At 71.1% G+C, this 55,368-nt stretch carries 54 protein-coding genes and 2 pseudogenes (1 of these 56 only partly in view); 32 read left to right on the forward strand and 24 right to left on the reverse strand.

Annotated elements, in window-relative coordinates:
- Window positions 1–555: pseudogene (locus tag DN771_RS25400) on the forward strand (hypothetical protein); the annotation flags it as partial.
- Between the two features lie 22 nt (window positions 556–577).
- Here DN771_RS25400 and DN771_RS25405 read toward each other — a convergent pair.
- The 3 genes from DN771_RS25405 to DN771_RS25415 form a co-directional block, all read right to left on the reverse strand.
- Window positions 578–1,294, reverse strand: a complete 717-nt coding sequence (locus DN771_RS25405; protein ID WP_205528769.1) for an EamA family transporter — start codon at window positions 1,292–1,294, stop codon at window positions 578–580.
- 173 nt (window positions 1,295–1,467) lie between these two features.
- The gene (locus tag DN771_RS25410; RefSeq protein ID WP_117000377.1) at window positions 1,468–2,313 is read right to left on the reverse strand and encodes a class II aldolase/adducin family protein; all 846 of its coding nucleotides are present in this window, start codon (window positions 2,311–2,313) and stop codon (window positions 1,468–1,470) included.
- A 50-nt stretch (window positions 2,314–2,363) separates the two neighbouring features.
- Complete coding sequence (locus tag DN771_RS25415; RefSeq protein ID WP_117000378.1) at window positions 2,364–3,209, reverse strand: hypothetical protein; 846 nt, start codon at window positions 3,207–3,209, stop codon at window positions 2,364–2,366.
- Between the two features lie 83 nt (window positions 3,210–3,292).
- Between DN771_RS25415 and DN771_RS25420 the strand changes: the two genes are divergently transcribed.
- Together DN771_RS25420 and DN771_RS25425 are read left to right on the forward strand one after the other, a co-directional pair.
- The gene (locus DN771_RS25420) at window positions 3,293–3,685 is read left to right on the forward strand and encodes a RidA family protein (RefSeq protein ID WP_227462477.1); all 393 of its coding nucleotides are present in this window, start codon (window positions 3,293–3,295) and stop codon (window positions 3,683–3,685) included.
- A complete protein-coding gene (locus DN771_RS25425; RefSeq protein WP_117000380.1) occupies window positions 3,666–4,622 on the forward strand; it encodes a DMT family transporter in 957 nt (318 codons plus the stop codon). The genes DN771_RS25420 and DN771_RS25425 overlap by 20 nt, the downstream gene beginning before the upstream one ends.
- Here DN771_RS25425 and DN771_RS30200 read toward each other — a convergent pair whose 3' ends face one another.
- Window positions 4,623–5,342 (reverse strand): hypothetical protein, encoded by a 720-nt coding sequence (locus DN771_RS30200; protein WP_193615414.1) that lies wholly within the window; start codon window positions 5,340–5,342, stop codon window positions 4,623–4,625.
- 110 nt (window positions 5,343–5,452) lie between these two features.
- Here DN771_RS30200 and DN771_RS25435 point away from each other — a divergent pair, with 110 nt between their 5' ends.
- Window positions 5,453–8,596, forward strand: a complete 3,144-nt coding sequence (locus DN771_RS25435; RefSeq protein WP_162942406.1) for a VWD domain-containing protein — start codon at window positions 5,453–5,455, stop codon at window positions 8,594–8,596.
- A gap of 14 nt (window positions 8,597–8,610) precedes the next feature.
- Here the strand turns inward: DN771_RS25435 and ligD are convergent, their stop codons facing one another.
- Both ligD and DN771_RS25445 read right to left on the reverse strand, forming a co-directional pair.
- Window positions 8,611–9,654 carry a non-homologous end-joining DNA ligase gene (gene ligD / locus DN771_RS25440; protein ID WP_117000382.1) on the reverse strand — a complete coding sequence of 348 codons (1,044 nt, stop codon included), beginning with the start codon at window positions 9,652–9,654 and terminating at the stop codon, window positions 8,611–8,613.
- 43 nt (window positions 9,655–9,697) lie between these two features.
- A complete protein-coding gene (locus DN771_RS25445) occupies window positions 9,698–10,285 on the reverse strand; it encodes a helix-turn-helix domain-containing protein (protein WP_117000383.1) in 588 nt (195 codons plus the stop codon).
- A 56-nt stretch (window positions 10,286–10,341) separates the two neighbouring features.
- Between DN771_RS25445 and DN771_RS25450 the strand changes: the two genes are divergently transcribed.
- The gene (locus DN771_RS25450) at window positions 10,342–11,187 is read left to right on the forward strand and encodes an NAD(P)/FAD-dependent oxidoreductase (RefSeq protein ID WP_162942407.1); all 846 of its coding nucleotides are present in this window, start codon (window positions 10,342–10,344) and stop codon (window positions 11,185–11,187) included.
- A gap of 16 nt (window positions 11,188–11,203) precedes the next feature.
- Here DN771_RS25450 and DN771_RS25455 read toward each other — a convergent pair whose 3' ends face one another.
- Complete coding sequence (locus DN771_RS25455) at window positions 11,204–11,527, reverse strand: DMT family transporter (protein ID WP_117000385.1); 324 nt, start codon at window positions 11,525–11,527, stop codon at window positions 11,204–11,206.
- 143 nt (window positions 11,528–11,670) lie between these two features.
- On the opposite strand from DN771_RS25455, the gene DN771_RS25460 reads away from it, so the two are divergent.
- Window positions 11,671–12,309 (forward strand): GNAT family N-acetyltransferase, encoded by a 639-nt coding sequence (locus tag DN771_RS25460; RefSeq protein WP_117000386.1) that lies wholly within the window; start codon window positions 11,671–11,673, stop codon window positions 12,307–12,309.
- Window positions 12,310–12,324: 15 nt separating this feature from the next.
- Here the strand turns inward: DN771_RS25460 and DN771_RS25465 are convergent, their stop codons facing one another.
- The 4 genes from DN771_RS25465 to DN771_RS25480 form a co-directional block, all read right to left on the reverse strand.
- A complete protein-coding gene (locus DN771_RS25465) occupies window positions 12,325–12,984 on the reverse strand; it encodes a VOC family protein (protein ID WP_117000387.1) in 660 nt (219 codons plus the stop codon).
- A 49-nt stretch (window positions 12,985–13,033) separates the two neighbouring features.
- The gene (locus DN771_RS25470) at window positions 13,034–13,978 is read right to left on the reverse strand and encodes a DapH/DapD/GlmU-related protein (RefSeq protein ID WP_117000388.1); all 945 of its coding nucleotides are present in this window, start codon (window positions 13,976–13,978) and stop codon (window positions 13,034–13,036) included.
- A complete protein-coding gene (lysS, locus tag DN771_RS25475) occupies window positions 13,975–15,465 on the reverse strand; it encodes a lysine--tRNA ligase (protein WP_420810941.1) in 1,491 nt (496 codons plus the stop codon). Before lysS ends, DN771_RS25470 begins: the two co-directional genes overlap by 4 nt.
- 164 nt (window positions 15,466–15,629) lie before the next feature.
- Window positions 15,630–16,412, reverse strand: coding sequence for a methylenetetrahydrofolate reductase (locus DN771_RS25480; RefSeq protein ID WP_117000390.1), 783 nt, complete (start codon window positions 16,410–16,412; stop codon window positions 15,630–15,632).
- 203 nt (window positions 16,413–16,615) lie between these two features.
- On the opposite strand from DN771_RS25480, the gene DN771_RS25485 reads away from it, so the two are divergent.
- Complete coding sequence (locus tag DN771_RS25485) at window positions 16,616–17,527, forward strand: Gfo/Idh/MocA family protein (RefSeq protein ID WP_117000391.1); 912 nt, start codon at window positions 16,616–16,618, stop codon at window positions 17,525–17,527.
- Here the strand turns inward: DN771_RS25485 and DN771_RS25490 are convergent.
- The 3 genes from DN771_RS25490 to DN771_RS25500 all read right to left on the reverse strand — a co-directional run bounded on the left by DN771_RS25490 (window position 17,519) and on the right by DN771_RS25500 (window position 19,685).
- Window positions 17,519–18,478, reverse strand: a complete 960-nt coding sequence (locus DN771_RS25490; RefSeq protein WP_117000392.1) for a serine protein kinase RIO — start codon at window positions 18,476–18,478, stop codon at window positions 17,519–17,521. The genes DN771_RS25485 and DN771_RS25490 overlap by 9 nt on opposite strands.
- Window positions 18,479–18,711: 233 nt before the next feature.
- Window positions 18,712–19,047, reverse strand: a complete 336-nt coding sequence (locus tag DN771_RS25495; RefSeq protein WP_117000393.1) for a DUF3817 domain-containing protein — start codon at window positions 19,045–19,047, stop codon at window positions 18,712–18,714.
- Window positions 19,047–19,685, reverse strand: coding sequence for a DUF6962 family protein (locus DN771_RS25500; protein ID WP_117000394.1), 639 nt, complete (start codon window positions 19,683–19,685; stop codon window positions 19,047–19,049). The genes DN771_RS25495 and DN771_RS25500 overlap by 1 nt, the downstream gene beginning before the upstream one ends.
- 157 nt (window positions 19,686–19,842) lie before the next feature.
- Here DN771_RS25500 and DN771_RS25505 point away from each other — a divergent pair, with 157 nt between their 5' ends.
- The 4 genes from DN771_RS25505 to DN771_RS30205 all read left to right on the forward strand — a co-directional run bounded on the left by DN771_RS25505 (window position 19,843) and on the right by DN771_RS30205 (window position 25,096).
- The gene (locus tag DN771_RS25505) at window positions 19,843–21,240 is read left to right on the forward strand and encodes an MFS transporter (protein ID WP_117000395.1); all 1,398 of its coding nucleotides are present in this window, start codon (window positions 19,843–19,845) and stop codon (window positions 21,238–21,240) included.
- A gap of 65 nt (window positions 21,241–21,305) precedes the next feature.
- Window positions 21,306–23,165, forward strand: coding sequence for a clostripain-related cysteine peptidase (locus tag DN771_RS25510; RefSeq protein ID WP_117000396.1), 1,860 nt, complete (start codon window positions 21,306–21,308; stop codon window positions 23,163–23,165).
- Window positions 23,162–24,430, forward strand: coding sequence for a hypothetical protein (locus DN771_RS25515; protein WP_117000397.1), 1,269 nt, complete (start codon window positions 23,162–23,164; stop codon window positions 24,428–24,430). Before DN771_RS25510 ends, DN771_RS25515 begins: the two co-directional genes overlap by 4 nt.
- Window positions 24,431–24,490: 60 nt before the next feature.
- A complete protein-coding gene (locus DN771_RS30205; protein ID WP_205528770.1) occupies window positions 24,491–25,096 on the forward strand; it encodes a peptidoglycan-binding domain-containing protein in 606 nt (201 codons plus the stop codon).
- Between the two features lie 2 nt (window positions 25,097–25,098).
- On the opposite strand, the gene DN771_RS25525 is transcribed toward DN771_RS30205, so the two are convergent.
- Window positions 25,099–25,863 carry a nitrilase-related carbon-nitrogen hydrolase gene (locus DN771_RS25525; protein WP_117000398.1) on the reverse strand — a complete coding sequence of 255 codons (765 nt, stop codon included), beginning with the start codon at window positions 25,861–25,863 and terminating at the stop codon, window positions 25,099–25,101.
- A 54-nt stretch (window positions 25,864–25,917) separates the two neighbouring features.
- Between DN771_RS25525 and DN771_RS25530 the strand changes: the two genes are divergently transcribed.
- Entirely contained in the window at window positions 25,918–27,348 is a 1,431-nt protein-coding gene (locus tag DN771_RS25530; protein ID WP_117000399.1) for a serine hydrolase domain-containing protein, read from the forward strand.
- Here the strand turns inward: DN771_RS25530 and DN771_RS25535 are convergent.
- On the reverse strand, window positions 27,345–28,892 hold the full coding sequence (locus DN771_RS25535) for a nicotinate phosphoribosyltransferase (RefSeq protein WP_117000400.1): 1,548 nt from the start codon (window positions 28,890–28,892) through the stop codon (window positions 27,345–27,347). The two genes, DN771_RS25530 and DN771_RS25535, sit on opposite strands and share 4 nt — an antisense overlap.
- 64 nt (window positions 28,893–28,956) lie before the next feature.
- On the opposite strand from DN771_RS25535, the gene DN771_RS25540 reads away from it, so the two are divergent.
- From DN771_RS25540 to DN771_RS25555, 4 genes are read left to right on the forward strand one after another with little or no spacing between them, the layout of a single operon-like run.
- A complete protein-coding gene (locus tag DN771_RS25540) occupies window positions 28,957–29,544 on the forward strand; it encodes an isochorismatase family protein (protein WP_117000401.1) in 588 nt (195 codons plus the stop codon).
- A 40-nt stretch (window positions 29,545–29,584) separates the two neighbouring features.
- A complete protein-coding gene (locus DN771_RS25545) occupies window positions 29,585–30,133 on the forward strand; it encodes an RNA polymerase sigma factor (protein WP_205528771.1) in 549 nt (182 codons plus the stop codon).
- Complete coding sequence (locus DN771_RS25550; RefSeq protein ID WP_162942408.1) at window positions 30,114–30,713, forward strand: methylated-DNA--[protein]-cysteine S-methyltransferase; 600 nt, start codon at window positions 30,114–30,116, stop codon at window positions 30,711–30,713. Before DN771_RS25545 ends, DN771_RS25550 begins: the two co-directional genes overlap by 20 nt.
- Window positions 30,713–31,420 (forward strand): 2OG-Fe(II) oxygenase, encoded by a 708-nt coding sequence (locus tag DN771_RS25555; RefSeq protein WP_193615415.1) that lies wholly within the window; start codon window positions 30,713–30,715, stop codon window positions 31,418–31,420. The genes DN771_RS25550 and DN771_RS25555 overlap by 1 nt, the downstream gene beginning before the upstream one ends.
- Window positions 31,421–31,429: 9 nt before the next feature.
- Here the strand turns inward: DN771_RS25555 and DN771_RS25560 are convergent, their stop codons facing one another.
- Window positions 31,430–32,626, reverse strand: a complete 1,197-nt coding sequence (locus tag DN771_RS25560; RefSeq protein WP_162942409.1) for an MFS transporter — start codon at window positions 32,624–32,626, stop codon at window positions 31,430–31,432.
- 87 nt (window positions 32,627–32,713) lie between these two features.
- Between DN771_RS25560 and DN771_RS25565 the strand changes: the two genes are divergently transcribed.
- The 3 genes from DN771_RS25565 (at window position 32,714) to DN771_RS25575 (ending at window position 34,867) form a co-directional block, all read left to right on the forward strand.
- Window positions 32,714–33,094 carry an arsenate reductase family protein gene (locus tag DN771_RS25565; RefSeq protein ID WP_117000404.1) on the forward strand — a complete coding sequence of 127 codons (381 nt, stop codon included), beginning with the start codon at window positions 32,714–32,716 and terminating at the stop codon, window positions 33,092–33,094.
- 202 nt (window positions 33,095–33,296) lie between these two features.
- Window positions 33,297–34,526, forward strand: a complete 1,230-nt coding sequence (locus tag DN771_RS25570; RefSeq protein WP_117000405.1) for a serpin family protein — start codon at window positions 33,297–33,299, stop codon at window positions 34,524–34,526.
- A gap of 74 nt (window positions 34,527–34,600) precedes the next feature.
- The gene (locus tag DN771_RS25575) at window positions 34,601–34,867 is read left to right on the forward strand and encodes a DUF4242 domain-containing protein (protein ID WP_117000406.1); all 267 of its coding nucleotides are present in this window, start codon (window positions 34,601–34,603) and stop codon (window positions 34,865–34,867) included.
- On the opposite strand, the gene DN771_RS25580 is transcribed toward DN771_RS25575, so the two are convergent.
- Window positions 34,864–37,833 carry a helix-turn-helix transcriptional regulator gene (locus DN771_RS25580; RefSeq protein ID WP_162942410.1) on the reverse strand — a complete coding sequence of 990 codons (2,970 nt, stop codon included), beginning with the start codon at window positions 37,831–37,833 and terminating at the stop codon, window positions 34,864–34,866. The two genes, DN771_RS25575 and DN771_RS25580, sit on opposite strands and share 4 nt — an antisense overlap.
- Before the next feature lie 170 nt (window positions 37,834–38,003).
- On the opposite strand from DN771_RS25580, the gene DN771_RS25585 reads away from it, so the two are divergent.
- Both DN771_RS25585 and DN771_RS25590 read left to right on the forward strand, forming a co-directional pair.
- Window positions 38,004–39,188, forward strand: coding sequence for an acyl-CoA dehydrogenase family protein (locus DN771_RS25585; RefSeq protein WP_117000427.1), 1,185 nt, complete (start codon window positions 38,004–38,006; stop codon window positions 39,186–39,188).
- Complete coding sequence (locus tag DN771_RS25590; RefSeq protein WP_117000408.1) at window positions 39,179–40,456, forward strand: acyl-CoA dehydrogenase family protein; 1,278 nt, start codon at window positions 39,179–39,181, stop codon at window positions 40,454–40,456. The genes DN771_RS25585 and DN771_RS25590 overlap by 10 nt, the downstream gene beginning before the upstream one ends.
- A gap of 13 nt (window positions 40,457–40,469) precedes the next feature.
- On the opposite strand, the gene arfB is transcribed toward DN771_RS25590, so the two are convergent.
- The 4 genes from arfB to metH form a co-directional block, all read right to left on the reverse strand.
- Window positions 40,470–40,922, reverse strand: coding sequence for an alternative ribosome rescue aminoacyl-tRNA hydrolase ArfB (gene arfB / locus DN771_RS25595; RefSeq protein WP_117000409.1), 453 nt, complete (start codon window positions 40,920–40,922; stop codon window positions 40,470–40,472).
- A 13-nt stretch (window positions 40,923–40,935) separates the two neighbouring features.
- Window positions 40,936–41,664: a YceI family protein gene (locus DN771_RS25600; protein WP_117000410.1), complete on the reverse strand. Its 729-nt coding sequence runs from the start codon at window positions 41,662–41,664 to the stop codon at window positions 40,936–40,938.
- A 37-nt stretch (window positions 41,665–41,701) separates the two neighbouring features.
- On the reverse strand, window positions 41,702–41,989 hold the full coding sequence (locus DN771_RS25605) for a hypothetical protein (RefSeq protein WP_117000411.1): 288 nt from the start codon (window positions 41,987–41,989) through the stop codon (window positions 41,702–41,704).
- Between the two features lie 93 nt (window positions 41,990–42,082).
- A complete protein-coding gene (metH, locus tag DN771_RS25610) occupies window positions 42,083–45,598 on the reverse strand; it encodes a methionine synthase (protein ID WP_117000412.1) in 3,516 nt (1,171 codons plus the stop codon).
- Window positions 45,599–45,723: 125 nt separating this feature from the next.
- Between metH and mbhE the strand changes: the two genes are divergently transcribed.
- The 8 genes from mbhE to DN771_RS25650 all read left to right on the forward strand — a co-directional run bounded on the left by mbhE (window position 45,724) and on the right by DN771_RS25650 (window position 52,573).
- Window positions 45,724–48,135, forward strand: a complete 2,412-nt coding sequence (gene mbhE / locus DN771_RS25615) for a hydrogen gas-evolving membrane-bound hydrogenase subunit E (RefSeq protein WP_117000413.1) — start codon at window positions 45,724–45,726, stop codon at window positions 48,133–48,135.
- Window positions 48,132–48,620: an MnhB domain-containing protein gene (locus DN771_RS25620; protein ID WP_117000414.1), complete on the forward strand. Its 489-nt coding sequence runs from the start codon at window positions 48,132–48,134 to the stop codon at window positions 48,618–48,620. The genes mbhE and DN771_RS25620 overlap by 4 nt, the downstream gene beginning before the upstream one ends.
- Window positions 48,617–49,054 (forward strand): sodium:proton antiporter, encoded by a 438-nt coding sequence (locus DN771_RS25625; RefSeq protein WP_117000415.1) that lies wholly within the window; start codon window positions 48,617–48,619, stop codon window positions 49,052–49,054. Before DN771_RS25620 ends, DN771_RS25625 begins: the two co-directional genes overlap by 4 nt.
- Window positions 49,051–50,544: a Na+/H+ antiporter subunit D gene (locus DN771_RS25630; RefSeq protein ID WP_227462479.1), complete on the forward strand. Its 1,494-nt coding sequence runs from the start codon at window positions 49,051–49,053 to the stop codon at window positions 50,542–50,544. The genes DN771_RS25625 and DN771_RS25630 overlap by 4 nt, the downstream gene beginning before the upstream one ends.
- Window positions 50,541–51,068: a Na+/H+ antiporter subunit E gene (locus DN771_RS25635; RefSeq protein WP_117000416.1), complete on the forward strand. Its 528-nt coding sequence runs from the start codon at window positions 50,541–50,543 to the stop codon at window positions 51,066–51,068. The genes DN771_RS25630 and DN771_RS25635 overlap by 4 nt, the downstream gene beginning before the upstream one ends.
- Window positions 51,065–51,316 (forward strand): MrpF/PhaF family protein, encoded by a 252-nt coding sequence (locus tag DN771_RS25640; protein WP_117000417.1) that lies wholly within the window; start codon window positions 51,065–51,067, stop codon window positions 51,314–51,316. Before DN771_RS25635 ends, DN771_RS25640 begins: the two co-directional genes overlap by 4 nt.
- Complete coding sequence (gene mnhG / locus DN771_RS25645; protein ID WP_117000418.1) at window positions 51,316–51,651, forward strand: monovalent cation/H(+) antiporter subunit G; 336 nt, start codon at window positions 51,316–51,318, stop codon at window positions 51,649–51,651. Before DN771_RS25640 ends, mnhG begins: the two co-directional genes overlap by 1 nt.
- Before the next feature lie 115 nt (window positions 51,652–51,766).
- Entirely contained in the window at window positions 51,767–52,573 is an 807-nt protein-coding gene (locus DN771_RS25650; protein WP_117000419.1) for an enoyl-CoA hydratase/isomerase family protein, read from the forward strand.
- A gap of 37 nt (window positions 52,574–52,610) precedes the next feature.
- Here DN771_RS25650 and DN771_RS30210 read toward each other — a convergent pair whose 3' ends face one another.
- Together DN771_RS30210 and DN771_RS30935 are read right to left on the reverse strand one after the other, a co-directional pair.
- Window positions 52,611–52,760 (reverse strand): hypothetical protein, encoded by a 150-nt coding sequence (locus DN771_RS30210; protein WP_205528772.1) that lies wholly within the window; start codon window positions 52,758–52,760, stop codon window positions 52,611–52,613.
- 86 nt (window positions 52,761–52,846) lie between these two features.
- Window positions 52,847–52,984 (reverse strand): annotated as a pseudogene (locus tag DN771_RS30935) (nuclear transport factor 2 family protein); the annotation flags it as partial.
- A gap of 18 nt (window positions 52,985–53,002) precedes the next feature.
- On the opposite strand from DN771_RS30935, the gene DN771_RS25660 reads away from it, so the two are divergent.
- The 3 genes in view from DN771_RS25660 to DN771_RS25670 are tightly spaced (at most 47 nt apart) and all read left to right on the forward strand, a layout consistent with a single transcriptional unit that may run on beyond the window.
- Window positions 53,003–53,527, forward strand: coding sequence for a DinB family protein (locus DN771_RS25660; RefSeq protein WP_117000429.1), 525 nt, complete (start codon window positions 53,003–53,005; stop codon window positions 53,525–53,527).
- A 31-nt stretch (window positions 53,528–53,558) separates the two neighbouring features.
- On the forward strand, window positions 53,559–54,845 hold the full coding sequence (locus tag DN771_RS25665) for an MFS transporter (protein WP_276114042.1): 1,287 nt from the start codon (window positions 53,559–53,561) through the stop codon (window positions 54,843–54,845).
- 47 nt (window positions 54,846–54,892) lie between these two features.
- Window positions 54,893–55,368: the 5' portion of an alpha/beta hydrolase gene (locus DN771_RS25670; RefSeq protein ID WP_117000421.1), read on the forward strand. Its footprint extends 334 nt past the window's final position; 476 of the gene's 810 nt are visible here — the first part of the coding sequence; its start codon is at window positions 54,893–54,895; its stop codon lies beyond the right edge, outside the window.

The following is a 55,368-nucleotide window of genomic DNA, read 5'->3' on the forward strand; positions in this document are numbered from 1 at the left end:
CCTGGCGGCGGGACCTGGGCCGACGCTGGCTGGCGGGCCCCGGCCCGCGACCTGCCGGCCGTGGCAGCACCCGCGGCCTGGACGCCGCAGCCGGCGGCCCGCGCCGGGGCCACCCGCACCCCGAACCCGGTCGCGCTCGGTCTCGCCGCGCTGGCGCTCGTCGGGATCGTGCTCAGCATGTTCGTCCTCGACTGGGTCAGCAGCGGGCCGTTCTCGGCCGGATTCGGCGACCTGGTGGCCGACGGAGCCTCCGCCGACGCGTTCGTCGACACGCTGACGATCTGGCACTTCCAGTGGCTCGGCTACGTGGTCGCAGCCGCCGCGACCGCGGCGTTCGCGGCGTTCGTGGGGGGCGGCGTCGGGTCCCGGCGCCTCGGCCACGTCATCACTGCGGCGGTGGCCGGCATCGGTGCGCTGCTCGCCACGCTGGCGATCGTGCGGGCGTTCCGATCCCCAGGTCTCGATCCCGAGCTCGGCGCGTGGCTGCTCCCGGCGTCGTTCGTGACGATCCTCGCGGCCGTGGTCGTCAACGCCCGCACGATCAGCGATCGCTGACCCGAGGGCGGATCGGCCCGAGTCAGCTGGGCTCGAGCTCGACCTCGGCGAGCTCGATGCGATCGCGCTCCTGGGCGACCACGCCGGCCAGCACGAGGGCGATGCCGCCGACGTCGAGGGCCGACGGCCGCTGATCGAGCACGAGCCAACCGAAGAAGGCGGCGGTCACCGGGAGCAGGGCGAGGAGCAGCGAGAAGCGACGCACCGGGATCCGCCGCAGGACGTGCTGGTCGATCCCGTAGCCGATGGCGTTCGACAGCACGCCGACGAGCAGGCAGAGGATCAGCAGGCGTGGGGTGGTGAGCGCCGGGCCGCTCCCAGGAGCACCGATGGGCGTGAGCGCCACCGCGCCGATCGCCAGGCCGAGGCCGAGTCCGGCGACACCGCGTCCCACCTGGGCCACCCGGGAGCCGACGACGATGTAGGCCGCCCACATCGCCGACGCGGCCAGGATCCACAGCAGCCCCGACGTGTTGCCGTCGATCTCGACGCCACCGAGCACGATCACGCCGCTGGCGGCGAGCAGCAGGGCGCCGGCGTTGCGCGCCGTGCGGGTCATGGTCGCCGCCACGGCGATCGGTCCGATGAACTCGATCGCCACGCTCTTGCCGAGGTCGGTGCGGGCGATGGCCATGAAGAAGAACGTGTTCATCAGCGCCGTGGCGACGCCGAACACGGCCGCGGCGGCGAGCTGGCTCCGGGTCCACCCGGCCCACCAGCCGCGCGAGAACGCCAGCACGGCGGTCGCCGCACCGACAACGCGCAGCCAGGCAACCGTCTGCGGAGCGACCTCGTCGAACAGCAGCGAGGCGATCGAGGCGCCGGAGTACTGGGCGATCGCCGAGAGGACGAACAGGGCCTCTGGCTGCGCCGTGTCGAGGTAGCGCCCGACGGCGCCCGCGGATCGACCGTTCAGTCGAAGAGCTCGGGGTCGGTGCGGCAGATCTCCTGCCAGAGCGGCTGGAACTGGAACCAGCCGGCGAGCGGGAATCCGGTCTGCTGGCGGGTGTAGGAGGCGTACTCGTGATTGATCTCGATGGGCGTGCCGGCCGCCATCGCGGCCAACTGCGCCTGGCACGAGCGCTCCATCGTGATGAACCACCACGCCGCCTCGTCGACCGTCTCGCCGACGGTGAACAGACCATGGTTCTGGTGGATCGCCGCCTTGCCGGTGGGGAACGCGGCGGCGAACTCCTTGCCGGCATCGACCTCGAAGACGACGGCGCCGCCCTGCTCGGCGATCAGCGTGTGGTCCTCGTAGAACGCGCACGCGTCCTGCGTCAGCGGCCCGAGCGGGATCCCGAGCGAGCTGAACGCCTTGCCGTACACCGAATGCGAGTGGGCCGCCGCCACCACCTCCGGGCGGGCCTCGTGGATGGCCGAGTGCAGCACGAAGGCGGCCCGGTTCACCGGCCGGGATCCATACACCACGTTGCCCTCGTGGTCGACGAGGATGAGATCGCTCGACCGCACGTGGCGGAAGTTCATGCCGAACGAGTTGACCCAGAAGAGCTCGGGGAACTCGGGGTCACGGACCGTGATGTGACCCGCGACGCCTTCGGAGAACCCGAACTTGCCGAAGATGCGCAGGGCGCCGGCGAGCTTGGCCTTGCGGTGGGCTCGCTCCTCCTCGACCGTGTCGAACGGCTGGGGCACTTCGAGGGAAACGTCTTGCGGCACCAGCGGCCGACCGTCGATGGTGCGATCTTCCGTTCCGGTCGCGACCGAGGCCGACCCTGTCCTCTCGAAAATCGTCATGACCAGACGCTACCCCTGTCGGGGCGTGCCGTCTGACCGGCGATGCCTGGCTACTGAACCGTCGTCGACGGCAGCTCGGCGGTCTCGGGGATCAGGCTGGCGGCGATGTCGAACGTCGCCACGAAGAACTCGGCCTGGGCGCAGTCGTAATCGGGTTCGCCGTGCTCGTTCTTCGCCACCGCCTCGACCGCCGACTCCGACACGACCAACTCGGCCGTCGTGTCCTGGCACCCGCTCACGATGGCGGTGATGCGGCGATCGCCATCGGCGACCGGAGGGAGTTCCACGTCGCTCACGGGCAGCACGGGCTCGTAGCCGACGAACTCGAACTGTTGCAGCGTCGCCCGGTCGGCGCCGCCGACGGGCACATCCTCGGCCGCCACCTCGACGACGGCGACGATCGTGTAGGCCACGGCGCACATCACGTTGGGGTCCGAGCCGCCGTCCACGAGGAGCACCTCGCCGTCGATGCGCACCACGGCCGGAGCCGGGTCGCAGCCGCTGACCAGGCCGACGAGCAGCACCGACTCGCTCGGGATCGAGTCGGGATAGGCGGCGGCGATTTCGTCCATCACGAGGTCGCCGGTCGGCACGGCACCCGGCTCGGTCGGATGGGTGAGGTCGGGCGGGGCGTTCTCGAAGATCCGTCCCAACCGCCACAGGTCGTCGGGGTCGGCGACGCGGATCGCCACGTCGCGGGCGAGCCCGGCCGTGCCGACGGTGTCGACGGTGGCGACGGTCGTGAAGGCCACGGGCTCGGCGGGCGTGAGCGTGGGGCGGGTGGCGGCCGGCGCGTGGTCGGGCGTCGAGGCCGCCGCCGAGCCGGCGCCGAACGCGGTGAGGGCGGTCAGGGCGAGCGTCGCGGCGGTCAGATGGCGTCGGGTGGCACTGGGCATGGTGACTCAGACGGCCGCCGACCGATGCCGGTTCCGCGCAACCGGGATACCGTCGGATGGGCCGAGATGGCACGATCAGGACCGTGAACCATGCACTTCCGGGCGAGGGACTCGCCGCGCCTGCCGCCAACTACGCCCTGGCCATCGTCAGCGACGCGCCGTCTCGGCTGCTGCACACCTCCGGCATCGTCCCGATCACGCCGGACGGCACGGTGCCCGCGTCGATGGCCGACCAGGCGGATGTCGTGTGGAGCAGCATCCTGTTGCTGCTGACCGAGGCCGACATGACCCCGGCCGACATCGTCTCGATCACGACGTACGTCGTTGCCGATCACGCCGACGAGCTCCCGGTCGTCATGGCGGCGCGCGACCGCTACCTCGGCGGGCACCGAGCGGCCTCGACGCTCGTCACCGTGCCGCGCCTCGTTCGTCCCGAATGGCTCATGGAAGTCGCCGTTGTCGCCGCGGCCGGGTGACGCGGCGAGCGCCGGCGCGGCGCCGACACTGGCCGTGATCGCCGCCTCGATCGCCTTCGGGACCACGGGGACGGCGCAGGCGAAGGGACCCGCCGACACGACCCCGCTCGGGGTCGGGGCGACGCGCATCCTCGTCGGTGCCGTCGGGCTGATCGTCGCCGTGGCGGTGATCCGGTGGCGCTCGCGCGCCTCGTCGGGCGCGGCGACGGCTGTGTGGACGCCGCGTCGCTCCCACGCCCTCGTCGTCGCGGCGGGCGGTGCCGGCGTCGCCCTCTACCAGCCGACGTTCTTCGCCGGCACCGAGCGCAGCGGCGTGGCGATCGGCACGATCGTCGCCCTCGGCAGTGGGCCGGCGTTCGTCGGGCTGTACGAGACGCTCGTACTGCGCCGCCGGCCCAGCCCGGTCTGGCTCGCCGCCACGTCGCTGGCGCTCGCCGGCGGCGCGCTGCTCGTGGCGTCGCAGGCCGGCGACGGGGGCCGGTTCGACGGCCTCGGCGTGCTGTGCTCGCTCGCCGCCGGCATGGGCTACGCGGTCTACGCCTCGGCGGCCAAGACGCTCCTCGAGCGCAACATCGACTCCAGCGTGGCGATGGCGTGGATCTTCGCCGCCGGCGCCGTGCTGCTCCTCCCGGCCCTCGTCACCGAGCCGCTCGGCTGGCTCGGGACGCGGTCGGGCGTGGCGATGGTCGCCCATCTCGGGCTCGTGACCGTGACGATCGCCTATCTGCTGTACGGGTTCGGTCTCCGCACCCTCGCCACCTCGACGGCGGTGACGCTGACCCTCGCCGAGCCGGTGACCGCCGCCCTCGCCGGCATCGTCGTCCTCGACGAGCGGCTCGCCGCGGCCGGATGGCTCGGTGCGGCGATGGTGGTGACGGGGCTCGCGCTCACCGGTGTGCGCCGCCGTCGCGTGATCGCCGAGCCGGCGCCGCTGTAGCTACCGGCGGCGCCGGGCGCAGCCGGTGATGGCACCGGCGAGGGCGATCAGCGAGCCGACGAGCATCACCGGGATGCCGGCGCTGAGGTCGCCGAGCTCGATCGCCTGCCCGAACGGTCCCTCGTCGTCGCCGTAGATCGCCAGCTCGCCCGCCGAGAAGAGGGCGAGGCCAGTGGCGGTGACGATGGCGATGATGATGACGGGGAGCACCCGCTTGGCCACCAGCGACGTGATACCGAAGGCGAGCAGCACCACCGCCCCGAAGACGAAGATGCCGCCGGGCGTCTGTTCGAGATACCCGTCGTCGGTCCAGCTGACATAGCGGTCGAAGCCGTTGATCGACTCCCCGCCGAACGTCTTCCAGGGGATGATCGTGCCGACGATGATCAGCACGGCGCCCACCACCATCAGCCAGCCGGCGACGGGAATCGCCGGTCGCGGGGGTTTCGACATGACGAACGGGGAGGCCGCATAGGGCATTCCGGGCACCGGGTAGGAGGGGCCGCCGTAGCCCGGCGCGGCGCCGAACGGGCTCGCCGGAGGGGCCGGGGGGAGCGCGCCCGTCGTGGGCGGCGGCGGGGGAGCCGTCGACGTGGTCGGCGGCGGAGGAGGTGGCGTGGCGGAGCCGCCGGGTGGCGGCGGCGGTGGTGCAGCAGGTGGCGCGGAGTCGTCCGGCCGGCGCCATTGGGCGTTGGGGTCGTCGTCGTCGTTCCACGTCACGGCGGTGACCCTACCGAGGCGGCACGACCGGGGCGCGACGTTTGTCGACCGGTCCCGACCGAACTTTAATACGTGGTCGCCGCCGGGTCGCCGGTCTACGTTGCCGCCCGATGGGTCATCGAGTGGGTCGGACGGGACTCGTCCTCGCCGCCATCGTCCTGGTCACCGCCTGCTCGGGCGGCGACTCCGCGGCCCCCACCTCGACCGCACCGGAGTCCACGACGCCCGAGACGACAACGCCCGCACTGGCGACCGAACCGTCGACGGTTCCGGCGACGTCGGCCGCCGCATCCGAGCCGACCGGATCAGATCCCGACACGCTCCCCGAGCTGGAGCCCGTCCAGCTTCCCGTCTGGACGCCGGAGACCCGCACCGAGGAGCTGTCGGTCGCGATCGGTGAGACCGACCAGCCGACCGTGCAGCAGGCGGTGGACGCCTATGCGCTGCTCGACCCGGACATGCCCGGCGCGACGCCCAGCGACCTTCCTCCCGGCGACGGTCTCGGAACGACCTTCACCCGCGGCCTGATCGAATCCGTCCGCGATCGTCTGGCGCCCGAACAGCGTGAGGTGATCGACCGCTCCTTTGCCGCCCCGTCCGACGACGAGGTCGCCGGCGTCGTGGAGGTCGACGACCTGACCGCGCCGGACGACCCGGCGGCTTCGGGGCCATCGGGGTTCGCCCGGGCGGGCCGGCCGGGGGCCGAGCAGCCCCGCACCCGGTACCTTCGGCTCCTGAGCGAGGCCCTCTCGCTGTGGCTGCAGCACCGGCCCGATCTGCCCCACCGGTCGGCGCAGCTGGCCCTGATGCGCACCGAGATCGACGGCGGTGGGATGGACGCCTGGCTGAACTCGGGGACGAGCGGCCCGTGCACGATCCGGGTCAGCCGGAGCTTCTGGCGGGCGTCGAGACCCGACGAGGAGATCCGGTTCTACTTCGCCCACGAGCTGTTCCACTGCGTGCAGTTCGGCTGGCACTTCTGGGGCGGCTTGCCCGACTGGCTGATCGAAGGGTCGGCGGACTTCGCCGCCGCCGACCTCCTGCGCTCCCGGTACACCCCGCCGACATCCGTGCTCGCCGACGGGTGGTTCCGCCGCACCAACGTCGGCCTGGCCGGTCGGTCGTACAACGCCTGGCCGCTCTTCGAGAACCTCCGCCAGAGTGGCGTCGATCCCTACCCGGCCTTGCAGGCGATGATCTCGTCGGGGGGCGGTGCGGTCGAGGACCTGCTCGCCCTCGGCCGGATGCACAACGTCGTGTTCCGGATGGCGTGGTCGTCGCACACGCTGCGGAGCGCCGGTCTCGATCCCTCCTGGCAGTTCTCGTGGCCCGGGTCTCCGGAGTCCGGGCCTCACGACAACTCGTCGAGCTTCGGCTCGCGGGGCGTGGGCACCTATCCGATCCGCGGTGTCGGCGGCTACTCGCAGGTGCAGGCCGTGGTGAACATCTCGCGGCCGGTCGGGCTGGTGACCGTGACGCCGCTCGGCGCTCCGCTCAGCACCCACACCGGCGAACGAACCGTCGTGGCCGCCGAAGGGGCTTCGCTGCGACTGTGCTTCGAGCCCGATGGTTGTCGGTGTCCGGAGGGATCCGACTCGGGTGCGATCCGCATGCTGCACCGCGACATGATCTTCTCCTTCGCTGCCGCGGCCGAGCCGCCGAAGGCCGACGTCGTCGCGCAGCGTTGGGATCCGGACAAGGAGTGCGAGCGCCCGCGCCCGCGGCGCGCCACCTCCAACGGCGACCCCCACCTCGTGACGTTCGACGGCCTCGCCTACGACGTGCACGCGCTCGGCGAGGTGGTGACGTCGCGCGACCCGGAGGGCGGATTCGAGGTGCAGACCCGCAACGTGCCGGCGTCGCTCGGATTCGCCGTCGCCGGGACGTCGGCGGTCGCCGTGAGTGACGGACAGAGCCGCGTGACGTTCACGATGGACGGCTTCGAGTCGGAGGCCGCGGTCGTCCGGGTGGACGGCGTTGTGGTCGAGGCCCCCGACTTCGACGCCGGAACGATGCACGTCGCCGTGCCGGACGGGGGCACGGCGGTCGTCACGTGGCCGGACGGATCGGAGGTCGAACTGGCCTGGACCGCAGGCTGGTTCGTCACGGTCTCCGCCGCCGACGGGCGCGCGTCGAGGCTGGTCGGCCTGCTCGGCTCGGCCGACGGCGACTTCCGCAACGACCTCCTCCTCCCCGACGGCGCGGCGGCGGACGTGCACGACGCCACGGCGATCGACTCGGAGTTCGTCGACGCGTGGTCGGTCGACGACGACACGACGCTGTTCGACTATGCGGACGGGGAGTCGCCCGACACGTTCCGCGCCGGCTACCCCGACGACGCCGTCCCCGTCTCGATCGATGCGGCGGCGAGTGACGAGTGCGCGCGGGCGCTGGGCGACGCGGCGACCTCGCACGAGCTGGAGTCCTGCGCGTTCGACGTCGCGGCCACCGGCGACACGGCGTTCGTCGAGGCCTACGAGGTGGTCGTCGAACAACGGATCGAGGCGACCGAGGGCTCCGGCGAGACGGCGGCCGTCGTGGAGGAGGATCCCGGCCTGGTCGCGGTCGGCGACGCCGCGCCGTCACTCGAGCTCGAGGGCACGTTGGTCGCGCCCTACGTCTGGCCGATCCCCGACGATGCCGTCGCCGTCCTCGCCGGCACGATCAGCGCCGGTGACGGTGCGGTGCTGCTCGCCCGGGTGGACGTCTGCCCGGTCGACGTGACGATCTGGGTGACGATCGCCAACCTCGCCACCGGGTCGGGGACGACGACGACCGCGTGCGACCCGATGGGGCTGGCCTCGGTGACGGCCGACGAGGACGACGAGATCGTGCCGGGTGAGGCGTACATCTGGATGTCCGAAGGGGGCGAGTACAACGTCGTGATCGAGTCCGACGGCGAGGAGGCGTCGTTCGTCCACGTCGACGTCTTCGCCGACCAGTCACCCGTCGTCGTCGACGGACCCGCCCTGGCCGATGGCGACCGCACCACCCTCAGTGGTGAGGCCGACACGGTCGTGTACGTCCTCGGGCTCGACGAATCGTCGTACGACGCCGCCGGCCTCACGGATGCATGCGTCGTCGAGGCCTGGGGCGCACCCCCGCCCGGCGACGGGGCGGCGTGGCCGCTCGGCTACTGCGGTCATCAGACGGGCGTGGCGATCGGGTACGCGTACAGCGAAGTCCCGGTCGTCGTGTTCACGCGTGGGCCCGACCCCGTCGACGTCGAGCTGACCCCGGTCGCCGACAACTGACGCCGGTCGGCCGATCAGTCCGGGCGGGCCCGGCTGGGGTTCACGCGGCGCGCCTCGTCGGGCATCTTCGGGTAGACCGGCGGCCACGGAGCGTCGGGGATGCCCTTGGCGAGATCGGCTTCATAGCGGGCGACCAGTGGGGCGATCGACACTGGCGTCGACGTCATCGTGGCCCAGGGATCACCGGTGCGGCTCACCCGATCGGGAACGGTGACCAGGGTCAGGTTGTCGGGGCGGATGCCGGGGAGCTCCTCCCATGAGAACGGCGTGGACACCTGGGCGCCCGTCCGTGACCGGACGCACCACGCGCCAAACACCGTCTTGTGTGGAGCGTTCTGGTTGAAGTCGATGAACACGTGGGCGCCACGCTCCTCCTTCCACCACTTGTCGGTCACGAGGTCGGGGCGCGACGCGGCGATCGCCCTGGCGACGGCGATCGCCGCCTGACGGGTGCCGAAGCTGTCCCAGCCCGGCTCGACGTGGGCGTACACGTGGAGACCCCGGTTTCCGGTCGTCTTGACGAACGAGGTGATGCCGTGGTCCTCGAGGAACGCCCGGACCTCGACGGCCGCCTCCTGCACCATGGCGAACGTGACGCCGGGCGACGGATCGAGATCGATGCGCAGCTCGTCGGTGTCGTCGGGCTGATCGGCCCGGTACGGCCAGGGGTGGAACCCGAGGCACCCCTGGTTGGCCGCCCACAGCACGTGGGCGATGTCGGCCATGACGATCGCCCTCGACGTCGTGCCGTTCGGGGTGCTGACGATGGTGGTCTGCAGCCAATCGGGGGCGTTGTCGGGGATGCGCTTCTGGAAGAAGTTCTGGCCGGTCACCCCGTTGGGGAAGCGCTGGAGCAGCGTTGGCCGTCCACGCACGGTGCGCATGATCGGCTCCTCCACGGCGAGGTAGTACTCGGCCAGGTCGAGCTTGGTGAGCCCATCGGGCGCGGCCGGATTGGGCGGGAACATCTGCTTGGCCGGACTGGAGATCGAGACGGTGCGACCGGCGGCGGTGAGCTCCACCGGCTCGCCGTGATGGGGACGCTCCTTGGACGCCATCCCGTCACCGTACGCCCCGCGCGGCCCGCGAGCGCGTCGGCGGTCAGGCGGTGTGCGCCTGGTGCCCGTCGTTGTCGAGGATCGAGATCATCTCGGCCGGCTTGAGATGCGCCGTGAAGGCGTGCGGGGTCATCGTCGTGAAGTCGGCGGCATGGCCGGCGTGGACCAGCACCTCGCGCTCGCCGAGGAACAGCTTCACGGTGCCCGACAGCACGAAGAACCAGTCCCGGCCGGGATGGACCTGGAGCTCGGGCGGGGTCTCGAGCGGGGTGAGGCGCATCTTCACGACGTTGACCCCGTTCGGCCCGCGGTTGCGGCTGAGCTGCCATCTCGTGACGCCGTGGAGCTCGCAGCGCTCGGGTCGGATGACGACGTCGCCGTCGTCGGCCGAGGTGTCGACGAGGTCGTCGATCGTCGTGTTCAGGGCCCGGGCGATCGGGGCCAGGACGTCGAGGGCGAGACGCCGGCTGCCGGTCTCGAGCCGGCTGATGGTCGAGGCGTTGAGGTGGGTCGCCGCAGCGAGGTCGTTCAGCGACATCCCCTGGGCGAGGCGCAGGGTGCGCAGCCGCTGGCGGACCACGCCGTCGAGGTCGGCGGCGCCGGACGTCGCTGGTGGGGTTCTCGTTCCCATTGCCATTACGGCAATCGTACATGCCGATCTGTGGATTCACCCGTACCGTCGTCGTCATGAACGAGCACGACATCGACATCGACTGGGACGTGATCATCGTCGGGCGCAGCTACGCCGGGCTGAGCACCGCACTCACCCTCGGGCGCGCCCGCTGGGCGACGCTCCTCGTGGGCGAGGGCGGCCCCCGCAACGAGGCGGTCCGCCATGTGCACGGCCTGCTCACCCGCGACGGAGCCGATCCCGCCGAGATCGTCCGCATCGCCGAGGACGAGCTGGCCCGCTATGAGACCGTGCAGATCGCCACGGACCACGTCGGGGGCATCGAGCGGATCGACGGAGGCTTCCGTGTGCATCTCGGTCCCAGCACCTCGACGGCTCGGGCCGTGGTGCTCGCCACGGGCGTGAACGACAACCCGCCGGCGGTCGCCGGTCTGTCCGAGCACTGGGGACGTGGAGTCTTCACGTGTCCCTTCTGTGACGGCTTCGAACGGGCCGATCGCCCGTGGGTGCTCATCACCGACGAGGCGGCGCCGCAGCACGTGACCATGCTCGGGAACTGGGCGAGCTCGGTCGCCGTGCACACGCCCGACGAGGTGCGCAGGGTCCACGGCGACGGCGAGGAGGTCACGCACGTCGAGCTCGTGGACGGCACGAAGCTGGAGGCGGCCGCCGTGTTCGTCGGCCAGACGTTCACGCCCAACAACCGCCTCGCCCTCGACCTCGGCTGTGCCGTCGACGAGCGCGGGCTCGTGGTCGTCGACGCGATGAACCAGACCACCGTCGACGGCGTCTACGCCATCGGCGACCTGACGCGGCTGGGTCACCACATGAGCCATGCCATCGCCGACGGCACCACCGCCGCGGCAGCGATCACCCACCGCCTGCTCACGACATCGGCGTGACGGCCCGTGAGGTGGCTCAGTGGGACGAGCCGGTGACCTTGAGGCCGACGATGGCGACGATCAGCAGGGCCAGGCAGGCGATGCGGATCGGCGTGGCGGGATCGCCCTTCCACACCATGCCGACGACCGCGGCGCCGACGGCGCCGATGCCGACCCACACGCCGTAGGCGGTGCCGATCGGAATCGTGTCGGTCGCCTTGGCGAGGGCGACCATGCTGGCGGCGAGCATCACCAGGAACGCCCCGGTGGGCACCACCTTGGTGAGGCCGTTGGTCGCCGGGAGCACCGACGCCCAGCCGACCTCGAGCAGGCCGGCGACGACGAGCAGGATCCACGACATGACCGTCTCCCTGAGACCCGTCGTTCCGCAACCGGTACGGGTCACCCTCGTCGGCTCGTTCGGGGTTCCGATCGACACCACCAGGCTACGCGGCGCCGAGAAACCGGGACCGGGCACGGCGGTTGCAGGGGTCACACTGGGTCATGCACCCGTATTGGCCGCTGTTCGACCTGGAGATCCGCACGCCGACGATCACGATGCGGTACATCGACGACGACCTCGCCGTGCGTGTGTGCGACCTGATGCAGTCGGGTATCCACGCCTCGAACTTCATGCCGTTCGGGATTCCGTGGTCGGTGGTGCCGTCGCCCGAGCGAGAGTACGACGCGCACCGCTACTACTGGAGGTCGCGTGCCGAGACCCGGCCGGAGTCGTGGCACCTCCCGGTGGCGGTGCTGCGCGACGGCGAGGTGCTCGGCGCCGGCAGCTTGGGCGCCAACGACTTCGCCCTGCTGCGCACGGCCGAGACCGGCTCGTGGCTCGGCCAGGCGTTTCAGGGCCAGGGCTACGGCAAGGAGCTCCGCTCCGCCCTGTTGCACCTCGCCTTCGCCGGGTTCGGGGCCGCCGAGTGCACCACCGCGGCGTGGAGCGACAACGAACGGTCGCTCGGTGTGACGCGGCACTGGGGCTATGAACCCAACGGCGTCGTCCGGGGCCGGCGTGGCGACGACACCGGCGATCTGCTCAAGTTCCGCCTGCTGCGCGAGCGGTGGGAGACGATCCGCCGCGACGACATCGAGCTCGTCAACCTCGACCCCGTGAGGACGTTTCTCGGTCTCTGAGCTCGCTCGCGGGAGTCAGACGAGGCGGACGTCGACGCCGCAGATCGTGCGGGACTCACCTGCCCGCGTGCGGTCGGCCGCCGCGACGTCGATGGCGCCGATGCCCTCGCCGCGCGGGCCGGCGGGCACGAACCGCACGGCGTGGGCGAGACCCAGCGCGGCCCAGCGCGCCCGCATCGCCGCGGGCTCGGCTGCGGCGACGTCGATGCCGGCGATCGCCGTGACGACCGACGTCTCGGCGTGGGCGCGCCAGGGACCCGCCCAGCGCCACGTGCCGTTGGGGACCGGCTGGTCGATCGACACGATCGCCCCGCCGACGTCGCGTGGATGGAGATGACGGGCGCGGATGTCGGGCAGGTCGATCGACCACACGACGCGCACGCCGGCGGCCGAGAGCGCGTCCTGGCGGGCATCGAGATCGTCGACCTCGAAGACCGCCATGTACCCGCCGTCGCCGCCCCGCTTGTCGAGCAGACGTCCGGCGGTGGTCCCGTCGCCGGTGGGGCTCACCACCTCGAGGAACTGGTCGCCGATCGTCATCAGCGCGTTGTGCAGGCCGAACTCGGCCACGCCCGGGTCCTCGAAGCACACCGTCACACCGAGCCAGTCGCACAGCTCGGCGACGACCGCGTCGCGATCGGTCGCCACCAACGCCACCTGCCGAAGTCGGATCATGGGCCGACGGTACCGATCCGGCGGCGCGGCGGGGCGAGCCGGGGGAGCGTCAGTTCTTGTGGAGGGCGGCGTTGAGGCCCTGCCAGGAACCGCCCTCGTTGCGGGTTCGGGCCTCCACGGCCCCGGTCTGGCTGTGCTGGAGGAACAGCATGTCGTTGATCCCCGACAGCTCCTTGGCCTTGACCACCGTGCCGTCGGGGAGCTTCACGAGCGTGCCGCCGACGACGTAGAGGCCGGCCTGCACGACGCAGTTGTCGCCGAGGCTGATGCCGATGCCGGCGTTGGCGCCGATCAGGCAGTTGGTCCCCACCGAGATGCGCTCGGTGCCGCCGCCCGACAGCGTGCCCTGGATCGACGCGCCGCCGCCGAGATCGGTGTGGTCGCCGAGCACGACGCCCTGGCTGATGCGGCCCTCCACCATCGCCACGCCCAGGGTGCCGGCGTTGTAGTTGCAGAAGCCCTCGTGCATCACCACCGTGCCGTCGGCGAGGTGGGCACCGAGCCGCACGCGGGAGGCGTCGGCGATGCGGACGCCGGCGGGCACGACGTAGTCGAGCATCTGGGGGAACTTGTCGAGCCCCTTGACGTTGACGTGCCGCCCGGCAGCGCGGGCGGCGAGGCGGACCTCGTCGAGGTCGGTCGGCGCGACCGGGCCGAGGTCGGTCCAGGCGACGGTGTTGAGCTGGCCGAAGACGCCGTCGAGGTTCAAGGTGTTGGGGGCGGCGAGGCGGTGTGACAGCAGGTGGAGGCGGAGGTAGACGTCGGCCGCCGAGCTCGGTGCGGCGTCGACGTCGACCGTGAGGCGGATCGGGCGGACCGTCACCTTGCGCAGATCGTCGCGGCGGTCGCCGCCGGCGAGGGCGGCATCGACCTCCTCGGGCGCGGCGTCGCCGAACTCGCCCCACCCGATCCAGCGGAACCAGGCGTCGAGCGTGGTGCCGTCGCGGGCGACGGTCTCGAACCCGGCACCCCAGGCAAGTCGTGCATCGGTCATTGCGGGTTGGCCTCCGGTCGCAAGGTGGGGAAGAGGATGACGTCCTTGATGGAATCGACGCCGGCGAGGAGCATCACCAAGCGGTCGATACCGACGCCGAGACCACCGGTCGGTGGCATGCCGTACTCGAGGGCGCGGACGTAGTCGAGGTCGATGGTGCCGCGCTCGTTGTCGCCGGCGTCGCGAGCCGCCTGCTCGGCCTCGAACCGCTGCAGCTGGTCGACGGGATCGTTGAGCTCGCTGTAGCCGTTGGCGAACTCCTTGCCGAGGATGAACAGCTCGAAGCGGTCGGTGAGGTGCGGATCGTCGGGGTCGAGCCGGGCGAGCGGGGAGATCTCCACCGGATGGCCGGTGACGAACGTGGGGCGCACGACGCTCTTCTCGCACAACTCGGCGAAGAGCTCCTCGATGATCTTCCCGGATCCCCACGCCTTGTCGCAGTGCACGCCGTGGCGGTCGGCGATGGCGCGCAGGTGATCGACGGGCTGCGACGGATGGACGGTCTCGCCGACGGCCTCGGAGGCGAGGTCGACCATGCGGACCCGGGGCCACGGGTCGGTGAGCTCGACCTGCTCGCCGGCGACGTCGATCAGCGTGGTGCCCAGCGAGTCGCGCGCGGCGTTGGTGATCAACGCCTCGGTCAGCTCCATCACCCCGTGCACGTCGGTGAAGGCCTCGTAGCTCTCCATCATCGTGAACTCGGGGTTGTGCGTGGTGTCCATCCCCTCGTTGCGGAACGTCCGCCCGATCTCGAACACGCGGTCCATGCCACCGACGATGAGGCGCTTGAGGTGGAGCTCGGTGGCGATGCGCAGGTACAGCGGCATGTCGAGCGTGTTGTGGTGGGTGATGAACGGTCGGGCCGTGGCCCCGCCCAACTCGGCGTGCAGCACCGGCGTCTCGACCTCGATGAAGCCGCGCGCGACCAGCGTGGACCGGATGCTGGCGATGATGGCGTGACGGATCTCGAACACGCGCCGGGCGTCGGCGTTGACGACGAGGTCGGCGTACCGCTGGCGGAAGCGCGTGTCGGGGTCGGTGAGGCCGTGCCACTTGTCGGGCAGCGGGCGGATCGACTTCGAGAGGAGCTCGAGACGCTCGACCTTGATGGAGATCTCGCCGACGCGGGTGGTCATCACGGTGCCGTGGACGCCGACCCAGTCGCCGCGGTCGAGCGCCTTGATGCCGGCGAAGGCGTCGTCGCCGACCACCGCCTTGGAGACGAACAGCTGGACATCGACGCCGCGGTCGGCGATCGTGAGGAAGACGAGCTTGCCCGAGTCGCGCTTGAGCATCACACGGCCGGCGACGGCGACGGCGACATCGGTCTCCGTGCCCGGTTCGAGGTCGGCGCCGGCGGCCCGGACCTCGGCGGCGGAGTGGGTGCGATCGAACCGGTACGGGTACGGCTCGACGCCGTCGGCCCGCAGCTGATCGACGCGAGCGATGCGCCGGGCCTTCTCGGCCACCAACCCGCTCCCCGAGATGGCGTCGCCGCCGGGTGTCGAGTTCGTGTATTCGGGCTCACTCACGCCGCCCGACCGTACCGGGTGGGGAGCGGAGTGCCGAAGCCCGTTCGCATCGCGCTGCGCTGGTGCCGGCCGTCGTCGGTAACAGATGGTGCCTGGCACCATCTGTTACCGACGACCGATCAGCCGAGCAGCGTCTCGAGGCGCGCGGCGACGTCGCGGAAGCGGGCGACCGAGATGAGATGCACACCGTCGAAGGCACCCGACTCGCGGATGTCGGCCACGAGCGCGCAGGCCGCGTCCACCCCGGCGTCGCGGTCCCGCTCGACGCGTTCGATCAGATCGGTGGGCACGGCGAGCTGGCCGATGTCGGCGGACAGCTTGCGGGCCATCTGGGCGCTGGCGACGACCATCACGCCGGCGTACACGGGACCGTCGAAGTCGATGGTGCCGCGCCACGCGAGCAGGTCGTCGAGCGAGAACGTGACCTGGCTGAACAGCATGTCCGCCTCGCGCTTCCACGCCGGCAAGGGACCGAAGCGAGTCGACACGCCGATCCGCGCGGTGCCGCCGTTGGTCGCGGCGAAGGCCCGGGCTTCGTCGATCATCGAGCGCACGGTCAGGTCGTCGGAGCGACGTCCCGACTCGGGGCGGTCGCCGTAGACGAAGAGGAACTCGTCGACGCCGTAGGCCGACGCCGTGAGCAGATCGCGACGGAACCCGAGCGTGTTCCGGTCGCGGGCGTTGAGGCAGGCGATCGCCCGGCCGCCCATCCGGGCCACCTCGTGGGCGACGGCGATGCTCGACACCGTGGCCCGTCCGATGTGGTTGTCGGGGATGAGGAAGGCGTCGGCGACGGTGCCCAGCACGCCGATCTGGCGACGGACGCGGACGAGGTCGGGGCGCGTCGCCGGCTCGATCTCGCAGATCACCTCAAACGACCTCTGCAAGGGCTTCGGCGTCATCCTCCGAGCCTACGACGGGGCCGGGGTCCTAGTGGTCTGTCGCCGGATTGGTAAGGGTGTCTCGCTTGCTGGATCTCGCCGCTGGCTGCGTTGCTCGTCCTCGAAAGACTGGGTGTATTCCTTCGTCCTCGCGCCTTGCCAGCGACGAGCCCAGCGGCGCGATCCACCTCACCAACTCGACGACAGACCACTAGCGTGCCGGGATGAACCCCACCGCCAGGACGACGCTCAAGTGTGGACTCGTCGGGGCCGGCCCGTGGGCGACGATGTTCCACGCCCCGGCGATCAGCGGCGGCGACGAGACCGAACTGGTGGGGGTCTGGGCCCGCCGACCCGAGGCTGCCGCCGAGCTGGCCCGAGCCCACGGGGCCGAGGCGGTCGGCTCGTTCGACGAGCTCCTCGAACGCTGCGACGCGGTGGCGTTCGCCGTGCCGCCGGCCGTGCAGGCCGAGCTGGCCATCCGGGCGGCGCGGCGCGGCCGCACGCTGCTCCTCGACAAGCCGATCGCCGCCGACCTCGACACGGCCGAGCGGCTCGCTGCCGAGGTCGCCGACTACGGGGTCGGTTCGGTCGTGCTCTTGACGATGCGGTTCAACGGCGCCATCCGCCGGTTCATCACCGAAGCTCGGGCTCGACCGTGGGCCTCCGCACGGCTCCGGAACGTGTCGGGTGCGTTCCTCGACGGACCGTTCTCCAACTCGCCGTGGCGCCACGAGCGCGGCGTGCTGCTCGACGTCGGACCGCACGCCTTCGATCTGCTCGACGCGGTGTGCGGCCCGATCGTCCACCTGAAGGCGTCCCGCGACAGCGACGAGGACCCCGGCGAGGTGACGCTGACATGCGAGCACGAGGCCGGCACGCGATCGGTCGCGGTCCTCAGTGGCACGGCCACCAGCGACGTGGGCGGTCGCATCGAGCTCTCGGGTGGGGACGGTGACGGCGACGATGTCTCCCTCGACGTCTGGTCCGTCGACAACCACGACGTGCACGCCAACGTCCGCCGCGCCCTCGTCGACGCCGCGGCCGGGATGAACGTCGAGTGCGATGTTCACCGAGGTGCGATGCTCCAGCGGCTCATCGACCAGGCCGAGCGTCAGCTCGAGGCGTCACGGTGACGCCGCGTCGATGACGTCGCGCGTCAGCTGTTCGGCATCGGCGTCGACGCCGCGTGACGCGAACCAGGTGCAGATGTTGCGGCAGTCGCGGGCCAGGAACTCGAGCCCTTGCGGGTTGCCGAACAGGTCGACCACCTGCGGCAGATCGATGAGCACCAGCCGCCCATCGTGGACGAGCACGTTGTAGGGCGACAGGTCGCCGTGCGTGTATCCGGCGGCGCCGAGGGCGAGCACGGCGGCGACGCACTGCTGCCACAGGTCACGGGCGGCGTCGCGGTCGCGCGGTGTCTCGGCCAGCCGCGGGGCGGCGGTGCGGGTGGCGACGTCGCCGATGAACTCGAGCAGAAGCTCGGTGCCGCTCATCTGCACCGGGTACGGCACGGGTACTCCGGCCGACCAGAGCCGGCCGAGCATCGAGAACTCGGCGGCGGCCCATTGGCCGGCGATGAGCTGGCGGCCGAACTCGGTGCGGTTGCCCATCGCCCGCATCTCCCTGCTCCGGCGCACGGCGCGACCCTCGAGGTAGCCGGCGTCGCGGTGGAACATGCGGTGCTGCGCCGAGCGGTACCTCTTGGCGGCGAGCAGGACGGTACGCCCGGTCGCCATGTCGACGCGCTGCACCAGATCGACGTCGGCCTCCTTACCGGTCTTCACCACGCCGAGCTCGACGTCGAAGGCATCGCCCGACGTGATCACCCAGCCCGGGACCGGACGCGGGCCGTGATCGGATTCGGGATATGTGCTGAGCGTGGCGCCGGCCGGGAGTCGATCGTCGGCGAACGACTCGTCGGTGACGGCGCCGGGGGCGATCAGCAGGGGAGTCGGATCGTCGTCGGCGACGCGGGGGTGGCTGCGACGGCGCGACGGGGCGGGGTGACGCCGAACGGCATCGATGTCGTCGAAGTCGTCGGTGTCGAGGTCGTGGCGGCGATCGAAACGGAAACGGGGCATGGTGGTTCTCCGGAGAGACGGGTGCCCGGGGGCTGTGGTCGCGGCGATGGGGCGACTCAGGAGGCAGCGCGACGGCCGGGCAGGGACGGAACGGAACGGAGGGCGCGCGACAGCGCAACGACAGTCATCGTTCATGCCCTCCTTTCGCTCGGCCGGCGGCTTTCGCCCCGGCGCCCGGTACGTCACGGCGATCTTGACAGGTCCGCCCGCCCCGACGACGCCCGATTTCGGGGTCAGCGAGTACGGCGCGGGCGCTCGGGCAGACGCCCGGTGCGGGTGGCCCACCGTTCGAAGACCACGCTGCCGAGCGGCGGCACCGACGCGAGGAGGGCCTTCCACACCGTGCGGCCGCCCCAGCCGAACACCGATGCGGCCCACAGCGTGGCGGCGACGTAGCCGAGCACGACGACGCCGTGGATCGGCCCGAACACGGTCACTCCGCCCTCGCCGCCGCCGACGTACTTCACGGCCATTCCGATCAGCAGGCCGAGCCACGTCGTGGCCTCCAGGGCGGCCGCGACACGAAACCACGTGGCCGTGCGGCGCGCCGCCGCCGGTCGCCGGGACATCAGGTGGCCGGACTCGTCGCCGGGCGCACGGTGGCGACGAGGGCGAGGTACATCATCACGATGCCCGGGATCTGGGCGAGGTGATAGAGCGACACCGGGTCGAGACCGGTCGCCGTGCGAGTGGCCGACTCGGGCAGGCCCTGGGCGATCGCCGCCGCCGCACTCACGCCGAAGGCCACGAGGATGCGCGGCGCCATCGGGTGATCGTCGCGGTAGGCGCGGACCCACAGGAGGAGGATGAGGGCCATCGTCACGCCCTCGGCCATGAGGATCGAACTGGCGCCGGCGCGGCCGGACAGCGCGAGGGCCAGGTAGGCACCGAGCGAGGCGATGCGGAGCAGCCAGAACGCTTTGCGCCGTCCCGGACCGAGCACCTCGTAGACCGTGGCCGAGAGCAGGTACGACACGCCGACGACCACCATCAGGCTGACGACGGCGAAGCTCGGTCCGTCCACGTCGTCGGAGAACGTGACGAAGCCGTGGTGGACGAACCCGGCAACGGCCGCGGCGCCGGTCCAGGCGAACGTGAGGAACCACGAGTGGTGCACCCCGACCGTCCCGCGCAGGCGGGCGGCGAGGGCCAGCGTGACGACGCCGAGGACCAGGTCGGTGAGAGCGAGCGCCGGCTCGGACAGCACGGGGCCCAACCGTATCGCCGAAACCAGCCGTGGTGGGATCGGCGAGCGAGCCGGCCGATGACGTCGTCACCGATGAGTTGGCGCGGCGGGCGCCGTCACCATTGCATTCCACCCGGAGCTTGACTTCGAGCAAGCTTGAACTGAGACGATCGCTCTGATGCTGGCCCCGACCGAATCCCCCGAAGATCCCGACGACACCGAGACGCCGACTGCGCCCCACGCGGTCGCCACCGTGCCCGGCGCCGGCGACCGTGTGTTCCGGCGCCTCCTGGCCAACACCCTGGTCGCCGGCGTCACCAGCTCGTTCCTGTGGTTCGCCCTCACGTTCTGGGTGTACCTGGAGACCCGCTCGGTGGTCGCCACCGGCGTCATCGGAGGGGCGTTCAGCATCTCGGCGGCGGTCATCGGACCGGCGTTCGGAACGTTCGTCGACCATCACCGCAAGCACGCGTCGATGGTGCTCGCGACCGGTGTGTCGACGGCCTGCTTCGCTGCAGCGGCATCGCTGTACCTCGCCGTCGACACCGACACGCTGCTGCGCATGTCCAGCCCGGCGTTCTGGCTGCTGGTCGCCCTGGTGCTGATGGGCTCCGTCGCCGGATCGATGCGCAACATCGTCATGTCCACGTGCGTCACCCTGCTCGTCCCCGAGGGCCGCCGCGACAAGGCCAACGGGTTGGTCGGAACGATCGGGGGGCTCTCGTTCGCGATCACGTCGGTGTTCAGCGGACTGGTGATCGGCAACCTCGGCATGGGCTGGGCGCTCTACGGCGCCGTCATCCTCGTCGGTGCCACCCTCCTCCACCTCCGCACCATCCGCATCGACGAGCCCGAGCCGGTGCCCAGCGAGGACGGCTCGTCGCGGGTCGACATCCGCGGCGCCCTCGAGGCGATCCACGCCGTGCCCGGCCTGCTGATGCTGATCTTCCTCGCCGCCTTCAACAACCTGCTGGGCGGCGTGTTCATGGCGTTGATGGACGCCTACGGGCTCGAACTGGTCTCCGTCGAGGCGTGGGGGATCATCTTCGGTGTGCTGAGCATGGCGTTCATCGTCGGCGGCCTGGTCGTCGCCAAGGTGGGGCTCGGCAGCCGCCCCGCCCGCGTCATCCTCTTGTGCAACCTCCTCAACTGGATCGTCTGTGCCACGTTCACCCTCAGGTCCTCGATCGTGTTGCTGGTCATCGGGATGCTCGTGTGGCTGTCGATGATCCCGGTGATCGAGGCGGCCGAGCAGACGGTGCTGCAGCGGTCGATCCCACTCGAACGGCAGGGCCGGGTGTTCGGGTTCGCCCAACTCGTGGAGAACGCCGCCTCGCCCGTGACGGCGATCTTCATCGGCCCCATCGCCGAAGCGTTCGTGATGCCGACGATGACCGACGGACGCGGCGCCGACTGGATCGGCGGTTGGTTCGGCACCGGGCCCGAGCGGGGCCTGGCCCTGATCTTCACCGTCGCCGGCATCGTCGGCGTCGTCGTCACCCTCGCCGTGCGGGCGTCGCGCTCGTACCGGCACCTCGTGGTGCCCGCGGACGCGCCGGACGTGGCCCCGGCCTGACCAGGGACGGGTGACCCGGCGGATTTATCGACATCGATCGCCGTCATCTGCTTCGATGTGCGCCGATGAGATCTCGACGCTTGGCGGCCGCCGCCGGCCTGGTGGTGCTCGCCGCCGGTGCCTGGACCCCGATCGACCCCGTTGCCGCCGCGCCAACCGGCGGTGACTGGCACGTCTTCGTGTACATCGTCAACGACTCGGAGGGACAGCTGCCCTACGGTCAGGACATCGAGGAGATGCTGGTGGCCAGCACCTCCGGCGTGGAGTTCACGGTCTTCCTCGACAGCTCCGAGCTGGCCGGGCCGGGACTCACCACGCCGCACGTGCCCAACAGCGGCGAGGCGATGGTCATCGAGATCGCCGGGGGGACGGCCACCGTCACCCAGAACCTCGGCGAGGTCGACAGCGGGTCGCCCGACACGCTGGCATGGTTCCTCGCCCAGGGGATGCTCACCCATCCCGCCGAGAACAACGCCCTCGTCGTCTGGGACCACGGCGCCGGGTGGAACGGCATCGCGTTCGACGAGGACGTCTCGGCGACGGGATCGCGCCGCAGCAGTTCGCTCGATTCGAACGACATCACCCTGGCGATGAACAACGGACTCGCCGCCGCCGGCCGCGAGCGGCTCGACCTGCTCGTGTTCGACGCCTGCCTGATGGCGTCGTTCGATTCGCTCGGCGCGGCGGCCGCCGGCAACGTCGACTACCTCATCGCCTCCGAGGAGGTGATCCCTGGGCTCGGCCTGGAGTACGAGGCGTTCAACGTCTTCGCCCAGCCCGGCGTGCAGCCGGCGCAGTACTTCGACACCCTCGCCGTCGCCTACGAGGCCGAGGCCGCCCGCGCGGGGTACGGCAACGACTTCACACTGAGCATGTTCGACACGTCGCACGCCACCGCCATCGGCGACGCCATCTCGGCGTTCGCCACTGCGGCCGCGGCCGACGTGACCGCCAACCCGACGCCGTACCTGGCGGCGACGACCGACCTGCACCGCTACGGGACGTCGGGCGACTTCTGGTTCGGCTTCCTCGACATCGGCGAGTACCTGACGGCGCTCACCGGCGTCAGCCCCGAGGTCGTGGCCGCCCGGGACCAACTGCTGGCCAGCCTCGCTGCCGGCCGCGTCGGCCAGCGCAACGGCAGCCCCAACTTCGACGCCGCGACCGGCCTGACGGTGTACTTCCCGGTCGAGCCCCGCGAGTTCGACGCCGACTTCGAGGCCCTGGCGACGTCGTCGCGCTGGATGCCCTTCCTGAACGCGTTCTACGACGCCCAGGCGAACGTCGTGCTGCAGACGGACGTCGGCTTCTCGGCCGCCAGCATCGGCGTCGTCACGCTGGAGCCGAACATCTACGAGGTCACCGTTCCCGTGACGGCCAACTTCATCGGATCGGTGGAACTGCGCGCGTCGACGGTCGATGCCAACGGGGTGCGCACGTACTTCGAGTCCGACGGCGGTGTCGTCGAGAACGGGGTGGCGTCGGCCCTGATCCTGCCGTCGTTGACCACCGTGTCCGACGGCCTTCGAGAGGTGGTGCCCTACACCCGGTACGTCCGTCAACCGGACGGCACCCACGGCTACTCGGCGTTCTCCCTGCAGCGGGCGAACGGGTCGACCGCCCAGCTCAACTGGGACCGCCGGGACGACGTCGGCCCGTTCACGGTCGTCGACAGCAACGGCGTGGTGGTGGCCTACACGCCGCAACCGGGCGACCTGGCCTACCCGATCAGCGTGCAACAGGCACCGGGCGGGGTCCTCCAGCAGGTCGTCTCGCCGGTCGGCCTCGACCCCAACCGGCACTGGACGGTCACCGACCAGCTGATACCGGCGGGCACCGAGGTGCTGCTCGAGCTGCGCCTCCTCGACGCCAACGGCAACGTCATCGACGTGATCGCCGGAACCCTGATCGCGGGGCAGTCGTGAACCGGCCGGCGACCATCTTCACGACCGCGCTGGCGGCGATCGCCGCCGTCACTTCGTCGCTCGCGGTCGCCGCAGGCGCTTCGGCCTCCGCGGCGACCCCCGTCGCGTCTCCAGTCGAGATGGTGTCACTGGTCGACGACACGGGCGTCCTCACGATGGAGGTCCCGGCGACGTGGACCGACATCGACACGGCGCCGGGGACCAACGACGACGGAACGCCGATGCCCTGGATCTCGGCATCCACCGACTTCGCCGCGTACCGCGAGACGTTCGACGTCCCCGGGGCGGTCTTCCTCGCCACGACGCACACCACCGACCTGCAGTCGTGGATCGACCGGCTCGGTCAGGACGGTCCGTGCGCCACGTCGGTCACCGAGCCGTACGACGACGGCGCGCTGGTCGGCCTGCACGCCACGTACAGCCAGTGCGGCGCCACGGGCGCGGCGACCTTCCATCTCCTCGCCGCCAACGCCGGTTCCGACACGACCCGCACCTATCTCGCCCAGGTCCAGTCGACGAATCCCGCCGAGGAGGCGGTCGTGGCTCCCGTGCTGGCCAGCCTGAACGTCGTCGGCATCACCCAGCCGGCCACGGCGATCACGACGACGACCGTCCCGCAGTTGACCGTGCCGGTCGGCACGACGCCCGGCGCCACCGTCACGCTGCCCGATGGCACCCCCCTCGCTCCTGCCGCCCCGCCCGGGGCCCCAGGCGCCGCGGATGACGCCGCCGCTCCCGACCAGGCCGACGGCCCGGTGTTCACCCCGGCCAACTCGGTGGTCGACGGGGCGGTCCAGGTCACCGACGACTCCCGCACGATCACCGTCGCCGTCCCGCCGGAGTGGACGCAGACCGCCACGGCGTCGGTGACCGGCAGCGACGGCCAGCCGCACCCACAGATCGCCGCGACGTCGGGCGACATCGCCGTCTTCACCGGCCAGGATCCGGTGCCCACCGACTTCACCATCCCCGGCGTTCGCTTCGTCGGCCGGGCGTTCGAGGCCGACACCGAAGGTCTCGTCCTCGACGGTGCGTCGGGCTTCCCGTGCACCGTCGGGACGCCGCAGCCCTACGCCGACCCGGTGTTCACCGGCCACATCGTCGAGCTCACGGCGTGCGGGGGTACGGCGACGCGGATCTTCGTGCTCGCCGCCAACCCGGCCGACTCGGCGATGACCGCGGTGCTGGTGATCCAGGTCCCCGACGCCGATGAGACGGCATTCCAGACTGTCCTTTCCTCCTTCGACGTGGCCCGCGGCCAGTAGCCTCGCCGTCTCAGCAGGATCTCGGGGTGGGCCCGGGGTCGCGCAGACAAAGGCGGAACCTTGTCGTCACGGAGACGGCTTCCACAACGATCGCCCAGCGACGTCCCCGATGACGTCGACTGGCAGGACAAGCGCGTCAGGGCGGGCATCAGCACGATCCTCGTCGTCGCCGCGGTCGCCGTGCTCGGCGCCGGCATCGATGAGTCCGGCGGTGGTTCCCGGTCGGCCCTGGCCGGCGACTCCTTCCTCGCTGCGCCGAGTCTGACGTTGAGCGTCCCGGTCGTCGTGACCTCCACCGTGGCGCCGCCGGCGCCGCCCACGACGCGTCCCCCCGAACCGCAGGCCCTGGTGGCGACGACCGCATTCGTGCCGACGACGGCTCGCCCGACGACCCCGCCGACGACGGCGATCACCATCGACGGGAGCGTGGCCGCCTCGTGCACGATCACGTCGGCCGTACGGCCCGGCAACACCGGCGACGCCGTGCGGTGCGTGCAGCGTCGCCTGCGGCAGGTCATGTCCGTCGACCTCGGCTCCGACGTGGACGGTCGCTTCGGACCGGGGACCGAGACCGCCGTCCGGCGGTTCCAACAGGCGAGCGGCCTGTCGGTCGACGGCGTCGTCGGCGCCACCACCGCCCGGGCCCTCGGCATCTGGGGCGACTAGCGTCAGCGGCGGTCGTCGAGGAAGCGGAAGCGGTCGCGCACGGCGGCCACCCGATCGGGGTCGATCGTGGCGAACAGCGTGGTCTCGTCGGCCGCGGCGGTGGTGAGCAATTCGCCGGTGGGATCCACGACCCGGCTGTCGCCGCTGTACTCGAGGCCACCGCCCGATCCGACCCGGTTGCAGCCGACGACATAGGCCAGGTTCTCGATCGCCCTCGCCTGCAGCAGGGACTGCCAGTGCAGGCGTCGCTGGGCCGGCCAGTTGGCGGGGACGATGTAGACGTCGGTGCCGGTTGCCAGCTGCCAGAACTCGTCGGCGAAGCGGAGGTCGTAGCACACGAGCGGTGAGACCCGGACACCGCCCACCTCGAACGTGACCAGTTCGGTGCCGCCGCGGAAGTGCTTGGTCTCGCCGCCGTAGGTGAACGGATGGATCTTGCGGTAGCGCTGCGTCTCGCCACCGGGACCGGCGAACACGAAACTGTTGAACGGGCGGCCGTCGAGGTCGCCGGCGGGAACCTCCGGGCACGTGCCGCAGACCCAGACGCCGTGCGCGGCGGCCTGCTCGGCGAGGAACTGCGCCGACGGGCCGCCTTCCGGTTCGCCGAGATCCGGGTCGTCGACGGCGAACCCGGTGGAGAACGTCTCGGTGAGCACCACCAGCTCGGCACCCGCGGCCGCGGCCGCGGCGATCTTCGGGGCGAGCCGGTCGAAGTTGGCAGAGCGGTCGCTCCACACGATGTCGTGCTGGACGGCGGCGAGCTTCATCGGCGCCAGCGTACGTCGTCGTCGCGCCGCCGGTCCGGGTGGCACACTCGCACGGTGACTTCACCGAGTGCCGTCGCCCGCTCCAGCGTCCAGCAGGCCGCTGCCCATCTCGGACGATGGCTCGAGTTCCACCAGGAATACGACCGCGTCCCCGGCGTCCAGGTCGCCGTGCTCCACGACGGCGAGGTGGTGCTCGAGGAGGCGTTCGGGGTGGCCGATCTGTCCAGCGGTGAGCCGCTGACGACGGACCACCGGTTCCGGATCGCCTCGCACAGCAAGACGTTCACGGCGGCGGCCATCCACCGGCTCGCCGAGTCGGGTCGTCTCCGCCTGGACGACCGCGTCGACCAGCACCTCGACGAGCTGAACGGGCCGCCGATCGGCGCCAGGACGATCGACGAGCTCCTCGCTCACGGCGCCGGGGTGATCCGTGACGGCCACGACACGGGGCACTGGCAGCTGATCACACCGTTCCCCGATCGTCCGGCCCTGCTCCGCATGGCCACCGATGGGGCCGACGTGCTCCCGGCGAACGAGCGGTTCAAGTACTCGAACGTCACGTTCTCCATCCTCGGGCTCGTCATCGAGGCGGTGACCGGGACGTCGTATTCCGCCCACCTCGCCGAGTCGATCTTCAGCCCGCTCGGCCTGACGGCGACCGCCGCCGACCTCGGCGATGTCGACGATCCGTCGACCATCGTCACCGGCCACAGCGCCATCGCCCTCGGGCGGCGACTGGCGATCGATCACGTCGACACGGCGGCGATGGCCGCGGCCACCGGCCTCGTCTCGACGGCGGGCGACCTGGTGCGCTGGGCGGCGGCCCACTGCTTCGGCGACGAGCGGCTGCTGTCGGACGGGCAGAAGCGCCTGATGCAGCGCACGCGGTGGCGGGTGATCGGCAGCGGCGGCACCGAGTACGCCTCCGGCTTGGCGGTCACCACGATCAACGACCGGCGACTCCTCGGCCACGGCGGCGGCTTTCCCGGGCACATCACCCACACCCTGTTCGACCCGCACGCGCGCATCGCCGTGTCGGTGCTGACGAACGCGATCGATGGGCCGGCCCAGGTGTACGCAGCGAACTTCTTCCGCCTCCTCGATCTCGCCGAGCGCCCCGGTCCGGACGAGCCGGCCGCCGTCGACGACGCGACGGCCGCCCGCTTCAGCGGTCGCTTCGCCTCGCTCTGGGGCGTGTTCGACGTCGTCGCCCTCGGCGGGCGCCTGTGGCAGCTCGATGCCACCGTGGCCGATCCGACGGCGGACCCGGTGGAGCTCACCGTGCTCGACGAGGCCACCCTGCGAATTGCCGCCGCCCCCGGGTACGGCTCGCCCGGCGAGTCGGTCGTCTACTCCCGTCGCCCCGACGGCACGGTGGAGTCGGTGCGTTCGGGCGGCGGATACGCCCGGCCGTTCGCCGACCTGGTCGCCACGTTCGACCGCCTCGAGCGCGTCACCGCCGGCTCGCTCGGCCCTGCGACCTAGGCGAGCCGTTCCAGCAGCGTCTGCTTCTCGTCGTGGATCGCCGTGGTGATCGACACGTGGTACTCGTGGGGGTTGACGAGCCGGCGGACACCAGGGTCGAGGGCGTCGACGTCGCGACGACGGCGCGCCGCGGCCGCATCCAGGTCGTCGAGGCCGCCGATGGCGACACCGGACTCGACCACGGTCGCGGTCAGTTCCTCGGCGCGCGACCAGCGGTCGGCCCGCAGCACGCGCGACACGTTCGGCAGGGCGTGGTGGTGCAGTGTGATGTCGGAGCCGGGCGCGAGGGTCTCGTCGATGCTCGCCAGCACGTCGGCCGTTGCCGTCCCGTGCTCGTCGTAGAGCCGCCACAACCGCTTGCGACCAGGGTTGAGCACCTTCGCCGGAGAGTCGGACCGCTTGATCGCCGGGCGCCACGTCCGGCCGTCGTCGCCGCGGACCGCCACCAGCTTGTACACGCCGTCGAGCATCGGATCGCCGTCGCTGGTCGCCAGGCGCGAGCCGACCCCGAACGCCAGCCGGTCGATCACGTGGTCGGCATCGACGCCGGCGCGCCGCGCCTCGGCGGCGATCTGGTCGACGATCTGCCAGATCGTGATCTCGTCGAGCTGGCTCGACAGGACGATCTGGCTGTCGGGAAAGCCGGCGGCGTCGAGCTGCCGGGCCGACTGCACGGCGAGGTAGGCGAGGTCGCCGGAGTCGAGGCGGATGCCGACCGGTCGGTGCCCCCGTCGGCGCAGGTCCTCGAACACCGCGATGGCGTTGGGCACGCCGCTCTCGAGCGTGTCGAGCGTGTCGACCAGGAGGAGGCAGTCGTCCGGATACGTGTCGGCGTAGTGCTCGAAGGCGTCGCGCTCGGTGCCGCCGGCCGCGATGAAGAACTGCACGAGCGAATGGGCGTGGGTCCCGACCGGGTCCCGGCCGAGCTCGTAGGCGACCGCCGCGTTGGACGTCCCGACCGCGCCCCCGACGATGGCGGCGCGCGAGGCGGCATCGGCTCCCGTGCCGGCGGCGCGGCGCATGCCGAACTCGAGCACCGGACGGCCGAGTGATGCCTCGGCGACCCTGGCCGATTTGGTGGCGATCAGGGTGGCGAAGTTGAGCTGGTTGAGCAGCGGGGTCTCGATGAGCTGGGCGACGCCGAGCGGTCCCTCGATGGTGCTGATCGGCGTGTTGGGATGGACGACGCGGCCCTCGGCGACCGCCTCGAGACGGAGGGCATGGAAGTCGACCGATGCAAACCAGTCGCAGAACGCGTCGTCGAAGAGACGAGTCCCCGCCCGGCCACGGTGCCGGCGCAGCGCGTCGACGTCGCTGGCGGTGGCCCGCGTGGACACCATCCACTCGGCGAACGGCGCCAGCCCGGCGGCGATGCAGTAGCCGGCCTGATGCGTGCCGTAGTCGGGATAGGAGCGGAAGAAGTGCTCGAAGCGCACCGTCCGGTCGTGGACACCGGCTCGAAGGTAGAGCTGAGCCATCGTCAGCTGGTAGGCATCGGTGCTCAGGACCCCACCACGCAGGACCGGGTGCGAGACGGTGCTCATCGTGTGCCGACGCTACCCGGCTGGTCCGGCGCAGCCCGGGACGTGCGCCGGTACGGTGGAGCCGATGGTTCGCTACGACGCCGGCACCGCGCTGGTGGTGGTCGATGTGCAGAACGACTTCGCCGATCCGGCCGGGGCGCTGTCGGTTCCCGGCGGCGCCGGCGTGATCCGCGCCGTCAACGACGAGATCGCTGCGGCCACCGACGCCGGTGCGACCGTCGTGTACACGCAGGACTGGCATCCCCCGACCACGCCGCACTTCGCGATCGAAGGTGGCCCGTGGCCGGTCCACTGCGTCCGGGACACCTGGGGCGCCGATTTCCATCCTGACCTGGTGGTGGTGGGTCCGTCCGTGCACAAGGGCACCGGCGGCGAGGACGGATACTCGGGCTTCACCCTGCGAGACCCCACCGACGGGTCGCCGGGGGGGACGACCGGGTTGGACGCGATGCTCCGCGAGCGGGGAGCCGAACGCGTCGTGGTGGTCGGCCTGGCGCTCGACTACTGCGTGAAGGCGACGGCACTCGACGCGGTGGAGTGCGGGTTCGACGCCACGGTGGTGCGGGCGGCGACGGCCCCCGTCGACGTCGAGCCGGGCGACGGTGACCGGGCCGTCAGCGAGCTGACGGCCGCCGGCGTGTCCGTCGTCTGATCCGACCTCACAGCGGCCGGTGCCGCTGCGTTGGCAACATGTGCAGATCCGCAGCGCACCGTTGCCGCCCTTCGAGGCCGTCGTCGCCGAACACGGCGCTGTCGTGCTCCGGGTCTGCCGCGCCCTGCTCGCGCCCGCCGACGCCGACGACGCGTGGTCGGACACGTTCCTCGCCGCGCTGCGTGCGTACCCGTCGCTGCGCCCGGGCAGCAACATCCGCGGCTGGCTGGTGACGATCGCCCACCGCAAGGCGATCGACGTCATCCGGCGGGGCAAGCGGCAGGCCGTCCCGTTCGGTGACCTCCCGGCGGTCGCAGTCGACGATCGCATCGCCGTCCTGGAGGCCGACCTCGCCCTCCGCGACGCGCTGTCCGCCCTGGCGCCCAAGCAGCGCGAGGCGGTGATCTACCGCTACCTGGCCGACCTGTCGTACGACGAGGTCGCCGAGCAACTCGGTGGCTCCGTCGCGGCCGCCCGCCGCAACGCAGCCGACGGAATCGCCCGGCTGCGCGAGCTCTACCCGTCGGCGGCGACCGCCGCCGACACCGACCCCGACCGACGGTCTGGAGATGCCGATGTTCCTCGATGACCCCATCACCCCCGACGACCTCGATCGCCGGCTGGCACCGCTCCGTCGGCGGCTGGTCGACGACGCCGAAGCCGCCGGCCTGCTCGACGTCGCCTACCGCACCGTCGACAGCCCGCTCGGTCCGCTGCTCGTCGCCGCCACCGACGCCGGTGTGGTGCGCGTGGCGTTCGCGTCCGAAGACCGTGACCGCGTGCTGTCCGAGCTGGCTGGGGCGATCAGCCCCCGCATGCTCGAAGGCTCGTCCCGCCTCGATGCTCCCGCTCGCCAGCTCGACGAGTACTTCGCCGGCCGGCGCCAGGTCTTCGACGTGCCCGTCGATCTCCGGCTGGCGTCGGGCTTCCGGCGTTCCGTGCTCGAACACCTGCGGCAGATCCCCTTCGGCCGGACCGAGACGTACGCCGGCGTCGCCGCCGCCACCGGTCGACCCCGGGCGTTCCGCGCCGTCGGCTCGGCATGTGGGCACAACCCGGTGCCCGTCGTCGTGCCGTGCCATCGGGTGGTACGCAGCGATGGCACGGCGGGCGAGTACCGCGGCGGTGCGGCGGCCAAGGTCCATCTCCTGACTCTCGAGGCGGCGTGATGCGCGAGGCCGAGCGTGTCGCCGGCCTCGACTGGCCGGCGATCACCGACGAACTGGACGTGGTCGGCTCGGCGCCGGCCGGTACGGTGCTGCGTCCCGCCGAGGCCGCCGGGATGGCGGCGATGTTCGACGACGACGCCCGCTTCCGGTCGACGATCGACATGGCGCGCCACCGCTTCGGCGAGGGGCGGTACCGCTACTTCGCCCGCCCGTTGCCCCCGATCGTCGAGGAGCTCCGGGCCGCGTTCTGGCGTCACCTCCGCCCGGTCGCGTGCGACTGGGCGCAACGGCTGCGCCGGCCGGCGCCTTGGCCCGAGGACTTCGACGAGTGGATCGAGATGTGCCACGCTGCCGGTCAGCAGCGGCCGACGCCGCTTCTCCTCTCGTACGGGCCGGGTGACTGGAACGCCCTTCACCGCGACCTGTACGGAGACCTGGTGTTCCCGCTCCAGGTGGTCGTCGGGCTGTCGCGGCCGGGCGAGGACTTCACCGGCGGCGAGTTCGTCACCGTCGAGCAGCGCCCTCGGGCGCAGTCGCGGCCGACGGCGAGATCGATCGGGCTCGGTGAGGCGGTGGTCTTCACCACGAGCGAGCGCCCCGTCCGTGGGGCCCGGGGTTGGTCGGCGGCGCCCATGCGCCACGGCGTGAGCGTCGTGCGCTCGGGCCACCGGCGCACGCTCGGCCTCGTCCTCCACGACGCGACCTGAGGCGGGTCGTCAGCGGCGCAGTGGAGTGGCCGCAACGGTGACCGCAGCCGCCCCGGCGACGATCAGCACGGCGGTCGCAACGCTCGTGAGGCCGGCGAGCCCGCCCACCACCGGCGGGCCGACGAGGAAGCCGAGTCGCGCGCCGCTCGAGAAGGCGGCCATCCCACTCGACCGCCCACCCGTGAGCACGCTGGCGCCCACCATCATCATCGGGAACAACTGCGACACGCCGAAGCCGGTGGCGAACAGGCCGATCGACGAGGCCCAGGGGACGGGGGCGAGGGTGGCGAGGACGACGCCGACCGCGGCGAAGGCGGCCCCGAGCCGGCGCGTCCGCTCGTTGCCGAGGCGGGCGACGATGAAGTCGCCGGCAAATCGTCCCGCCACCATGCCGGCGACGGTCGAGACGTACCCCAGGGCCGCCCGGCCGTCGGGCAGGTCGTAGTGGTCGCTCCACATCAGCGCCGCCCAGTCGTTGGGCGGGGCCTCGGCCAGGGCGACGGCGATGCCGACGAGGAACAGCCGCAGCAGCAGCGCGGTCGCCGTTCGGCCCGGGGCCGGGCGGCCCGCTGCCCCCCGCCCGTCCGTCGCCTCGGTGCGCGAGGCCTCCGCCTCCGGCGTGTCGTCCGTGGTCGGCCGTCCAGCGAGCAGGAACGGTCTCGTCGACAGCGTGGCCGCCACCATCACGGCGGACGTCACGAGCAGTTGCGATCTCATCGACACGCCGGCGTCGGCGGCGCGGGCGCTGACGAGCCCGCCGGTCAGCGTGCCGATCGACCACATGCCGTGCAGCCGGGACATCACGTGGCTGCGGCCTTCCTGCACCATCACCGCCTGCGTGTTCATCGCCACGTCGGTGAGGCCGTCGAACATCCCGATGGCGATCAGCACGGCGAACAACACGACCGCTTCGGACGCCATGCCGATGAGGGGCAGCAGCGCCGACAACACGGCCGAGGTGAACACGGCCACGCGCCGGCTGCCGAAGCGATCGACGACCACGCCGGACAGCAGGCTGATCGCCAGTCCGCCGACCCCCATCCCCACGAGGGTGAGCCCGAGCCCGGCCTCGGAGATGCCGAGCCGGTCGCGCACGTCGGGCAGACGCGGGAACCATGACGCGACCGACGCCCCGTTGACGAAGAACAAGGCACCGATCGCGACGAGCGGAGCCCGCGACCTCGGCGGGACGGGTGAGCTCGACATATCGGGCCACATCCTCTCGGTTCCGACGCCGAATCGCGCCCGGTCACCGGCGAGAACCGCCGGCGGCGGTCAGTAGGTTGGATCGGGATGAGCCAGAGCGATCACCCCGTCACGCTGTACCACAATCCCCGCTGCACGAAGTCCCGTCAGGCGCTCGCCGCCGTCGAGCAGGCGGGCGCGACCGACGATGTCGACGTCGTTCGGTATCTCGAGACCCCGCCGTCGAAGGGCGAGCTCGAGGCGATCGTGGCCAAGCTCGAGGATCCGGTCGGCAAGCTCGTACGCCGTGAGAAGTGGGACGAGCTCGGCGTCACCGCGGCCGACGTCGAGACGGCCGACGGCGTGGTCGCAGTGTTGACCGCACACCCGCAGCTGATGGAGCGTCCGCTGATCGTCACCGCCGACCGTGCCTTCATCGGCCGGCCGACCGAGCGCGTCGACGAGTTCCTCGCCTCGAGAAGTCACTAGTGGTCTGTCGTCGAGTTGGTGAGGTGGATCGCGCCGCTGGGCTCGTCGCTGGCAAGGCGCGAGGACGAAGGAATACACTCAGTCTTTCGAGGACGAGCAACGCAGCCAGCGGCGAGATCCAGCAAGCGAGACACCCTTACCAATCCGGCGACAGATCACTAGGGCGGGAACCGGGCGCCGGGGCCACGACGTCTGAGCAGCCATGATCTCACGTGCCTCACGATCCGCCCTTTTCGCCGCGGCGGCCGCCGTGGCCGCCTCGGCCACTTTCTCGATCAGCGCCGCCGCCGCTTCCGCTCCGGTCGAGGGCAATCCCGCCGCCGCCGTCAACCAACTCGCCGGCCGCCTGCTCGGTCCGCTCGCCGCAGAGCATCCCGACGGCAACCTCGTGTATTCACCCTTCAGCGCGTCGGTGGCCCTGACGATGGCGATGGGCGGCGCCGCCGGCGAGACGCTCGCCCAGATGGAGGACGTCCTCGGGCTGCGCGGCGAGGACACGCACGCCGCGCTGGCCGCACTGATCGCCGGGGTCACCGGCGAGGGCGGCGGGTCCTTGAACGTGGCGAACTCGCTGTGGGCCCAGGACGGCATGAGCATCGAGGCCGCGTTCGACGCGCTGCTGCGGGACTTCTACGACTCCGAGCTGATGCTCACCGACTTCCGTGCCGACCCGGCCGCGGCACGCGACGCCGTCAACGCCTGGGTGGCCGAACGCACCGCCGACCGCATCCCCGAGTTGCTCGGCGAGCGGGCGGTCAGCGAGATCACCCGGTTCATCCTCGTCAACGCCATCTACCTCGACGCCGAATGGCGCCATCCGTTCGATGTCGAGGCCACGTGGACGGACGACTTCGTGACCGCCTCCGGCGACGTCGTCGAGGTCGAGATGATGCACCAGACCCTGCACGCCGAGTACAGCGAAGCCTCGGACTTCCAGGCGGTGACCCTGCCCTACAGCGAGGGTTTCGAGATGGTCGTCGTGGTGCCCGACGAAGGCACGCTCGGCCAGTTCGAGCAGCAGCTCGCCGATGCCGGCGGTGACCTCGACGCCGTGCTCGGCGCACCGACGACGCCCGAGGTCGCGCTCTCGCTCCCCAAGTGGGACATCGAGACGGCGACCACGCTGTCGACCGCCCTGCAGTCGCTCGGCATGGTCGACGCGTTCGACGCCGACACCGCCGACTTCACCGGCATCACCACCGACGAGGAGATCTTCGTCGGCGACGTGATCCATCAGGCCAACATCACCGTCACCGAGGCCGGTACCGAGGCGGCCGCCGCCACGGCCGTCGTGATGGTGGCCGGTGCCGCGCCCAACGAGGACGAGCCCGATCCCGTGGTGGTCGACGTCGACCAGCCGTTCTTCTTCGCCATCCGCTCCGCGGACAACGGGGCCATCCTCTTCCAGGGCCACGTCAACGACCCGTCCTGACCCCTCGGCCGCCGAGGCACCGGCCGGGCGTCAATTCGGAAACCCTTGTCATCGGGTGGGTCTAGGGTGGCCTCGTGGTTCTGTTCATGGTCGAGCGTGACTACGCCGATGCCCTGGAGGTCGACGCCGAAGGCGCGGCGAGCATCATCGCCGTCAACGACGACGTCGGCGTGCGGTGGGTGTATTCGTTCCTCAGCGCCGACAAGCGCAAGTCCTATTGCCTGTACGAGGCCGACTCTGAAGAGGCGATCCTCGAGGCGGCGCGGCGGAACAACATCCCGGCCGACGTGATCGTGCGTGTCGACCAGGTGCGACCGGACACTCTCCTCGCCGGCCGCTAGACGTCTGGCGCGCCCCGCCGGAGGGCCCAGGCAGCGGCCTCTGTGCGGTTCCCCGTCGCCGTCTTCATCAGGATCGAACGTACGTGGTTGGCCGCCGTGTGCTGGCTGATGTGCAACCGGGCGCCGATCTCCCGGTTGCTGCACCCTTGCGCGACCAGTCGCACGACAGCCCACTCCCGGTCCGTCAGCTCGCCGGGGTGTGACTCGGCCGCGGCCGCCGGCGTCGTCCAGTGTGCTGCCTCGGCAGCCACGGTCGGCAGGCCGATACGGCGGGCGGTGGCCGAGGCGGCGGCGAGCAGGTCGGCGGCACGTGCACCGTCGGCGTCGCGGCCGCGGGCGGCGAGGAACCGCCCGTAGGCCAGCTGCGACCGGGCCAGCCACACCGGCATGCGGGTGGCCCGATCGATGCGGAGGGCAGCCTCGAAGTGGATCTCCGCTTCGCGATCGCGCCCGAGCAGGGCGGCGAGGTCACCGAGGTAGCGATCGACGGCCCCGTGAGCGGCGAGGAGATAACCCACGTGCACGATCAGGCCGCGCCACGCGACCAATTCCTCGTACACCGCGGCAGCCGCCACCGAGTCGCCGACCAGGCGGCAGGTGTCGGCCAGGTACGACAGCGAGCCGGCCCACAACGCGTCGCGGGGAATCGCCGCCAATCGTGACGGGGTGAGCGCCCGCAGTTCGCGCTGCGCCTCGTCGAGCAGCCCGAGCTCGGCGTACATCACGGCGAGCGCCGGCCGCCATGCCGCCGTCGAGTCGTCGAGGCGCGCGACGGCCTCGACGATCGGCCGGGCCTCGTCGAGGCGCCCCTGCTCGCGGCGAATCGAGAACATCTGCACGCCGTAGCCGCCGGGCGGGCCGTTGGAGAGGTGCCGGGTGAGCTCGTCCGCCTCGTCGGCGAGACGCTCGGCATCGTCGAAGCGTCCCTCGCCGAGAGCGATCAGCGCATCGGCCTGTCGGTCCATCGCCACGAAGAGCGGCTGACGCAACTCGGCGGCGAGCTGGCGATGGCGCTCGATCGTCACCCTCGCCCCGTCGAGATCGCCCACGATGATCTCGCCGTACAGCAGCTTGCTGATCGACAGGCTCTCCCACTCCTGGTCGCCGGCGGCGCGCGCGGCGGCGACCGACTCCCGCATCAAGGACAACTGACGGTCGATGGTCTGGGGCGTCCACGGGGCGTAGGACAAGGCGTCGAGCGCGGTGCGCAGGGCCGACTGCTCGCCGAGCTGCCGCGCCGACGCGAGCGCGTCCTCCCCGAGCATCGTGGCCATCTCGCCGTCGCCGGTGACAGCCAGCGCCCGGGTGAGGGCCGCCTGGAGCCGCACCCGGATCGACTCGTCGTCGGCCACGGCGAGGGCGCCGCGGAGCAGCCCGGCGGCGATCCGGCCGTCGCGCGCGTCCCGCCACGAGGCCTCCCCGTAGGCGAACGCCGCGGCGATCTGGTCGGCGGTGTTCCCGGTGCGCAGGGCGACGTCGTTGGCTTCGAGGCAGTGCCGTTTGGCGACGACGGAGTCGCCGGCCCGCATGGTCGCGTGCGCCGCGCGCAACAGCAGATCGACGCTGCGCTCCGGCGCGACGGCGAGGGCGGCCTCGAGGAAACGCGCCGCGTCGTCGTAGGAGAAGGTCTCGACGGCGGCGTCGGATGCCCGGACGGCGGCGTCGACCACCGTGGCTCGGTCCACCAGCGGCACCGCCGCCGACAGGTGGCGGTAGCGCTCACCGACGGCGCCGTCGTCGGCGTCGAGGGCCTGGGCGATGGCGAGGTGGTGCTGGCGGCGCTCGACGCTGCCGAGATCCTCGTAGATGGAACGCCGGATCAGCTCGTGGGCGAAGTGGTAGATGCCGGCGCTGTCGTCGTCGACGAACCGCGCCCGTACGGCGGCGTCCAGCGTGGTCAACGCCGATGCGATCGGCACGGCAGCGGCCCGGGCGAGGACGGCGGGGTCGAAGGCCGACCCGATGACCGACGCCAGTTCGAGCAGCTCACGGACCGGCTGATCGAGCCCCGCGAGGCGGGCGGCGACCACTTCGCGCACGCCCTCGGGGCTGGCGAGGTCGTCGAGCGGCTCGGCGACCCGCCAGCGCCCGGCCTCGGCGCGCACCCGTCCTGTCGCGACGAGTTGCAGCCAGCACTCGACGAGGAGGAAGGCGTTGCCGTCCGTCTCGCGGTCGAGCAGGTCGACCACGGCCCCGAGTCCCGCGTCGACGGGGTGGCCGACGGCCGCGGCGACGAAGGCCTCGATGCCGGTCCGATCGAGGCCGTCGAGCGGGAGGCGGGCCACGCCGGGGAGCCGGTGCAGCTCGGGGAGGGCCGTTCGCAACGCGTCGCCGACGTCGGACGGAGTGGAGCGGTACGACCCGAGGACCATCACGTTGGTGAGTGTCTGATGGCGCACCAGATGGGTCAGCAGCTCGACGGTCGGCCGGCGGGCCCAGTGGAGGTCGTCGAGCACCAGCAGCAGGGGATGGTCGGCGGCGACGGAGGCGACCGCCATCGCCACGGCCTCGAAGAGGCGGGCGCGGTCGGCGTCGGGATCGGCCGGGCCACTGCGGTCCGCGAGTCCGCCGAGGGCCGACCGCCGGGGAACCAGGCGAGCCAGCATCGACACGTCCGGGCCGTACCTGCTGGCCGCGGTGGCGGCCGAATCGACCCCGGACAAGAGGTGGTCGAGGGCTTCCGCGAAGGGCTGGTACGGCACCGACTGGTTCTCCGAGCACGTGCCGAAGAGCACCGCCGCGCCGCGGTCGTGGACGGAGCGGGCGAACTCCGTGACGAGGCGGGTCTTGCCCGCCCCGGCGTCGCCGGACACGAGCACGACCCGGCGCGCGCTCACCGCGGCGTCGGACCAGGCCTGCTCCAACACACGCCACGAATCGCCGCGCGCCACCAGCGGAACGGCGCCACCGACGGTGAGGAGCGGTGGCAGGGGAGTGGGCGCGCCGCCAGCGTCGCTGCCTGCCATTGGGCGCATCGTAGGACGGCCGGCCGGGTCGCTGAGCGGCATTACCGGGAGCGACGGCGGCCGGATAGTCAATTCTCGCTACGCGGGAATCGACGATCCGCCGGGCATGCCGGGCGATCAGGTCAGGACAGGTCATGCGCCGATCGGGCGTGATCCGTACGTTCGCTGGCATGACCATCACCGACACCGCGTCCGCACTGCTGACCGACGAGATGCTCGCTCGCTTCGAGGAGCGGGCCCCGCGCTACGACCGCGAGAACAGCTTCTTCACCGAGGACTTCGAGGAGCTGCGCGAGAGCGGCTACTTCCGCGCCACGCTGCCGCCGGAGTTCGGCGGCCCCGGCCTCAGCCTCGCCGAGATCAACCGGATGCAGCGACGCATCGCCTACGTCGCCCCGGCCACGGCCGTCGCGGTGAACATGCACCACTACTTCGTCGGCCTGTGCGCCGACATGCACCGAGCCGGCGACCCCTCGGGCGACTGGGTGCTGCAGAAGGCCGCCGAGGGCCACATCTTCGCCGCCGGCCATGGTGAATCCGGCAACGACATGCCGGTCCTGCTGTCGTCCTCCAAGGCCGAGCGCGTCGAAGGCGGCTGGGAGTTCACCGGCCACAAGATCTTCGGCAGCCTGTCGCCGGTCTGGACCTACCTCGGGATCCACGCCATGGACACCAGCGATCCCGCCAATCCCCAGGTCGTCCATGCCTTCCTGGATCGCAACGCCACCAACTATCACATCGAAGAGACGTGGGACACGCTCGGCATGCGGGCCACCACGTCGAACGACACGATCCTCGAACGGGCCTTCGTGCCCGACGACGCCGTGATCCTCGTCTGCCCGGCCGGGTTCGCCGGCGCCGGGTTCTTCCACGTCGCCCTGTTCGCCTGGGCGTTGCTCGGCTTCGCCGGCGTCTACTCGTCGATCGCCCGCCGCGCCTACGACGAGACCGTCGCCAAGATGCACGACCGCACGTCCATCGCCCTGACCCGGTCGATGGCGTATCACCCCGGCGTCCAGCACGAGGTGGCCGAGATGCGCGTGCACCTCGAGGCGCTGACCGCGCACCTCGACCGCGTGTGCGACGACTGGTCCAACGGTGTCGATCACGGCGGCGACTGGCCGGTCAAGATCGTCGCCTGCAAGTACGACGTGGTCACCCGGGCGTTCGCCGTCGTCGACAGCGCCCTCGACCTCACGGGCGGCTCGGGCATCTTCAAGCGCAGCAACATCGAGCGGATGTTCCGGGACGCCCGCCTCGGACGCATCCACCCGGGCAACAGCCTGCTCACCCACGAGCTCGTCGGCAAGCTCAGCCTCGGCATCAACCCCGACGAGCAGCCACGATGGGGCTGATCGACGTCACGGCGCGGATGGCATCGGCCCGGCTGCAGCCCCAGACTGCGGCCGGGGCGATCGCCGCCGAGGCCGCCGAACGGTTCGCCGCGGAGTTCGCCGAGTCGGCCTTCGAGCACGATCGCTCGGCGACCTTCGCCACCGAGCATCTGGACAAGCTGCGGTCGGGCGGGTTCCTGCTGGCTCCCGTCCCCACCGAGTTCGGTGGCGGAGGCGTCGACACCATCCACGACATGCTCGTGGCCTCGTCCCGCCTCGCCGCGGGTGACCCCTCGACCACCATCGGCGTCAACATGCACTTCGCGATCGTGATCAACATGGTGCGCGGATGGCAGGTCGCCGCAGCTCGCGGTCAGACGTCCAGGGTGGCTGCGCTGGCCGGCATGATCCGCCGCACCGTGGACGACGACATCGTGTACTCGTCGGCGGTCAGTGAGGCGGCACCGCAGGACCTGACTCGGCCCACCACCACGGCGCGGCGGACCGAGTCGGGGTGGGTCGTCGACGGCCACAAGGTGTTCTGCACGATGGCTCCCGCCGCGACGCTGATCACGACCGCGGTGCGATACAAGGATCAGGACGGCGTCGAACGCACGGGATTCGCCTTCATCCCGTCGACGGCCGACGGCGTGATCTTCAACGACGACTGGGACGCGATCGGCATGCGGGCCTCCGAGTCGGGGACGATGACGCTGCGAGGCGTCGAGCTCGGCGCCGACGCCGTGCGCGACGGGTTCCCGTCGGGTCGCTACGCCACCGCTCTGTACGACCGGTTCCTGGCGTCGGGAGCGTTCCACGCCGCGGCCGCTCTCGGCATCGCCGAGTCGGCCCATGCCCGCGCGCTCGAGGCGATCGCCCGCCGGCGTGACACCGTCCCCGAGGACCCCCACGCCATGTCGACGCTGGCCGCCAACATCGTGGAGCTCACCGCCATGCGTGCGTCGCTCGGACTCGCCGGTCGCCGCATCGACGAGTACTTCGCCGCGTTCCCGTGCGGCGACTCCTCGGTGGAGGAGGCGCAGGTGATCACCGCCGAGGTCCAGGCGGCCAAGGCGTTCATCTGCGACGGTGCGCCGCGGGTGGCGGACCGGGCGTTGGCGCTGAGCGGTGGCGCCGGCTACATGGCCTCGCACCCGCTCGCCAAGGCGTGGCGCGATGCCCGGGCCGGGGCATTCATGCATCCCTTCGGTGCCAACCGGGCGTACGAGCTCGTCGCCCGCACCGCCCTCGGCCTCGATCCCCGCCCCGAACCCGGCGCCACCCGCTGACCGAGTGAGTTGCTCAGTCGTCGCGGCCGGGGCGGCCACGGAGGCGTTTGGTCTGGCCGCGCTGCTTCTTCTCGGACACCCGGCGTTGCTGCGACCCGCGCGTCGGGCGGGTGGCCCGGCGGCGCGGTGGCGGCGGAGCGATCGCCGACGAGATCGTCGCGGCCAGACGCTCCAGGGCCACGGTCCGGTTCTGCAGCTGCGACCGGCGCTCCGACACGGTGATCGTCAGCACGCCGTCGGCCAACTGGCCGGCGAGACGTCGAACCGCCCGGGATCGCTGGACGGCGTCGAGGGCCACGGTGTCGGCGAGCGACCACGACAGCTGGACCCGGGAGCTGCTCGTGTTCACGTGTTGCCCGCCGGCGCCCCCGGCCCGGGAGAACTGCCAGCGAAGCTCCGACGCCGGAATCGTGAGGTCGGCGCCGGCGCCGCCCGCGATCACGAGATCGTCGGATGGCGCCGGCATCGGGATCGGCTCGTCAGGCCTGGGCGAACAGGAGCAGGACTTCGAGGCTGCCCTCGTCGCCGACCTGAGCGGGACCGCCGGACGGGTTCGAGATCGCGTAGTCCTCGAACACGATGGGGATCTCGCCGAGCAGGCCGATGCCCTGCTCGCCGGCCTGGACCTGGGCATCGAACGACACCTCGTTCGTCACGCCGTGCAGGGTGAGCTCGCCGGTCACACCGACGGTGACGGCCTCACCTCCGACCTCGGGCAAATCGTCCAACGACAGCGGCTCGGTGATGACGAACGTCGCCGTCGGGAACTCGGACGTCTCCATGATGCGGCCGGTGAACTGGCCGTCACGCATCGCCTCGTCGGACGTGATGGTGGCCACCTCCACGACGATGCACGCCTCGGTCACCTCATCGCCGACGACCGTGAACGAGCCCGCCACATCGGTACCCCGGCCCACCGCCTCGGTGTCGACGCCGGCGAGCTCCTCGGGGACCCGGTAGCCGACCTCGGAGCCCTCGGCGACGACCCACACACCGGCGAAGTCGCCCGCCTCACCGGACGCCTCGGCCTCGGCGGACTCGGACGCCGCCGAATCGGCGGTCGTGGCACCGGTCGCGCACTCGGCCTCGCCGGCCGCGCTGTCGTCGGGCGCGGTCGCGGTGGCGGTGGTCGACGCCGTGGCGCCGGCGAGCGTAGCGACGGCGAGGGCACCGGCGGCGAGCCGGGCGGTGTGGCGGAGCTTGAACATGATGAGGGGACCTTTCGATGGGGGGTTGGTCGGGGGGTCACCCGGTGGTGTCGGACGGGCTGCCGCCGCTCACCAGGTTCGACAGGTCGTTCTCGTCGAAGCGCGGTGGCGGATCATTGATGAATTGGGTGTAGATGACGATCACCGCCACCGGGACGATGATCGCTGCCGCACCGACGCCGACCGCGAGCCGGGTGGTGAGGCGCCGGCTCGCCCGCTTGCCGGCGACGGCGAAGATGCCGAGCACCGCGGCCAGGGCGGCGAGGGACGCGAGCAGGCTCACGAGGAGCCAGAAGCTGAGCTTGCCGACGTCGAGTGCGACCATGGCGTGAATCTCCAGGGGGTGGGAGGAGTGCCCTGGTTGTAGCAAAGGAACACCGCGGACGTCGCCCGAATGGGCGAACTTCTCAGGAAGTTCTCAGCGGGCGACGAAGTACTTCGACTGCGGGTGATGGCAGATGATCGCCGAGGTCGTCTGCTCGGGCTGGTATTGCCAGCCCGTTTCCTCGCCGACCTCGATGCCGAGGCGATCGGCGCCCAGCAGCGCGGCGACCGTGGCGTTGTCCTCGAGGTCGGGGCAGGCCGGGTAGCCCCATGAGTAGCGGCCGCCGCGGTACTGCTGGCGGAACAGGCCACCGATCGTCGGCCCGTCCTCGTCGACGAAGCCCCACTCCTCGCGAATCCGCTTGTGCCAGTACTCGGCGAGCGCCTCGGCCATCTCCACACCGAGACCGTGCAGCAACAGGTAGTCCTGGTACTCGTTGGCGGCGAACAGCCGGGCCGTCTCCTCGCTGACCGCGTGGCCCATCGAGACGATGTGGAAGGCGGCGTAGTCGACCTCGTCGGACTCGATCGGCCGGAAGAAGTCGGCGATGCACAAGAAGTCGTCGGTGCGCTGGCGCGGGTAGTGGAACCGAGCCGCCTCGGACGAACGGGACTCGTCCGTCCACACGACGAGGTCGTCGCCGTCACCGTTGACCGCGAAGTAGCCGTACACGACCTGCGGCACGAGCACGCCCGACGCTTTGGCCGCGGCGAGCCGCTCGCGGAACGTGGCGCGGATCCGCGCCTTGAACTCGTCGTCGGACTCGACGCGCTCGGTGCCGGCGTCGACGATCTTCTCCGGGCGGAACTGCCACTGGTTGCGGTAGAGCGCCGTCTCGTTGACGAACTCGGCGATGTCGTCGAGCGAGATGCCCTTGACGACGCGCGAGCCGAGGAACGGCGGCCGGAAGATCGGGTTGTCGGCGGCGACGGCGGGCGAACGGCGCGGCAACTCGACCGCGACGTCGCGGTCGCCGGATCGCTCCGGCAGCACGCGGCCGGTGGGGACGCGGCCGAAGTCGGGATCCCATTCGCCGCTGCGCTTCATCGACATCAGCGAGTCGAGGGTCGACAGGCCCTCGAAGGCGTCGCGTCCGTAGAACAGCCGTCCTTCGAAGATCTCGCGCAGGTCGCGCTCCACGTAGCGGCGCGTCAGCGCGGCGCCGCCCAGCAGGACCGGGATGTCGGTGAGGCCGAGGGAGTTGAGCTCCTCGAGGTTCTCCCGCATGATCAGCGTCGACTTCACCAGCAGGCCGCTCATGCCGATGGCGTCGGCGTCAACCTCCTTGACCTTGGCCACCATGTCGCCGATCGGCACCTTGATGCCGAGGTTGTGGACCTCGTAGCCGTTGTTCGTGGCGATGATGTCCACGAGGTTCTTGCCGATGTCGTGCACGTCGCCCTTGACCGTGGCGAGCACGAGCTTGCCTTTCGCCGACGAGCCGCCGACCTTCTCCATGTGCGGCTCGAGATAGGCGACCGCTGCCTTCATCGTCTCGGCCGACTGCAGCACGAACGGCAGCTGCATCTGGCCCGAGCCGAACAGCTCGCCCACCACCTTCATGCCGTCGAGGAGGACGTCGTTCACGATGTCGAGGGCGGCCATCTGGCCGAGAGCGTCGTCGAGGTCGTCGGTGAGCCCCTCGCGGTCGCCATCGATGATCCGCGACTTGAGCCGCTCGTCGACGGGCATCGCGCTTCGGTCGGGCTTCTCGCTCTTCGTCGACTTGACATCGGCGAACACCTCGAGCAGCTGCTGCAGCGGGTCATAGGGCGCGACGCCGTTGGCAGCATCGCCGGGCCGGCGACGGTCCCACACGAGGTCGAGGCAGACCTCGCGCTGTTCGTCGGGCAAGCGGTTGAGCGGGACGATCTTGGCGGCGTGGACGATGGCGCTGTCGAGCCCGGCCTGTACGCACTCGTGCAGGAACACGCTGTTCAACGCGTGACGGGCCGCCGGGGAGAGGCCGAAGCTCACGTTGGAGACGCCGAGCGTGGTGTGGGCCCCGGGGATCTCGGCCTTGACGCGGCGAATGGCCTCGATGGTGTAGATGGCGTCCTTGCGCAGATCGTCGTCGCCGGTGGACAACGGGAACGTGAGGGCGTCGAAGATCAGGTCGCTGGCGTGCAACCCGTAGCGCTCGACGGCGATCTCGTGGATTCGGTGGGCGATCTCGAGCTTCCACTCGACGTCGCGGGCCTGGCCCCGCTCGTCGATCAGCAGGCAGATCACCGCCGCGCCGTACTCGCGGGCCAGCGACATCACCCGGTCGAAGCGCGACCCGGGAAGTTCGCCGTCTTCGAGGTTGGCCGAGTTGAGGATGGCCCGGCCGCCGATGTGCTGCAGGCCGGCCTCGAGCACGGGCGTCTCGGTGGAGTCGAGCACCAGCGGCACGCTGGCCTGGGTGGCGAAGCGCCTGGCCAACTCGTCCATGTCGATCGTGCCGTCGCGGCCGACGTAGTCGACGCACACGTCGAGGACGTGGGCGCCCTCGCGGATCTGCTCGTTGGCCATCTTGACGGTGGTGTCCCAGTCCCCGGCGAGCATCGCCTCGCGGAACGCCTTCGACCCGTTGGCGTTCGTGCGCTCGCCGATGATGAGGAAGCTGAGGTCCTGCTCGATCGGCACGGGGCTGTAGATCGACGACACGCTGGGCTCGACGACGGGGGTGCGGGACGCAGGCGTGAGCCCACGAACGGCCTCGACCACCTGGCGCAGGTGCTCGGGGGTGGTGCCGCAGCAGCCTCCGACCACGCGGACGCCGTACTCCTGCACGTGCTTGGCGTGGAACTCGGCGAGCTGCTCGGGGGTGAGGTCGTAGTGGGTGCGGCCGTCGACGATGCTCGGCAGCCCGGCGTTGGGGAGCACCGAGATGGGCAGGCCGGAGTGCTGCGACAGGTAGCGGAGGTGCTCCTGCATCTCGGCCGGACCCGTGGCGCAGTTGATGCCGAGCACGTCGGGGCGCATGGCGCCGAGGGCGACGACTGCGGCGCCGATCTCACTGCCGACGAGCATGCGACCGGTTGTCTCCATGGTGACCTGCACCTGCAGCGGCACCTGCCGGCCGGCGGCCTTCATGGCGCGGCGGCAGCCGTTCATCGCCGCCTTCACCTGGAGGAGGTCCATGCACGTCTCGATGAGGAAGAGGTCGACGCCGCCCTCGAGGAGTCCGGCGGCCTGCTCCTCGTACTCGTCGCGCAGCTGGGCGTAGCCGATGTGCCCGAGGCTGGGGAGCTTCGTCCCCGGCCCGATCGACCCGGCGACGAACCGCGGCCGGCCGTCGGCCGCGTACTCGTCGGCCGCCTCGCGGGCCAGCCGGGCGGCCGCGACGTTGAGCTCGTAGGCCTTGTCGGCGATGCCGTACTCGTTGAGCACGGTGGCGAAGCTGCCGAAGCTGGCCGTCTCGACGGCATCGACACCGACGTCGAAGAACGCCGCGTGCATCGAACGGATCACGTCGGGCCGGGTGAGGCACAACATCTCGTTGCATCCCTCCAGCTCGGCGCCGCCGAAATCGTCGGGCCCGAGGCCGAGGTCCTGCACGTACGTGCCGAACGCGCCGTCGAAGACGACGACTCCGCTCGTGACGGCATCGAGGTACGACTTCATGGCCACCGCACCAGGCTACGTTCATCGCGACGTCCGGCCACGCCGGTTCGGATGGGCAGAACTGGGACGACGTTCCTCTGGGCCGGTCGGGGCGCGGCCAGTAGACTCGCCCAGGACATGATTCCGTGTGGCCGCTCCACGACCGCCGGGACCGGTCCGCCGTGCTGATCGCTCTGTTGATCGCGCACTCGGTGGTGGGGCTCGCCATCTTCGCCCTCGGGTCGCGACTCGGGCGGCGGGGCCTCGTCGTGGCCGCACTCCCGCCGCTCGCCACGATCGTCTGGCTCGCCACGCAACTCGACGGCATCCTCGACGGCAACGCCGTCTCGTCGACACATCGCTGGGTGCCGTCGCTGTCGGTCGAGTTGGCGCTGCGCCTCGACGCCTTCGCCGCCGTGATGGTCCTCGCCGTGTCGGGCATCGGCCTCGCTGTGCTCGCCTACGCCTGGTCCTACTTCGAGTCGTCCGCACCGGACGACGTCGGCCGCCTCGCCGGCCTGCTGACCGTCTTCGCCGGGGCGATGCTCGGCGTCGTCGTGGCCGACGACCTGATCGTCCTGTTCACCGCCTGGGAGCTGACGTCGATCACCTCCTACCTGCTCATCGGCAATCAGTACCGCAAGATCCAGGCCCGCGCCGCTGCGTTGCACGCCCTGCTCGTGACGTCCGCCGGCGGCCTCGTGATGCTCGGCGGCATCGTGCTGATCGGCCAGGCGGCGGGGACGATGCGCCTGTCGGCGATCGTCGCCGACCCTCCGTCGGGGGCCACCGTCACCGCCGGCATCGTGTGCGTGGCGATCGGTGCGTTCACCAAGTCGGCGCAGTACCCCTTCCACTCCTGGCTCCCCGGGGCGATGGCCGCCCCCACGCCCGTGAGCGCCTATCTCCACTCGGCGACGATGGTCAAGGCCGGCATCTACATCGTCGGCCGGTTCGCCCCGGTGTTCGCCACGGTCGGCGTGTGGCGGCCGCTCGTCCTCACGGTCGGCATGGTCACGATGATCAGTGCCGGCCTCCGCGCCCTGCGGCAGTACGACCTCAAGCTGCTCCTCGCCTACGGCACGGTGAGCCAGCTCGGTTTCATGATGGTGCTGCTCGGTGCCGGGACCGACGGCGCGACCGCCGCCGGTGAGGGCCTCATCGTCGCCCACGCACTGTTCAAGGCGGCGATGTTCATGGTCGTCGGCATGATCGACCACCAGGTGGGGACCCGCGACATCCGGCTTATGCCACCCCTCGGGCGAGGGTGGGGCGGTGTGAAGATCGTCGCCGTTCTGAGCGCGGCCTCGATGGCTGGCGTCCCGCTCCTCGCCGGGTTCATCGCCAAGGAGGCGGCGTATGCCGAGTTCGTCGACAACCCGTTCTCGGCCAGCGGCGTCGTCCTCGTCGCCATGGTCACCGGGGCCACGCTGACCGGCGCCTACAGCCTCCGCTTCCTGTGGGGTGCCTTCCTGCTGCCCGACCGGCTGCGGGCCGGAACCGAGCGCGTGACCGTGCGCCATCCCGACCAGGGGACCGCCGACCACGATCAGTCGGCGCCTGCGCCGTCGCCCTGGTTCGTCGCTCCCGCCGCCGTGCTCGCGGCGTTCTCGCTGGTGATCGGGGTCCTGCCCGTCGTCATCGACCGTCTGGTGATGGCGGCGACGCTCGCCGTCGACCCCGACGGCCATCCGCACCACCTGAAGCTCTGGCACGGCTTCAACGTGCCGCTCGCCCTGTCGGCCGTCTCGCTCGCGGCCGGAGTGGGGATCTTCCTGGCCCGACGATCGACCGCCCGGCTGTTGCGCGTCGGCGACGTCGTCCCCAACGGCACCGAGGTCTACCTCGCCATCCTGCAGGGTCTCAACCGCCTGGCCACCCGTGTCACGGCGATCGTCCAGAACGGCACGCTCACGATCTACGCCGGCGTCGTGCTGGCGACGGCGGCGGTGCTGCCCGGCATCGTCCTGCTGCGCGAGGTGAACTGGCCGGGCTGGCCCGACTTCGTCGGCCGGCCGGCCGAGATCCCGATCACGATCGTGCTCGTCGGTGGCGCCCTGCTCGCCGCGAGCGTGCGGCGGCGGTTCACGGCCGTCCTGTTCCTCTCCACCGTGGGCTACGGCATGGCGGCCCTCTTCGTGATCGCCGGCGCACCCGATCTGGCCCTCACCCAAGCCGCCGTCGAGACGCTGTCGACCGTGCTCTTCGTGCTCGTGCTGCGCAAGCTCCCCGACCGGTTCGAGCGCCGATCGAGCCCGGTCACCCGCAGCATCCGGGTCGTCGTCAGCGTGACGGTCGCCGTCGTCGTCTTCGCCTTCGCCATCGTCGCCCGCGAGTCCCGGGTCGCCGAGCCGGTGTCGTCGGCGATGGTGGAACAATCGCTGCCCGAGGCCAAGGGCCGCAACGTCGTCAACGTGATCCTCGTCGACTTCCGCGGGTTCGACACGATGGGCGAGATCACCGTGCTGGCCGCGGCGGCCGTCGGCTGCGTCGCCCTTGCCCGAGCCGGGCGGCGACCGCGGCGTCGCGTACCCGTCGAGCAGGAGTCGTCGACATGACCCCGCCACGTCGTCCCGCCGCGTCGAACACGGTCGATCTCATCGGCCCGTCGGTGCAGGTCTTGTTCAACGCCGTGCTCGTCGCGTCGGTGTACCTGCTGTTCGCCGGCCACAACCATCCTGGTGGCGGATTCGTCGGCGGCCTCGTCGCCGGTGCGGCGATCGCCATGCGCTACATCACCGGTGGCATCGACGAGATCCGGCATCTCGTCCGTGTGAAGCCCTGGACCGTGCTCGGCACGGGTGTGCTGCTCGCCACCGTCACGGCGGGTGCGCCGCTGCTGTTCGACCACCCGGTGCTCGACGCCGTGGCGTGGGACGTGGACCTGCCGGTGTTCGGCCACATCCACGTGTCCTCGGTGCTGCCGTTCGACGTCGGCGTCTACCTCGTGGTCGTCGGCCTCACGCTCATGATGTTCGAGGCGTTCGGCGACGACTACGGCGGCGACACCGTCGATGCCCCCATCGACGAGGGCGGGATATGAGCATCCTCTTGGCGGCGGCGGCGGCGACGCTCTTCGGGATCGGCACCTATCTGGTGCTGCAGCGGAAGCTGAGCCGGATCATCATCGGTCTCGGCCTGCTGAGCCATGGCGCGAACACGCTGCTCATGACGTCCGGCCACGGCGGCATCGAGCCGTTGATCGGGGTCGAGGGCGCCGACATGGCCGACCCGCTGCCGTTCGCCCTGGCGCTCACCACCATCGTCATCACGTTCGGTGTGTCGGCACTCCTGCTGGCGATGGCGTTCCGCAGCTGGGTGCTCACCCGTGACGACGAGGTGGAGAACGACGTGTCCGACCAGCGGGTCGCGCGTGGTGTGATCCGTTCGAGGGAGATCGTCGACGAGGCCGCCGCCGAGCAGGAGGCCGAGCGGGCCGACGAGTTGGCCGCCGCCACGGCGGGGGAGGTCGAGTGACCGCCACCGTCATGACCCGGCTGATCGCCCTTCCCGTGATCATCCCGCTGGTCGCCGCCGGGCTGTGCATCGTCATCGGCCGTTCGCGTCGGGCCCAGCGAACGGTCTCCGTCGGCGCCCTCGTGGCCACGACGGGCGTGTCGATCGCCCTGCTGATCGGCGCCGACCGCGACGGCCAGCTCGTCACGCAGGGCGGAGGCTGGCCGGCCCCCGTCGGCATCACCCTCGTCGTCGACCGCTTCTCGGGGATCATGCTCACCGTCGGTTCGCTGATGCTGCTCGCCGTGCTGCTGTACGCCATCGGCCAGCCTGGGGCCGAACGCAACCACGTCGGGTTCCAGTCGGCGTACCTGATCATGGCCGCCGGCGTGGCCGGCTCGTTCGTGGTCGGCGACCTGTTCACCCTGTTCGTCTCGTTCGAGATGATGCTGACGGCCAGCTACGTGCTGCTCACCCTCGGCGGCGGACGGGACCAGGTGCGCTCGGGGATGACCTATGTGGTCATCAGCCTGGTGGCCTCGACGCTCTTCATCACGGCCCTGGCCCTGCTGTACGCAGCGACCGGCACGGTCAACATGGCCGACCTGTCCGGCAAGCTCGCCGAGCTGCCGACCGGTGTGCAACAGGCGTTCGCCGTGCTGCTGCTCGTCGTCTTCGGGATCAAGGCCGGGCTCTTCCCGCTGTTCTCGTGGCTCCCCGACAGCTACCCGGTCGCCCCGTCGGCCGTCACCGCGGTGTTCGCCGGCCTGCTCACCAAGGTCGGCGTGTACGCGATGATCCGCAGCCAGACGTTGCTGTTCCCGGCCGACAGCAGGCCGGCGACCCTGATGCTGTGGCTCGCCGGCTTGACGATGGTGATCGGCATCCTCGGCGCCATCGCCCAGGACGACGTCAAACGGATCCTCTCGTTCAACATCGTCAGTCACATCGGGTTCATGGTGATGGGCCTCGCCCTGTTCTCCGTGGCCGGGCTGGCGGCGGCGATCTTCTACACGATGCACCACATCGTGGCGAAGACCACGCTGTTCCTCACCGGTGGGCTGATCGAGCACGTCGGAGGTTCCTCGCAGCTCAGCCGCCTGGGCAACCTGGTGCGCACGGCGCCGCTCGTCGCCGTCTTGTTCCTCGTCCCGGCGCTCACCCTCGCCGGCGTGCCGCCGCTGTCGGGCTTCGTGCCCAAGCTCGGCCTCATCGCGGCCGGGTTCGACCAGGGCCAGTACACCATCGTCATCGTCAGCCTCGTCGCCAGCCTGCTCACGCTCCTGTCGATGATGAAGATCTGGCTCGGTGCCTTCTGGGGCGACGTCGCCCCCGGTGCCGAGGCGGCCGTCGGCCGTCGCGGCCCGGCGCTGATGATCGCGCCCACGATCGCCCTCGCCCTGGTGTCCGTGGCGATCGCCGTGGCCGCCGGTCCGCTCTACCGGCTCTGCGAGCGGGCGGCGGGCGACCTGCTCGATCCGGTCGGGTACGTCCAGGCGGTGCTCGGGTGAGGCGCTACCTGGCCTACGCCGTCGGGATGGCGGTCGCATGGGTCATGCTGTGGGACAAGGTGTCGGTCGCCAACGTCGCCGCCGGCCTCCTCGTCGCCACGGTGATCCTGATCGCCTTCCCGCTCCAGCGGGTGTCCCACCGGCAGCAGCGCAAGGTGCGCCCGATCGCCCTGGCGAGGCTCGCCTACGCCGTGCTGCGCGACCTCGCCGTGTCCAACGTGACCGTGGCCCTGCAGATCCTCAGCCGCAACCAGGAGCTGCACAGCGGCATCGTCGCCTGCCGGATGCGGACGGCGTCGCCGAAGTCGCTCAGCACGATGGCCAACATCCTGGCGCTCTCGCCGGGCACGATGGCCGTCGACGCCGTGGCCGAGCCGCCCACGTTGTTCATCCACGTCCTCACGGTCGACGACCCACTCGACGTACGCCGCCGGGCAGCCCACCTCGAGCGTTTGGTGATCGAGGCGGTGGGCTCGGCGGCCGAACGCGAAGCGCTCGCCATTCACGGGAACGGTGTGTCGTGATCCCGACCGTCATCGCGGTGCTGTGTGTGGCGGCCATGCTGTTCGCCGTGCGGCTCGTGCTCGGGCCCACGCTCGCCGACAGGGTGGTGGCGCTCAACGGCATGATCATCGTCGGCATGGTGCTGCTCGCTGTGCAGGCCGCCGAGACCGGGCGAGGATCGTTCCTGCCCGTGCTGGTGCTGCTCGCCGTCGTCGGCTTCGTGGGCACGGCGATGATCGCCCGCTTCCTCCAGGGCCGGGGTCGCTGATGTCGCGCGACCTGCTCGGCCAGATCGGACTCCTCATCGGATCCTTGCTGGTGCTCCTGGCGGCGATCGGGGTGTTGCGGTTCCCCGACGCGCTGACCCGCATGCACGCCCTGTCGAAGGCGTCGACGGCCGGTGTGTCGATCGCCATGGTCGGCGCGGCGGTCACGCTGAGCAATCTCAACGACGTGATGTCGCTGCTGTTCGCCACCGCGCTGCAGGCGGCCACCAACCCGGTGGCCTCGACGCTTCTCACGCAGGCGACCTATTACGCCGAAGGCATCCGCAACCACGTCGGCAGCGTCGACGAGCTCGCCACCACCATCGCCGACGAGTAGCTCGCCCCGTCCACACCCCGCCGGAGTAGCGGCGCTCCCGCCCGACGTGGCAAGTTCTCACCCTCAGGCCGTCTCGGGGATTCAGCCCGGCGGCCACTCCGGGAGAGGGGCGCACATGACCGATGCCGACACCGCGGCAGACGAGGTGCTGTACGAGGTCGTCGACCACGTCGCCACGATCACGCTGAATCGGCCGCACCGCAGCAACGCCATCTCGATGCCGATGCTCGATCAGCTGTCCCAGCGACTCGCCGAGGCCGATCGTGACGTCCGGGCGATCGTCCTGACCGGTGCCGGCAAGGCCTTCTGCGCCGGCCTCGACCTCAAGGACGCGGCGTCGGGTACCGGCATCGGTGGCGGATCGGGTGGCGGCGGGGCTGCGCACTTCAACACCCGCAATCACCCGACGACCGTGATGTTCGAGATGGACACGCCGATCATCGGGGCCATCAACGGCGCCGCGGCCGGCTTCGGGCTGGACATCGCGCTGGGCTGCGATCTGCGCATCGTGTCCGAGGACGCCAAGATCGTGACCGGCTTCGCCAAGCGAGGCGTGGTGCCCGAAAGCGGCGGCACCTGGTACCTCCCGCGGCTGCTCGGTTGGTCGAAGGCGGCCGAGATCGGGTTCCTGGGCCGCACGTTGAGTGGAGCCGAGGCCGCCCACCTGGGTCTGGCGAACCGGGCGGTTCCCGCCGACCAGGTCCTGAAGACGGCCTGCGAGTGGGCGACCGAGATCGCCGCCAACGCGCCGCTCGCCGTGCAGTCGATGAAGCGACTGTTCCGTCACGGCCTCACCGAGGACTTCCCGAGCCACGTCCACCACGTGCTGCTCCAGACGATGCTGCTGTTCCAGAGCAACGACTTCCGCGAAGGCATCACGTCGTTCATGGAGGGCCGCCCCCCGCAGTTCACCGGCCGCTAGCTCCGAGATCGCACGTTTCGGGGTGGCGCGTCGGCGGTCAGACGACGGGAGCGCCGGTGTCGGGCGTGTCCTGGCTGAAGACGTTGACCCATATGCCGTCGCGTCGGCACCAGAGCGAGCTGACGTACATCGACTCCTGCTCGCCGACCGAGCCGGCGCGCTCATAGACGGCGCGGTACGACAACATCGACGCGTCGGCGGAGACTCGAGGAGCCGAGCGTCCTGGAGGTCGAAACGGGCCACCGTCGGTCCGAGGGCGAGCTGCCCGACGTGGTCCTGCCGGCCGGAGAAGCCCGCCGGGTACACGCCGACGAAGTCGTCGGACAGCAGGCGCTCGTCGGCCGCCGCGTCGCCGTCGACCAGGGCCTGCCACACCTCGGTCTCGAGGGCGAGGATCTCGGCGAGCTGCATCGCGCCGACGGTACCGTCATGCGGGTGGTGACACCCCACGACGTGCCGATCCCATGGGAGGACGAACAGCGCCTGCGGATCGACGAGCTGATCGACGAGTACCGGTCCGCGATGCACGATTGCCTGGACGGCCTGACCGAGGAGGAGGCCAGGCTGCGGCTCGTCCCGTCGAGCACGACCCTGCTCGGCCTCGTCAAGCACGTCACGTTCGTCGAAGGCGTCTGGTTCGACCAGGCGGTGACGGGTCGTGGCTACGGCGAGATCGGCATCGCCACGACGCCGGCCGGGTCGTTCGCGCTTCGCGCGTCCGACACCATCCCAGGAGTGCAGGCGGAGTATCGGCGACGCTGCGAACGGTCGCGAGCGACGATGGCGGCACTGTCCCCGTCGGATGTGGTCGACGGTCGGGGGACCCGGGCGGTCTGGGCGTTGCACCTCCAGGTGTTGCGGGAGCTCGCTCAGCACGCCGGCCACGCCGACATCCTCCGCGAGCAGATCCTCGCCCACCGGACCTCTGAAACCGGCGAGACCGAGCGGCGGTAAGAGCCGATACGTTCGCCGCATCGCTGCGTCCATCCTCGTTCCCCTGCGACGCCGGTCGTTGCGGCACCTCGTCGGCGCCCAGTTCCTCGCCGAGAGCGCCGATGGCATCCTCACGGTCGTCCTGCCGCTGTACGTACTGGCGGCGACCGACTCGCCGCTCGCCATGTCGCTCACGGCGACTGCCCAGATGCTCGGTGGAGCGGTGGCCGGCGTGATCGGCGGCGTGTTCGCCGACCGGTTCGACCGCCAGCATGTGTTGCGGATCTCGTACCTCGCCCGGGCCATCCTGCTGGTCGCTGCCTGGGCGGCGGGACCGGTCGCCCTGGTGGTGTTGCTCGGCGTGGCGGCGAGGGTGCTGGGCCAGCTCGACAACCCGTCGTTCGACGCGCTGATCCCGCTCCAGGCCCGCGAGGACGACCTGCAGCAGGTGCTGGCGCTACGCCGGTTCATCCAGAGCGTGTCGATCATCGTCGGCCCGGCGATCGGGGCCCTGCTCGCCTGGCTGATCGACGAGAAACGCACGATGGTCGTCGCCGCGTGCCTCTTCGTCACCTCGCTGGTGATCCACCTCCGCCTCCGCGGCCTCGACACCGATCTCGCCGACCGACGGCGGGCCCAGCACGGTTCCGACTGGGTCGATCTCGTGCGCGGGATGACGATCGTGGTGACGACGCCGTTCGTGCGCCGGCTCGTCCTCTACTGGTCGCTGTCGCTGGCCACGGTGAGCATGGCGATGGCCGCCGCGGCGGTCTGGTTCGAGGACACGCTGGAGGCTCCCGACTACTGGTACGGGCTGTCGGTGTCGGCCTACGGCATCGGCGCCGCGCTCGCCACCTTGGCCTTCGGCGGGCGCCGGTTCCGCTGGTCGCTGCCCGCGATCCTCCTCGCGGCGGCGCCCTGTTACGCGATCACGGCCGTCGTCGGCGTCGCTGCGCACGTCGAGTGGTTGATGCCGATCGGCTGGCTGTTGTGGGGCATCGCCTTCGGACCCGAGATCGTCCGCGCCGAGCCGGAGTTCGTCGAGCGCATCGAGCCCGAGAGCCGGGGCCGGGCCTACGCCGGCATGGGGGTCAGCATGATGCTCGGCCTCGCCGCGGGTTACGCCGTGGCCGGGCCGATGCTCGATGCCTTCGGCGCCCGGACCACCACGTTGGTCACGGCCGTGGCGATCCTCGCCGTCGGTGGGATCTGGATCGGACCGCTGGTGCGCCGTGAGGCGGAGCGGACGTCGCAACCGGCAACCACGGCCACCCTTGCCCCCGAGCATCCCGTCGCCGCCGTCATCGGGACGTCGCGCGAACCGCACCCACCCTGCTGATCACCGGCAGCCGGACACAGCAGGCGGCGCCGACTACCGTGCCCGCCATGTCCGACATCACCGAGTTCGAGTTCGACGGCGCCGCCGGGCGCATCTTCGTCCGGCGCTGGGTCCCCGACGGGCCGGCGCGCTTCGTCGTCCTGCTCGCCCACGGCTACGGCGAGCACTCCGGTCGCTACCAGCACGTCGCCGATCGCCTCGTCGAACTGGGCGCCGTGGTGTACGCCCCCGATCACCACGGTCACGGCCGATCAGCGGGCGAGCGGGCGTCCGTTCCCGACATGGACCTGCTGGCCGGCGACCTCCACACGGTGGCGGATCGGGCGGCCGACGAGCATCCCGACCTGCCGGTGGTCGTGCTCGGGCACTCGATGGGCGGCCTCGTGGCCACGCGCTACGTACAGCTCTACCCCGACGGGCTGACGGCGCTGGTGTTGTCGGGCCCGGCCCTCGGTGTCGGCCCCAACCTGTCGCTCCTCGCCGAGCTCGACCCGATCCCCGACATCCCCATCGACCCGGCTGT

The sequence above is a fragment of the Desertimonas flava genome, assembly GCF_003426815.1.
In the GTDB taxonomy this organism is placed as follows: domain Bacteria; phylum Actinomycetota; class Acidimicrobiia; order Acidimicrobiales; family Ilumatobacteraceae; genus Desertimonas; species Desertimonas flava.

What these genes read in the sequence shown, in the direction of transcription:
- DN771_RS25535 (WP_117000400.1), bottom strand. Translation starts at nt 28,892, where the DNA reads ATGAGCACCGTCTCGCACCCGGTCCTGCGTGGTGGGGTCCTGAGCACC.
- DN771_RS25435 (WP_162942406.1), top strand. Translation starts at nt 5,453, where the DNA reads ATGGGTCATCGAGTGGGTCGGACGGGACTCGTCCTCGCCGCCATCGTC.
- DN771_RS25580 (WP_162942410.1), bottom strand. Translation starts at nt 37,833, where the DNA reads ATGGCAGGCAGCGACGCTGGCGGCGCGCCCACTCCCCTGCCACCGCTC.
- ligD (WP_117000382.1), bottom strand. Translation starts at nt 9,654, where the DNA reads ATGGCGTCCAAGGAGCGTCCCCATCACGGCGAGCCGGTGGAGCTCACC.
- DN771_RS25525 (WP_117000398.1), bottom strand. Translation starts at nt 25,863, where the DNA reads ATGAAGCTCGCCGCCGTCCAGCACGACATCGTGTGGAGCGACCGCTCT.
- DN771_RS25605 (WP_117000411.1), bottom strand. Translation starts at nt 41,989, where the DNA reads ATGGTCGCACTCGACGTCGGCAAGCTCAGCTTCTGGCTCCTCGTGAGC.
- DN771_RS25450 (WP_162942407.1), top strand. Translation starts at nt 10,342, where the DNA reads ATGAACGAGCACGACATCGACATCGACTGGGACGTGATCATCGTCGGG.
- DN771_RS25565 (WP_117000404.1), top strand. Translation starts at nt 32,714, where the DNA reads ATGAGCCAGAGCGATCACCCCGTCACGCTGTACCACAATCCCCGCTGC.
- DN771_RS25455 (WP_117000385.1), bottom strand. Translation starts at nt 11,527, where the DNA reads ATGTCGTGGATCCTGCTCGTCGTCGCCGGCCTGCTCGAGGTCGGCTGG.
- DN771_RS30210 (WP_205528772.1), bottom strand. Translation starts at nt 52,760, where the DNA reads ATGTTGTCGTACCGCGCCGTCTATGAGCGCGCCGGCTCGGTCGGCGAG.
- DN771_RS25650 (WP_117000419.1), top strand. Translation starts at nt 51,767, where the DNA reads ATGACCGATGCCGACACCGCGGCAGACGAGGTGCTGTACGAGGTCGTC.
- DN771_RS25490 (WP_117000392.1), bottom strand. Translation starts at nt 18,478, where the DNA reads ATGCCCCGTTTCCGTTTCGATCGCCGCCACGACCTCGACACCGACGAC.
- DN771_RS25550 (WP_162942408.1), top strand. Translation starts at nt 30,114, where the DNA reads ATGCCGATGTTCCTCGATGACCCCATCACCCCCGACGACCTCGATCGC.
- DN771_RS25555 (WP_193615415.1), top strand. Translation starts at nt 30,713, where the DNA reads ATGCGCGAGGCCGAGCGTGTCGCCGGCCTCGACTGGCCGGCGATCACC.
- DN771_RS25465 (WP_117000387.1), bottom strand. Translation starts at nt 12,984, where the DNA reads ATGATCCGACTTCGGCAGGTGGCGTTGGTGGCGACCGATCGCGACGCG.
- mnhG (WP_117000418.1), top strand. Translation starts at nt 51,316, where the DNA reads ATGTCGCGCGACCTGCTCGGCCAGATCGGACTCCTCATCGGATCCTTG.
- DN771_RS25570 (WP_117000405.1), top strand. Translation starts at nt 33,297, where the DNA reads ATGATCTCACGTGCCTCACGATCCGCCCTTTTCGCCGCGGCGGCCGCC.
- DN771_RS25625 (WP_117000415.1), top strand. Translation starts at nt 48,617, where the DNA reads ATGAGCATCCTCTTGGCGGCGGCGGCGGCGACGCTCTTCGGGATCGGC.
- arfB (WP_117000409.1), bottom strand. Translation starts at nt 40,922, where the DNA reads ATGCCGGCGCCATCCGACGATCTCGTGATCGCGGGCGGCGCCGGCGCC.
- DN771_RS25505 (WP_117000395.1), top strand. Translation starts at nt 19,843, where the DNA reads ATGCTGGCCCCGACCGAATCCCCCGAAGATCCCGACGACACCGAGACG.
- DN771_RS25445 (WP_117000383.1), bottom strand. Translation starts at nt 10,285, where the DNA reads ATGGGAACGAGAACCCCACCAGCGACGTCCGGCGCCGCCGACCTCGAC.
- DN771_RS25480 (WP_117000390.1), bottom strand. Translation starts at nt 16,412, where the DNA reads ATGACGCCGAAGCCCTTGCAGAGGTCGTTTGAGGTGATCTGCGAGATC.
- DN771_RS25415 (WP_117000378.1), bottom strand. Translation starts at nt 3,209, where the DNA reads ATGCCCAGTGCCACCCGACGCCATCTGACCGCCGCGACGCTCGCCCTG.
- DN771_RS25620 (WP_117000414.1), top strand. Translation starts at nt 48,132, where the DNA reads ATGACCCCGCCACGTCGTCCCGCCGCGTCGAACACGGTCGATCTCATC.
- DN771_RS25600 (WP_117000410.1), bottom strand. Translation starts at nt 41,664, where the DNA reads ATGTTCAAGCTCCGCCACACCGCCCGGCTCGCCGCCGGTGCCCTCGCC.
- DN771_RS25585 (WP_117000427.1), top strand. Translation starts at nt 38,004, where the DNA reads ATGACCATCACCGACACCGCGTCCGCACTGCTGACCGACGAGATGCTC.
- DN771_RS25590 (WP_117000408.1), top strand. Translation starts at nt 39,179, where the DNA reads ATGGGGCTGATCGACGTCACGGCGCGGATGGCATCGGCCCGGCTGCAG.
- DN771_RS25510 (WP_117000396.1), top strand. Translation starts at nt 21,306, where the DNA reads ATGAGATCTCGACGCTTGGCGGCCGCCGCCGGCCTGGTGGTGCTCGCC.
- DN771_RS25495 (WP_117000393.1), bottom strand. Translation starts at nt 19,047, where the DNA reads ATGTCCCGGCGACCGGCGGCGGCGCGCCGCACGGCCACGTGGTTTCGT.
- DN771_RS25470 (WP_117000388.1), bottom strand. Translation starts at nt 13,978, where the DNA reads ATGACCGATGCACGACTTGCCTGGGGTGCCGGGTTCGAGACCGTCGCC.
- DN771_RS25560 (WP_162942409.1), bottom strand. Translation starts at nt 32,626, where the DNA reads ATGTCGAGCTCACCCGTCCCGCCGAGGTCGCGGGCTCCGCTCGTCGCG.
- DN771_RS25660 (WP_117000429.1), top strand. Translation starts at nt 53,003, where the DNA reads ATGCGGGTGGTGACACCCCACGACGTGCCGATCCCATGGGAGGACGAA.
- DN771_RS25540 (WP_117000401.1), top strand. Translation starts at nt 28,957, where the DNA reads ATGGTTCGCTACGACGCCGGCACCGCGCTGGTGGTGGTCGATGTGCAG.
- DN771_RS25460 (WP_117000386.1), top strand. Translation starts at nt 11,671, where the DNA reads ATGCACCCGTATTGGCCGCTGTTCGACCTGGAGATCCGCACGCCGACG.
- DN771_RS25410 (WP_117000377.1), bottom strand. Translation starts at nt 2,313, where the DNA reads ATGACGATTTTCGAGAGGACAGGGTCGGCCTCGGTCGCGACCGGAACG.
- metH (WP_117000412.1), bottom strand. Translation starts at nt 45,598, where the DNA reads ATGAAGTCGTACCTCGATGCCGTCACGAGCGGAGTCGTCGTCTTCGAC.
- DN771_RS25485 (WP_117000391.1), top strand. Translation starts at nt 16,616, where the DNA reads ATGAACCCCACCGCCAGGACGACGCTCAAGTGTGGACTCGTCGGGGCC.